43 protein-coding genes are annotated in these 57,671 nt (G+C 70.9%); 31 read left to right on the top strand and 12 right to left on the bottom strand.

Annotated features, from left to right (window positions below; genetic code table 11):
* Nucleotides 1-726: 726 nt before the first annotated feature.
* The 9 genes from AB0F11_RS26125 (at nt 727) to AB0F11_RS26085 (ending at nt 11,859) form a co-directional block, all read left to right on the top strand.
* The gene (locus tag AB0F11_RS26125) at nt 727-1,713 is read left to right on the top strand and encodes a LacI family DNA-binding transcriptional regulator (protein ID WP_079423903.1); all 987 of its coding nucleotides are present in this window, start codon (nt 727-729) and stop codon (nt 1,711-1,713) included.
* A gap of 285 nt (nt 1,714-1,998) precedes the next feature.
* The gene (locus tag AB0F11_RS26120; protein WP_362178328.1) at nt 1,999-2,982 is read left to right on the top strand and encodes an ABC transporter substrate-binding protein; all 984 of its coding nucleotides are present in this window, start codon (nt 1,999-2,001) and stop codon (nt 2,980-2,982) included.
* Nucleotides 2,983-3,055: 73 nt separating this feature from the next.
* Complete coding sequence (locus AB0F11_RS26115) at nt 3,056-4,591, top strand: sugar ABC transporter ATP-binding protein (RefSeq protein WP_362178326.1); 1,536 nt, start codon at nt 3,056-3,058, stop codon at nt 4,589-4,591.
* On the top strand, nt 4,588-5,634 hold the full coding sequence (locus AB0F11_RS26110) for an ABC transporter permease (RefSeq protein WP_362178324.1): 1,047 nt from the start codon (nt 4,588-4,590) through the stop codon (nt 5,632-5,634). The genes AB0F11_RS26115 and AB0F11_RS26110 overlap by 4 nt, the downstream gene beginning before the upstream one ends.
* Nucleotides 5,631-6,605 (top strand): galactofuranose ABC transporter, permease protein YjfF, encoded by a 975-nt coding sequence (yjfF, locus tag AB0F11_RS26105; protein WP_362178321.1) that lies wholly within the window; start codon nt 5,631-5,633, stop codon nt 6,603-6,605. The genes AB0F11_RS26110 and yjfF overlap by 4 nt, the downstream gene beginning before the upstream one ends.
* A gap of 119 nt (nt 6,606-6,724) precedes the next feature.
* Complete coding sequence (locus AB0F11_RS26100; protein ID WP_362178318.1) at nt 6,725-8,452, top strand: ribulokinase; 1,728 nt, start codon at nt 6,725-6,727, stop codon at nt 8,450-8,452.
* A complete protein-coding gene (locus tag AB0F11_RS26095) occupies nt 8,449-9,120 on the top strand; it encodes an L-ribulose-5-phosphate 4-epimerase (RefSeq protein ID WP_362178315.1) in 672 nt (223 codons plus the stop codon). The genes AB0F11_RS26100 and AB0F11_RS26095 overlap by 4 nt, the downstream gene beginning before the upstream one ends.
* A gap of 16 nt (nt 9,121-9,136) precedes the next feature.
* Nucleotides 9,137-10,648: an L-arabinose isomerase gene (araA, locus tag AB0F11_RS26090; RefSeq protein WP_362178312.1), complete on the top strand. Its 1,512-nt coding sequence runs from the start codon at nt 9,137-9,139 to the stop codon at nt 10,646-10,648.
* Between the two features lie 104 nt (nt 10,649-10,752).
* On the top strand, nt 10,753-11,859 hold the full coding sequence (locus tag AB0F11_RS26085) for an aldose epimerase family protein (RefSeq protein WP_362178309.1): 1,107 nt from the start codon (nt 10,753-10,755) through the stop codon (nt 11,857-11,859).
* Nucleotides 11,860-12,101: 242 nt separating this feature from the next.
* Here the strand turns inward: AB0F11_RS26085 and mmsB are convergent, their stop codons facing one another.
* The 3 genes from mmsB to chvE form a co-directional block, all read right to left on the bottom strand.
* A complete protein-coding gene (mmsB, locus tag AB0F11_RS26080) occupies nt 12,102-13,355 on the bottom strand; it encodes a multiple monosaccharide ABC transporter permease (protein ID WP_362178306.1) in 1,254 nt (417 codons plus the stop codon).
* A gap of 3 nt (nt 13,356-13,358) precedes the next feature.
* Complete coding sequence (gene mmsA / locus AB0F11_RS26075; protein ID WP_079423920.1) at nt 13,359-14,906, bottom strand: multiple monosaccharide ABC transporter ATP-binding protein; 1,548 nt, start codon at nt 14,904-14,906, stop codon at nt 13,359-13,361.
* A 104-nt stretch (nt 14,907-15,010) separates the two neighbouring features.
* Nucleotides 15,011-16,093 (bottom strand): multiple monosaccharide ABC transporter substrate-binding protein, encoded by a 1,083-nt coding sequence (chvE, locus tag AB0F11_RS26070; protein ID WP_107438220.1) that lies wholly within the window; start codon nt 16,091-16,093, stop codon nt 15,011-15,013.
* A gap of 567 nt (nt 16,094-16,660) precedes the next feature.
* Here chvE and AB0F11_RS26065 point away from each other — a divergent pair.
* From AB0F11_RS26065 to aspA, 6 genes are all read left to right on the top strand, one after another.
* The gene (locus AB0F11_RS26065; protein ID WP_362178303.1) at nt 16,661-18,091 is read left to right on the top strand and encodes a glycoside hydrolase family 43 protein; all 1,431 of its coding nucleotides are present in this window, start codon (nt 16,661-16,663) and stop codon (nt 18,089-18,091) included.
* Between the two features lie 195 nt (nt 18,092-18,286).
* Nucleotides 18,287-19,705 (top strand): non-reducing end alpha-L-arabinofuranosidase family hydrolase, encoded by a 1,419-nt coding sequence (locus tag AB0F11_RS26060; RefSeq protein WP_362178300.1) that lies wholly within the window; start codon nt 18,287-18,289, stop codon nt 19,703-19,705.
* Nucleotides 19,706-19,995: 290 nt separating this feature from the next.
* Entirely contained in the window at nt 19,996-20,673 is a 678-nt protein-coding gene (locus AB0F11_RS26055) for a FadR/GntR family transcriptional regulator (RefSeq protein ID WP_362178344.1), read from the top strand.
* The gene (locus tag AB0F11_RS26050) at nt 20,670-22,109 is read left to right on the top strand and encodes an amino acid permease (protein WP_362178297.1); all 1,440 of its coding nucleotides are present in this window, start codon (nt 20,670-20,672) and stop codon (nt 22,107-22,109) included. Before AB0F11_RS26055 ends, AB0F11_RS26050 begins: the two co-directional genes overlap by 4 nt.
* A gap of 106 nt (nt 22,110-22,215) precedes the next feature.
* Nucleotides 22,216-23,229 carry an asparaginase gene (locus AB0F11_RS26045; protein ID WP_362178295.1) on the top strand — a complete coding sequence of 338 codons (1,014 nt, stop codon included), beginning with the start codon at nt 22,216-22,218 and terminating at the stop codon, nt 23,227-23,229.
* A gap of 56 nt (nt 23,230-23,285) precedes the next feature.
* Nucleotides 23,286-24,695, top strand: coding sequence for an aspartate ammonia-lyase (gene aspA, locus AB0F11_RS26040; RefSeq protein ID WP_362178292.1), 1,410 nt, complete (start codon nt 23,286-23,288; stop codon nt 24,693-24,695).
* Nucleotides 24,696-24,970: 275 nt separating this feature from the next.
* On the opposite strand, the gene AB0F11_RS26035 is transcribed toward aspA, so the two are convergent.
* Nucleotides 24,971-26,446: a putative PEP-binding protein gene (locus tag AB0F11_RS26035; RefSeq protein WP_362178289.1), complete on the bottom strand. Its 1,476-nt coding sequence runs from the start codon at nt 26,444-26,446 to the stop codon at nt 24,971-24,973.
* A gap of 449 nt (nt 26,447-26,895) precedes the next feature.
* Between AB0F11_RS26035 and AB0F11_RS26030 the strand changes: the two genes are divergently transcribed.
* The 4 genes from AB0F11_RS26030 (at nt 26,896) to AB0F11_RS26015 (ending at nt 33,174) form a co-directional block, all read left to right on the top strand.
* Entirely contained in the window at nt 26,896-27,114 is a 219-nt protein-coding gene (locus AB0F11_RS26030; RefSeq protein WP_362178286.1) for a hypothetical protein, read from the top strand.
* Between the two features lie 105 nt (nt 27,115-27,219).
* Complete coding sequence (locus AB0F11_RS26025) at nt 27,220-28,026, top strand: HlyD family efflux transporter periplasmic adaptor subunit (protein WP_362178283.1); 807 nt, start codon at nt 27,220-27,222, stop codon at nt 28,024-28,026.
* A gap of 110 nt (nt 28,027-28,136) precedes the next feature.
* The gene (locus AB0F11_RS26020; protein ID WP_362178341.1) at nt 28,137-30,254 is read left to right on the top strand and encodes an NHLP family bacteriocin export ABC transporter peptidase/permease/ATPase subunit; all 2,118 of its coding nucleotides are present in this window, start codon (nt 28,137-28,139) and stop codon (nt 30,252-30,254) included.
* 1 nt (nt 30,255) lies between these two features.
* On the top strand, nt 30,256-33,174 hold the full coding sequence (locus AB0F11_RS26015; protein ID WP_362178280.1) for an NHLP bacteriocin export ABC transporter permease/ATPase subunit: 2,919 nt from the start codon (nt 30,256-30,258) through the stop codon (nt 33,172-33,174).
* Nucleotides 33,175-33,207: 33 nt separating this feature from the next.
* Here the strand turns inward: AB0F11_RS26015 and AB0F11_RS26010 are convergent, their stop codons facing one another.
* From AB0F11_RS26010 to AB0F11_RS25995, 4 genes are all read right to left on the bottom strand, one after another.
* On the bottom strand, nt 33,208-34,077 hold the full coding sequence (locus AB0F11_RS26010; RefSeq protein ID WP_362178277.1) for a helix-turn-helix transcriptional regulator: 870 nt from the start codon (nt 34,075-34,077) through the stop codon (nt 33,208-33,210).
* A gap of 562 nt (nt 34,078-34,639) precedes the next feature.
* A complete protein-coding gene (locus tag AB0F11_RS26005; protein WP_362178274.1) occupies nt 34,640-34,900 on the bottom strand; it encodes a hypothetical protein in 261 nt (86 codons plus the stop codon).
* Nucleotides 34,901-35,309: 409 nt separating this feature from the next.
* Nucleotides 35,310-36,149, bottom strand: coding sequence for a DUF2637 domain-containing protein (locus AB0F11_RS26000; protein WP_362178271.1), 840 nt, complete (start codon nt 36,147-36,149; stop codon nt 35,310-35,312).
* Nucleotides 36,150-36,201: 52 nt separating this feature from the next.
* Nucleotides 36,202-36,486 (bottom strand): hypothetical protein, encoded by a 285-nt coding sequence (locus tag AB0F11_RS25995; RefSeq protein WP_362178269.1) that lies wholly within the window; start codon nt 36,484-36,486, stop codon nt 36,202-36,204.
* A 563-nt stretch (nt 36,487-37,049) separates the two neighbouring features.
* On the opposite strand from AB0F11_RS25995, the gene AB0F11_RS25990 reads away from it, so the two are divergent.
* From AB0F11_RS25990 to AB0F11_RS25965, 6 genes are all read left to right on the top strand, one after another.
* A complete protein-coding gene (locus AB0F11_RS25990; RefSeq protein ID WP_362178266.1) occupies nt 37,050-37,307 on the top strand; it encodes a hypothetical protein in 258 nt (85 codons plus the stop codon).
* 662 nt (nt 37,308-37,969) lie between these two features.
* Entirely contained in the window at nt 37,970-38,545 is a 576-nt protein-coding gene (locus AB0F11_RS25985; RefSeq protein WP_362178264.1) for a hypothetical protein, read from the top strand.
* A 523-nt stretch (nt 38,546-39,068) separates the two neighbouring features.
* Nucleotides 39,069-40,235 carry a serine hydrolase domain-containing protein gene (locus AB0F11_RS25980; RefSeq protein WP_362178262.1) on the top strand — a complete coding sequence of 389 codons (1,167 nt, stop codon included), beginning with the start codon at nt 39,069-39,071 and terminating at the stop codon, nt 40,233-40,235.
* A gap of 70 nt (nt 40,236-40,305) precedes the next feature.
* Nucleotides 40,306-41,151: an IS5 family transposase gene (locus tag AB0F11_RS25975; protein WP_362178259.1), complete on the top strand. Its 846-nt coding sequence runs from the start codon at nt 40,306-40,308 to the stop codon at nt 41,149-41,151.
* 1,344 nt (nt 41,152-42,495) lie between these two features.
* Complete coding sequence (locus tag AB0F11_RS25970) at nt 42,496-43,902, top strand: MFS transporter (RefSeq protein ID WP_362178257.1); 1,407 nt, start codon at nt 42,496-42,498, stop codon at nt 43,900-43,902.
* Between the two features lie 32 nt (nt 43,903-43,934).
* Entirely contained in the window at nt 43,935-45,938 is a 2,004-nt protein-coding gene (locus tag AB0F11_RS25965; RefSeq protein WP_362178255.1) for a helix-turn-helix domain-containing protein, read from the top strand.
* On the opposite strand, the gene AB0F11_RS25960 is transcribed toward AB0F11_RS25965, so the two are convergent.
* Nucleotides 45,935-46,837: an MBL fold metallo-hydrolase gene (locus AB0F11_RS25960; RefSeq protein WP_362178252.1), complete on the bottom strand. Its 903-nt coding sequence runs from the start codon at nt 46,835-46,837 to the stop codon at nt 45,935-45,937. The two genes, AB0F11_RS25965 and AB0F11_RS25960, sit on opposite strands and share 4 nt — an antisense overlap.
* A gap of 100 nt (nt 46,838-46,937) precedes the next feature.
* On the opposite strand from AB0F11_RS25960, the gene AB0F11_RS25955 reads away from it, so the two are divergent.
* Nucleotides 46,938-47,912: an AraC family transcriptional regulator gene (locus AB0F11_RS25955; protein WP_362178250.1), complete on the top strand. Its 975-nt coding sequence runs from the start codon at nt 46,938-46,940 to the stop codon at nt 47,910-47,912.
* 17 nt (nt 47,913-47,929) lie between these two features.
* Here AB0F11_RS25955 and AB0F11_RS25950 read toward each other — a convergent pair whose 3' ends face one another.
* Nucleotides 47,930-48,589 (bottom strand): DUF4360 domain-containing protein, encoded by a 660-nt coding sequence (locus tag AB0F11_RS25950; protein WP_362178247.1) that lies wholly within the window; start codon nt 48,587-48,589, stop codon nt 47,930-47,932.
* Between the two features lie 225 nt (nt 48,590-48,814).
* Between AB0F11_RS25950 and AB0F11_RS25945 the strand changes: the two genes are divergently transcribed.
* Nucleotides 48,815-50,710 (top strand): galactose oxidase-like domain-containing protein, encoded by a 1,896-nt coding sequence (locus tag AB0F11_RS25945; protein ID WP_362178244.1) that lies wholly within the window; start codon nt 48,815-48,817, stop codon nt 50,708-50,710.
* 9 nt (nt 50,711-50,719) lie between these two features.
* On the opposite strand, the gene AB0F11_RS25940 is transcribed toward AB0F11_RS25945, so the two are convergent.
* Nucleotides 50,720-51,262, bottom strand: coding sequence for a MarR family transcriptional regulator (locus AB0F11_RS25940; protein WP_362178241.1), 543 nt, complete (start codon nt 51,260-51,262; stop codon nt 50,720-50,722).
* Between the two features lie 19 nt (nt 51,263-51,281).
* Here AB0F11_RS25940 and AB0F11_RS25935 point away from each other — a divergent pair, with 19 nt between their 5' ends.
* The 4 genes from AB0F11_RS25935 (at nt 51,282) to AB0F11_RS25920 (ending at nt 56,336) form a co-directional block, all read left to right on the top strand.
* Nucleotides 51,282-52,169: an EamA family transporter gene (locus AB0F11_RS25935; RefSeq protein ID WP_362178238.1), complete on the top strand. Its 888-nt coding sequence runs from the start codon at nt 51,282-51,284 to the stop codon at nt 52,167-52,169.
* A gap of 313 nt (nt 52,170-52,482) precedes the next feature.
* Nucleotides 52,483-54,501 (top strand): RICIN domain-containing protein, encoded by a 2,019-nt coding sequence (locus tag AB0F11_RS25930; protein ID WP_362178236.1) that lies wholly within the window; start codon nt 52,483-52,485, stop codon nt 54,499-54,501.
* 178 nt (nt 54,502-54,679) lie between these two features.
* The gene (locus AB0F11_RS25925; protein ID WP_362178233.1) at nt 54,680-55,339 is read left to right on the top strand and encodes a hypothetical protein; all 660 of its coding nucleotides are present in this window, start codon (nt 54,680-54,682) and stop codon (nt 55,337-55,339) included.
* A 118-nt stretch (nt 55,340-55,457) separates the two neighbouring features.
* Nucleotides 55,458-56,336 (top strand): pirin family protein, encoded by an 879-nt coding sequence (locus tag AB0F11_RS25920; RefSeq protein ID WP_362178230.1) that lies wholly within the window; start codon nt 55,458-55,460, stop codon nt 56,334-56,336.
* 116 nt (nt 56,337-56,452) lie between these two features.
* On the opposite strand, the gene AB0F11_RS25915 is transcribed toward AB0F11_RS25920, so the two are convergent.
* A partial coding sequence (locus AB0F11_RS25915; RefSeq protein WP_362178227.1) for an Ig-like domain-containing protein occupies nt 56,453-57,671 on the bottom strand: 1,219 nt, incomplete at its 5' end.

Here is a 57,671-nt window from a genome sequence, read left to right as displayed (position 1 = left end):
CATCGCATGACTACCCTGGGGGCCGGAGTGGACGCTGTCTGTAAAGGACCACACCCGCGCGATGAATTTCCGCCTGCCGGCGGGGGCGATTCCGCTGTTCGGCGGGGTGACCACCGGCGCACGTTGTACTGGGACGAATCGAGACCGAGTACAACCGCACCCGTCTGTCCTGGGGGAGGCTGCGTGAGGGCCGCTCGGTCGCGGCTCGCAGATCGGGCAGGGCGGTCTTGCCGGGGTCGCCGAGAACGAACTGCTGGTCGCTGCAGGAGGTCTCGTCGGTGTCACCACGGGACCTCTTGAGGTGCAGCGGGAGGCGAAGGGGGGTCGGAGAGCGCGGCGACGATGTGACGCGGACGGGACCCCGGCCGGGAACGCGGGAGAGGCGAAGGACGAGCTGTGCCGCGTCGAAAGCAGCGCCGCGGTAGCCGTCCAGGAAGAAGGTGTCGGACAGGGAGTGCAGCAGGGGGGTGCCGGGGCCGCCCCGGGGCGGACCTCGCAGGCTGCGACAGGCCATGTGATCGCGAACAAATACACTGTCGTGAGCACTCGTGAGACAGTCGTAAGGTCTGCGAAGCCCTGGCGCCATCGACCGGATCCCGACAGCGGTCCAACCGCCGAGCGCCGTCACTCGTAGGCACTGGGCGGCTGTGAACCATACTGGTACGACCGATGAGGGGGCCTTGAGTGGGAACTGCAAGCACCGAGCCGGAGTCCCGCCAGCCCGTGATGGCGGATGTGGCGCGGGTCGCCGGCGTGTCCCACCAGACCGTGTCCCGGGTGCTGAACGGTGCACCGCACGTCCGGCCCGACACCCGGGACCGGGTGCTCGCCGCCATCCGGGAGCTGGACTACCGTCCCAACTCGGCAGCCCGCGCGCTGGTCACCCGCCGCTCCCAGACCCTGGGGGTGGTCAGTTTCGGCAGCGCACTCTACGGCCCCGCCTCGATGCTGGACGGGATCGAGCAGGCCGCGCGCAGTGCGGGGTACTTCGTCAGCGTCGCCAGCCTGCGTTCGCTGGACAGCCGCTCCGTACAGGAGGCGGTGGACCGGCTCCGCGACCAGGGCGTGGAGGGCATCGTCGTCATCGCGCCGCAGATCTCGGCGGTGAGCGCGGTGGCGAAGCTGTCCAGCGCGGTGCCGGTGGTCGCGGTCGGATCGGGCAGCCAGTCCCGAGTGCCGATGGTGGCCGTCGACAACGAGTCGGGGGCGCTGGCAGCCACCCGACACCTGCTCGACCTCGGGCATGCCACGGTCCACCACGTCGCCGGCCCCCCCGGCTGGCTGGAGACCAAGACCCGACAGGACGGCTGGCGCAAGGCCCTCGAGGCCGGCGGCGCCGAGGTGCCACCGGTACAGAGCGGCGACTGGAGCGCGAGGTCCGGGTACGAGGCCGGACTACGGATCGCCGAGGATCCTCTGGTCACGGCGGTCTTCTGCGCCAACGACCACATGGCCCTCGGCCTGCTCCGCGCGTTCCATGAGGCGGGACGGGCGATTCCGGGGGACATCAGCGTCGTCGGGTTCGATGACATTCCCGAAGCCGCGTACTTCGCCCCACCGCTGACCACCGTGCGTCAGGACTTCGGTGAGCTGGGACGCCGCGCTCTTGAGCTGCTGGTGGAGGAGCTGACCGGCGTCGGCCACGCCCGCAGCCACGTGCTGATCTCGCCGGAGATGGTGCTGCGGCGCAGTGCCGGCCCGGTGGCGCGTTAGGCCGCCCGCGGACGGCCTGGTCAAGATTGGGTAACGGCATGGCGGTCCCCTTGTCCATGGAATTGTGAGCGTTAACAATCTCACTCAAGCGAAACGGCACCGCTACATCCCGTTCACATGGACGGCGCGGACCGCACCGCCGCCTGCACCAACGCCGCACCGGGCGCCCATCGCCCCCGACGGTGTTTCCACCGCCTCCCGCGCCGGTCGGCCTGCCTGGTCCACCTGCCCGCGGTCGATCCGTCCGCGCCGAGAGCAGCCTCCCCACTCGAGAGGAATCCCAAGATGTCCAAGAGAGCTGCGGCGGCCCTGGTCGCCGGCACGATGGTCGCCGTTCTGTCCGCTTGCGGTTCCGGCGGCGGCGGCCCGGCCGGCGGCAAGGACTCCGGAAGGCCGCTCACCGTGGGCTTCTCCCAGGTCGGCGCGGAGAGCGGGTGGCGCACGGCCAACACCAAGTCCGTCCAGGATGCGGCCAAGAAGGCCGGGATCACGCTGAAGTTCTCCGACGCCCAGCAGAAGCAGGAGAACCAGATCAAGGCCATCCGCTCGTTCATCCAGCAGAAGGTGGACGTCATCGCCTTCTCGCCGGTGGTCGAATCGGGCTGGGACACCGTGCTCAAGGAGGCCAAGGCCGCCCACATCCCGGTCGTCCTGACGGACCGCGCGGTGGACTCCAAGGATGAGTCGCTCTATGCCACCTTCCTCGGTTCGGACTTCGTCGAGGAGGGCAAGAAGGCCGGCGACTGGCTGGTGAAGGAGTACCAGGGCAAGAGCGACCCGGTGAACATCGTGGAGCTGCAGGGCACCACCGGCTCCGCCCCGGCCAACGACCGCAAATCGGGCTTCGCCGACGTCATCACGACGGACCCCAAGCTCAAGATCACGGCCTCCCAGACCGGTGACTTCACACGCGCCAAGGGCAAGGAGGTCATGCAGGCCTTCCTGAAGTCCCAGCCGAAGATCGACGTGCTCTACGCGCACAACGACGACATGGCACTCGGCGCCATCCAGGCCATCGAGGAAGCCGGCAAGAAGCCCGGAACCGACATCAAGATCATCTCCGTCGACGGTGTCAAGGACGCCTTCACCGCGATGAGCCAGGGCAAGATCAACGTCGTCGTCGAGTGCAACCCCCTCCTGGGCGACCAGCTGATGGACCTGGTCAAGAAGGTCAAGGCCGGCGAGCAGGTGCCGCGCCGGATCAAGACCGAAGAGGGCGTCTTCACCCAGGACCAGGCCGCGGCCGCCCTGCCGACCCGCCAGTACTGACCGGCCCGGTGACCAGGGGCTGCCCGGATCCGACCCGGCCGGCCCCGGTCGCGACCACGAGAGGAGGGGGCGGATGCCTGCCCACCGTGCGCAGCAACCGGTCCTGGAAGTACACGGGATCCGCAAGGAGTTCCCCGGCGTGGTGGCGCTGGACGGGGTCGACTTCCGGCTCTTCCCCGGCGAGGTGCACGCCCTGATGGGTGAGAACGGCGCCGGCAAGTCCACTCTGATCAAGGTGCTCACCGGCGTCTATGAGTCGGACGGCGGCGAGGTCGTGCTGAGCGGCCGGCCCGTGCACATCTCCGGCCCGCTGCAGGCGCAGCAGGCCGGGATCAGCACGGTGTACCAGGAGGTCAACCTCTGCCTGAACCTGTCGGTCGCGGAGAACATCTTCATCGGCCGTGAACCGCGCCGCCTCGGACTCATCCACTGGTCGTCCCTCCGTCGCCGCGCCGCAGAGCTGGTCGCCGACCTCGACCTGGACATCGACGTCACCGCCCCACTGGGCAGTTACTCGATCGCGGTCCAGCAACTGGTCGCGATCGTCCGGGCGGTGGACGTCTCGGCCAAGGTGCTGATCCTGGACGAGCCGACCTCCAGCCTGGACCGCGACGAGGTGCGGCAACTGTTCGCGGTGATACGCCGGTTGCGCGACCAGGGCGTGGCGATCCTGTTCGTCTCGCACTTCCTGGACCAGATCTACGAGATATGCGACCGGATGACCATCCTGCGCAACGGCAAGCTGGAGGGCGAGTACCCGATCAGCGGGTTGAGCCAGGTCGAACTGGTCGCCCGCATGATCGGCGGCGAACTGAGGAGCCTGGAGGAGCTGTCGGGCACCAGTCGTCACGAGCCCGCCGCCGAAGCCAGGACCACGCCGTTCCTGAGCGCCGACGGCCTGGGTCGCACCGGCGCGATCGAGCCGTACGACCTCACCATCCGGCCCGGTGAAGTCGTAGGACTTGCCGGACTGTTGGGGTCAGGGCGTACGGAAGCGGCCCGCCTGCTGTTCGGTGCCGACCGCAGTTCCCAGGGCTCGGTGCGGATCGAGGACGCCACCGTCGCGCTGCGCACGCCGCGCGCCGCGATCTCGTACGGGATCGCCTTCTGCTCGGAGGACCGCAAGAACGAGGGTCTGGTGGCGGAGTTGACGGTACGCGAGAACATCATCCTGGCCTTGCAGGCGGCCCGCGGCTGGACGCGTCCGCTCTCCCGCTCCAAGCAGGACGAGATCGCGCTGCGCTGGATCCGGTCACTGGACATCCGCCCGGACAACCCCGAGGCGCTGGTGCGCCATCTCAGCGGCGGCAACCAGCAGAAGGTACTGCTGGCTCGCTGGCTGATCACCGACCCCAAGCTGTTGATCCTCGACGAGCCGACCCGGGGCATCGACATCGGCGCCAAGGCCGAAATCCAGAAGTTGGTGGCCGCGCTGGCCCGGGACGGCATGTCGGTGCTGTTCATCTCGGCCGAGCTGGAGGAAGTTCTGCGGCTCAGCCACCGGGTGGGCGTGCTGCGGGACCGCCGGCTGGTCGCCGAGCTGCCGAACGACGGATCGCTCACTCCCGAGCGCATCATGGCGACGATCGCGAGCGGAGCCCGGTCATGACCAAGCACCGCCTCTTCTGGCCCGCCACCGTGCTCGCGGCCCTGCTGCTGGCCAACGTGCTGTTCACTCCGGACTTCTTCGCGGTCCGGGTCAAGGACGGGCACCTGTACGGGAGCCTGATCGACATCCTCCACTTCGGTGCCCCGCTGATCCTGGTGGCGCTGGGCATGACGCTGGTCATCGCGACCAGCGGCATCGACCTCTCGGTCGGCTCCACCGTCGCCATCGCGGGCGCGCTGGCCTGCCTGCACATCAGCGGCGCGGCCGACCCGGCAAGCCCGGGCACGGTGTTCGGCGCCGTCGCCATCGCCCTGGCGGTGGCCCTCGTCCTGGGGCTGATCAACGGCGTACTGGTGGCGGGGGTCGGTGTCCAGCCGATCATCGCCACCCTCATCCTGATGGTGGCCGGACGCGGTGTCGCCCAGCTGGTGACGGACGGCCAGATCGTCACCGTCACCAGCGAGCCCTACAAGCTGATCGGCGGCGGTTACTGGCTCACCATGCCGTTCGCGATCCTGCTCGCGGTCGTGGTGGTGCTGCTGACGTCGCTGCTGACCCGGCGTACGGCGCTCGGGCTGCTGCTGGAGTCGGTCGGCGGCAACCCGGTCGCCAGTCGCCTGGTCGGCATCCGGGCGATGGGCCTGATATGCCTGGTGTACGTCTTCAGCGCGCTGTGCGCCGCGGTCGCCGGGCTCATGATCAGCTCGAACGTCTCCAGTGCGGACGGCAACAACGCCGGGCTCTGGATCGAGCTGGACGCCATCCTCGCCGTGGTGGTCGGCGGCACCGCGCTGACCGGCGGGCGGTTCTCGCTCGGCGGCACGGTGATCGGTGCGCTGATCATCCAGACCCTGTCCACCACCGTCTACACCATCGGCATCCCGCCGGAGACCACCCTGGTCTTCAAAGCCTTCGTGGTGATCGCGGTCTGCCTGATCCAGTCACCCGCCTTCCGGGCCAAGGCCGCGCGCCGACGGGCCCGGACCGGGCGCGGCCCGACGCCGCGTCCGCTGACGACAGAGAACACGGAGGTGGGGGCATGAGCGCGATCACGGCAGCGCGTGGCCGCCCGTACATCCCGCTGCTGGTCACATCGGCCCTGCTGATATCGATGTTCGGTGCCGGGTCCGTCCAGTACGACGGATTCTTCTCCGGGCAGGTGCTGCTCAACCTGCTCATCGACAACGCCTTCCTGCTGGTGGTCGCCATCGGGATGACCTTCGTGGTGCTGACCGGAGGGATCGACCTGTCGGTCGGCGCGATGGTCGCACTGTCGACGATGATCTCCGCCTGGCTGGTGGAACAGCACGGCTGGCCGCCGTTGCTGGTGATCCCGCTGGTCCTGGCGGTGGGGACGGGCGCCGGGCTCGCGATGGGGTGGGTGATCCACTCCTTCGAGATCCAACCGTTCATCGTGACGCTCGCCGGCATGTTCCTGGCCCGTGGCCTGTGCTACACGATCAGCATCGACTCGATCTCCCTCACCGACCCGGCCTATACGGCCTTCGCCCAGACCCGGATCCCCCTGCCCGGCGACCTGTTCGTCTCGCCGAGTGTTCTGATCGCGGTAGGTGTGCTGGTGATCGCGTTCGCGGTCCTGCACTACACACGGCTGGGCCGGAACGTGTACGCGCTGGGCGGCAGCGAGCAGTCGGCCCGGCTGATGGGGCTCCCGGCCGGGCGGACGAAGATGGCCGTGTACGCCGTCAGCGGCTTCTGCTCGGCGCTCGGGGGAGTATTGCTGACCTTCTACATGCTCTCCGGCTACGGGCTCCACGCGGTGGGCCTGGAGCTGGACGCGATTGCGGCCGTGGTGATCGGCGGGACGCTCCTGACCGGAGGGTCCGGATACCTGCTCGGGACCGCGCTGGGGGTGCTCGTGCTGGGCCTGATCCAGACCGTCATCAGCTTCCAGGGCACGCTCAGCTCGTGGTGGACCAGGATCGTGGTCGGCGGCCTGCTGTTCGTCTTCATCCTGTTCCAGCGCCTGATCGCCGGCCGTCGCAAGGTCTGACCGGCTTAAGGCGAGCCCGGCCTTGACAGGCTCATTGTTAGCGCTAACTATCCCCGGGCGATGCCCCGGCGGCATCGCTGCGCCCTCTCGGGGCTCCGTACGAAGGATGTGAAGTGACCGTGCCCCATCCCCCCCAGACCGCGGAGAGCCATGTCGTGGGTGTCGACTTCGGCACTCTCTCCGGCCGGGCCGTGGTGGTCCGCGTCCGCGACGGCGAGGAGGTCGGCTCCGCCGTCCACGTGTACCCGCACGGCGTCATCGAGCGTGAACTCCCCACCACCGGTCAGCCCCTGCCGCCCGACTGGGCCCTCCAGCACCCCGAGGACTGGCGCGAGGTGCTGCGCACCGCCGTCCCCGCCGCAGTGGCCGCGAGCGGCATCGACCCGGCCGCCGTCATCGGCATCGCCACCGACTTCACCGCCTGCACCGTCCTCCCGGTACGGGCCGACGGCACTCCGCTCGCCGAGACCGCGCTGGGCGTTCGCCCGCACGCCTGGCCCAAGCTCTGGAAGCACCACGCGGCCCAGGGCCAGGCCGACCGCATCAACCACCTCGCCCACCTGCGCGCCGAGAAGTGGATCTCCCGCTACGGCGGCAAGATCTCCGCCGAATGGCAGTACGCCAAGGCGCTCCAGGTTCTCGAAGAGGACCCGGACACCTACGCCGCCACCGAGCGCTGGATCGAGGCCGCGGACTGGATCGTCTGGCAGCTCGCAGGCGTCGAGACCCGCAACACCTGCACGGCGGGATACAAGGGCATCCACCAGGACGGCCACTACCCCAGCGAGGACTACCTCGCCGCCCTGCACCCCGATTTCGCCGACTTCGCGCGCACCCGGCTGGAGCATCCGCTGTCGCCGCTGGGATCGCGGGCCGGCTCCCTCACCGCCGAGGCGGCCTCCTGGACCGGGCTGCCCGAGGGCATCGCCGTCGCCACCGGCAACGTCGACGCCCATGTCGCGGCCCCTGCCGCCCAGGCCGTCGAGAACGGCCGGCTGCTCGCCATCATGGGCACCTCCACCTGCCACGTCGTCAACGGCCCCGCCCTCGCCGACGTCCCCGGAATCTGCGGAGTCGTCGACGGCGGCATCGTGGAGGGCGCCTACGGCTACGAGGCCGGGCAGAGCGCGGTCGGCGACATCTTCGCCTGGTGGCTGCGCCAAGGCGTGCCGACCCACTACCGCGCAGAGGCCGAAGCCACCGGCGAGGACCTGCACCAGCTGCTGTCCCGCAAGATCGCCGACCAGCCCGTCGGCGGCCACGGCCTGATCGCCCTCGACTGGATGAACGGAAACCGCTCCACCCTCGTCGACCACCACCTCTCCGGAGTCATCGTCGGCCTCACCCTCACCACCCGCCCCGAGGAGATCTACCGCGCCCTGCTGGAGGCCACCGCCTTCGGCACCCGCAGCATCATCGAGGCCCTGGAGCAGGGCGGCGTCCCCGTCACGGAGTTCATCGTGACCGGCGGGCTGAAGAAGAACCCCCTGCTCATGCGGATCTACGCCGACGTGCTGCGCCGGCCCGTCTCCCTCGCCGAGTCCGCCCAGGGCCCCGCCCTCGGCTCCGCCATCCACGCCGCCGTCGCCGCCGGCGCGCACCCGGACGTACGCACCGCGGCCGCCGCCATGGGCCGCGTACGCCGCGGAGTCCACCAACCGGACACCGCGCGCGCCGACGCCTACGACCGCCTCTACGCCGAGTACCGCACCCTGCACGACCACTTCGGCACCGGCCCCGACAAGCTCCTCCACCGCCTCCGCGCCATCCGCAACGCGGCGCTCACCGCCCCGCGAACCGACCCCGAGGCCACCCCGGCCGCCCAGAAGAGCGAGGTCCGACCATGAGTTCCCCGATCGATCTGCTGCGCCGCCAGGTCAGCGACCTCCACCAGGAGCTGGTCCGCTACGGCCTCGTCGTCTGGACGGCCGGCAACGTCTCCGCCCGCGTCCCCGGCGAGGACCTGATGGTCATCAAGCCGAGCGGCGTCTCGTACGACGAGCTGACGCCCCGGAACATGATCCTCTGCGACCTGGACGGCAAGGTCGTCGAGGGCGACCAGTCCCCGTCCTCGGACACCGCCGCGCACGCCTACGTGTACCGCCACATGCCCGAGATTGGCGGAGTGGTGCACACCCACTCGACGTACGCGAGCGCCTGGGCCGCGCGCGGAGAGGCCGTGCCCTGCGTACTGACCGCCATGGCCGACGAGTTCGGCGCCGAGATCCCCGTAGGCCCCTTCGCGCTCATCGGCGACGACTCCATCGGCCGGGGCATCGTCGAGACCCTCCGGGGCCACCGCTCGCCGGCCGTCCTGATGAAGAGCCACGGCGTCTTCACCATCGGCAAGGACGCCAAGGCCGCCGTCAAGGCCGCCGTGATGTGCGAGGACGTCGCCCGCACCGTCCACATCTCCCGCCAGCTCGGCGAACCCCTGCCGATAGCGCAGGACGACATCGACCGCCTCAACCACCGCTATCAGACCGTGTACGGCCAGCAGCCCGCTGCCCGCTAAGGAGACCCACGCCCCCATGAAGGCACAGAAGGCAGTCCAGGGCCGCGAAGTCTGGTTCCTGACCGGCAGTCAAGGGCTGTACGGCGACGACACCTTGCGTCAGGTCGCAGAGCAGTCCCGCCGGATCGCCGACGCACTCGGCGACTCCGGCATCCCGGTGAACATCGTCTGGAAGCCCGTACTCACCGACGCCGGCGCGATCCGGCGGGTCTGCCTGGACGCCAACGCAGACGACACCTGCATCGGCCTCATCGCCTGGATGCACACCTTCTCCCCGGCGAAAATGTGGATCGCGGGCCTGGACGCCCTGCGCAAGCCGTTGCTCCACCTGCACACCCAGGCCGATGCCGCACTGCCCTGGGCGTCGATCGACATGGACTTCATGAACCTGAACCAAGCGGCCCACGGCGACCGCGAGTTCGGCTACATCCAGTCCCGGCTCGGCGTCGCACGCAAGACCGTCGCCGGACACGTCAGCGACCCCTCGGTCGCTGCCCGGATCGCCTCCTGGGCCCGGGCCGCGGCAGGCCGCTCCGAGCTTCAGAGCCTCAAGCTGGCGCGATTCGGCGACAACATGCGCGACGTCGCCGTGACCGAGGGCGACAAGGTCGAGGCCCAACTCCGCTTCGGCGTCTCGGTCAACACGTACGGCGTCAACGACCTGGTCGCAGCCGTCGACTCGGCCGCCGACGCCGCCGTGACCGAACTGGTCGAGGAGTACGAGGACACCTACCGCCTCGCGCCCGAACTCCGCGCGGACGGGGACCGGCACGACTCACTGCGCTACGCCGCGCGCATTGAACTCGGCCTGCGCAGATTTCTGACGGACGGCGGCTTCCACGCCTTCACCACCAACTTCGAAGACCTCGGCGGCCTGCGCCAGCTACCCGGCCTGGCGGTGCAGCGGCTGATGGCCGACGGCTACGGATTCGGCGGCGAGGGCGACTGGAAGACCTCCGTCCTGCTGCGCACGCTCAAAGTGATGTCCACCGGGCTGCAGGGCGGCACCTCCTTCATGGAGGACTACACCTACCACCTGGAGGCGGGGCGGGAGTTGATCCTCGGCGCGCACATGCTGGAGGTCTGCCCGACCATCGCATCGGACGTGCCGTCCTGCGAGATCCACCCCTTGGGCATAGGGGGCCGCGAGGACCCGGTCCGCCTCGTCTTCGACGCCCGGACCGGTCCCGCCGTCGTGGTCGGGCTGGCCGACATGGGCGACCGGTTCCGCCTGGTCGCCAACGAGATCGACGTGGTCGAGCCCCTCGAACCGCTGCCGAACCTCCCCGTCGCGCGCGCCGTCTGGCAGCCGCGCCCGAACCTGCGCACCTCGACCGAGGCGTGGCTGACCGCCGGCGGGCCCCACCACACCGTGCTGTCCAGCGCGATCGGGACCGAGGAGCTGGGCGACCTCGCCGACATCCTCGCCACCGAGCTGCTGGTCATCGACGCGGACACCACGATCCGCCGGTTCACCAAGGAGATCCGCTGGAACCAGGCCTACCACCGCCTGGCCCAGGGCTTCTGACGCAGACGGCGGGCGGGGGGCCTCCCGGGCCGCGGCTCGGGAGCCGCCGCCCTTTCGGTCCTCCCGAACCCGGCCCCCTCCCCCGATCGGAGTGACGAACAGCCATGCCCGATGCACCCACCCACCCCGACGACGGTTCCCTGACGATCCGCCGCGAGCCGTACGCGACCCTCCCGGACGGGCGGGTCGTCGACCGCTACGCCTTCGGCTCCGAGGGCGCCGTCATGGCGGAGGTGCTCACCCTCGGCGCCCGGCTCCAGGCGCTGTACGCACCGGACCGGGACGGGCACCGCGCCAACATCGTGCTGGGCGGCGTGAGCGTGGCGGACATGCTCGGCGAGGCGAAGTACTTCGGGGCAACCGTCGGCCGCTACGCGAACCGGATCGCACGCGGCGAACTGCCCGTCGAAGGCGCCGTCCACCGGCTGCGGACCCAGGGAAACGGCCACACCCTGCACGGCGGCCCCGAAGGCTTCGACGCCCGCATCTGGGACGCCACGGAGGTGCGTGAGCCGAGCCGCGTCGGCGTCCGCTTCACGCTGCACAGCCCGGACGGCGACCAGGGCTTCCCCGGTGCACTCACCGTCCATGTGACCTATCTGCTGGACCGTGCGGGTTCGCTCACACTCGCGTACGAGGCCACCACCGACGCGCCCACGGTGGTCAACCTGACGAACCACGCCTACTTCAACCTGGCCGGCGAGGGCAGAGGCACCATCCTCGACCACGTGCTGCAGGTCGACGCGGACCAGTACACGCCGGTGGACGGGGAGTTGATCCCGTACGGCCCGCACTTCCCGGTCGAGGGCACCCCGTTCGACCTCACCGAGCCCCGCCTGCTCGCTGAGCGGATGACGGCCGACCACCCCCAGCTGCGGCTGGCGGGCGGCGGATTCGACCACAACTGGGTGCTCGGTCCGTGCGAGGGAGACGGCCCGCGGCCGGTAGCGGTGCTGCGGCACCCGGCGAGCGGGCGGCGGCTGGAGTGCCTGACCACCGAGCCCGGCCTGCAGATCTACACCGGAAACCTCTTCGACGGCTCGCTCACAGGCCCGGGCGGCGCACCGTACCCAGCCTTCGCCGGGATCGCGCTGGAAACCCAGCACTTCCCCGACTCCCCGCACCGCCCATGCTGTCCCTCCACCGTCCTACGCCCGGGGGAGGAGTACCGCTCGACCACCGTCTACCGGTTCTCGGTGGACCCCGGCTGACCCGGCGGCGCCCGGCCGCGCCCCCACCGTGCGCGGCCACGCCGCCCAGGAGGGACCGACATGACCGCCCCCGCTGCCGCCCCCGTACCTGGACCGGCGTCGCGGTCGCGCTCCTGGCGCTCCCGTGCGCGCCGGCCTGGACGAAACCCGGCCGGCCACGGCCGCCGCGGGGGGAACTTGACGGCAGCGTGCTGGTCCGGCCGCGCCCCCCACGGGTGCGACCGGACTCGGATGGAGTCGGCTCAGGAACCGGCCCTGCGCTTGTTGTAGACATCGAATCCGACCGCGGCCAGCAGCACCAGGCCCTTGATGACCTGCTGGTAGTCGGTGCCGATACCGACCAGCGACATACCGTTGTTGAGCACGCCGAGCACCAGGCCGCCGATGAGGGCGCCGAGCACCGTGCCGACGCCACCGGAGGCCGAGGCGCCCCCGATGAACGCGGCGGCGATCGCCTCCAGTTCGAAGTTGATACCGGCCTGCGGCGTACCCGCGTTGAGACGCGCCGCGAAGACCATGCCGGCCAGGGCGGCCAGCACACCCATGTTGACGAAGGCGAGGAAGACGACGCGCTTGCTCTTGACGCCCGACAGCTTCGCCGCGGCCTCGTTGCCGCCGATCGCGTAGGTGTGGCGGCCCAGGATGGAGTTGCGCATCAGGTAGCCGAAGGCGACCAGCAGCACGCCGAGGATCAGCAGCACGATCGGGAAGCCGTGGTAGCTCGCCAGCAGCAGGGTGAACACCAGTACCGCGGCGCCGATGGCGCCAAGCTTGGCCAGGAAGAAGCCGAGCGGGAGCAGGTCGAGGCCGTAGCGGGCGGCCTGCCGTCGGCCCCGGACCTCCTGGAGGACCGCCACCACGAGCACGACGAGCCCCAGCAGCAGAGTGAGGTTGTGGTAGTCGGTCCGCGGGCCGACCTCCGGCAGGAAGCCGCTGCTGATCTCCTGGAAGCCCTTGGGGAAGGGAGCCACCGACTGGCCCTGCAGCAGGATCTGCGTCCCGCCGCGGAACAGCAGCATGCCGGCCAGCGTGACGATGAAGGACGGGATGCCGACGTACGCGATCCAGAACCCCTGCCAGGCACCGGCGGCCGCGCCGATCAGCAGGGCGGCGGTCAGTGCGAGCGGCCACGGCACCTCGTGCTTGACCATCATGACGGCCGCGGCGGCGCCGACGAAGGCGGCCAGCGAACCGACCGAGAGGTCGATGTGACCGGAGATGATCACGATCATCATGCCGATGGCCAGGATCAGGATGTAGCTGTTCTGCTGGATCAGGTTGGTGACGTTGAGGGGCTGGAGCAGGATGCCGTCGGTCCAGATCTGGAACACCACGACGATCAGCGCCAGCGCGACCAGCATGCCGTACTGGCGTACGTTGCCGCGCAGCGCCCGCACCAGCAGGGGGCCGATGCCGCCACCGCCGCCGGGCTGGACGGGCAGGGCCGTCTTGAGGTCCGTGGTGCCCGGGGTGTCCGTGGTCTCTGTCGGGGCCATGCCTTACACCTGCTCGTTCTCGGTCGCAGCGCTCACGGTCATGAGGCGCATGAGTGATTCCTGGGTCGCGTCCGCGCGGTCCACCTCACCGGTGAGCCGGCCCTCGGCCATCACGTAGATGCGGTCGCACATGCCGAGCAGCTCGGGGAGTTCGGAGGAGATGATCAGCACCGCCTTGCCCTGGGCCGCGAGTTCGGCGATGACGGTGTAGATCTCGGCCTTGGCGCCGATGTCGATGCCCCGGGTGGGTTCGTCGAGGATCAGTACGTCCGGCTCGGAGAAGATCCACTTGCTGAGGACGACCTTCTGCTGGTTGCCGCCGCTGAGCTTCCCGGTCTCCGCGAACACCGAAGGGGCCTTGATGTTCATGGTCTTGCGAAAGGACTCCGCGACCCGGGTCTCCTCGTGCTCGTTCACCCACCCGCGCCGAGCGACCTTGCCGAGCGCGCTCAGCGAGATGTTGCGACTGATGCCGTCCATCAGGTTCAGCCCGAGGTGCTTGCGGTCCTCGGTGACGTACGCGATGCCGTGACCGATCGACTCCGGGACGGTGCGCGTGCGGATCTCCTCGCCGTTCAGCAGCACCCGGCCTCCGGTACAGCGCCCGTACGAGCGGCCGAAGACGCTCATCGCGAGCTCGGTGCGGCCCGCGCCCATCAGGCCGGCGATACCGACGATCTCGCCGCGCCGCACTTCGAGCGACACGCCGTCGACGACCTTGCGCTGATGGTCGATCGGGTGGTGGACGGTCCAGTCCTCGACGGCGAAGGCGACCTCGCCCGGCTCGGGGGTCCGCTCGGGGTAGCGGTGCTCCAGATCGCGGCCGACCATGCCCCGGATGATCCGGTCCTCGGAGATGCCCTCGGCGCCGACCGCGAGGGTCTCGATGGTCCGGCCGTCGCGCAGGATCGTGACGGAGTCGGCGACCTGGGCGATCTCGCCCAGCTTGTGCGAGATGAGGATGCAGGAGATGCCCTGGGCCTTGAGTTCCAGGATGAGGTCGAGCAGCTTGCGGCTGTCCTCACCGTTCAGGGCGGCCGTGGGCTCGTCCAGGATCAGCAGCTTGACCTCCTTGGCGAGCGCCTTGGCGATCTCGATCAGCTGCTGCTTGCCCACGCCGATGTCGGCGACCCGGGTGTGCGGGCTCTCGTCCAGCCCGACCCGCCTCAGTAGCGACTTGGCGTGGGTGAGCGTGGTGCTCCAGCTGATGATGCCCCGGGTGGCGTGCTCGTTGCCGAGGAAGATGTTCTCCGCGATGGAGAGGTACGGCACCAGGGCGAGTTCCTGGTGGATGATCACGATGCCGCGCTGTTCGCTGGCCCGGATGTCCTTGAACGCGCAGGACTCGCCCTGGAAAAGGATCTCGCCCTCGTAGGAGCCGTGCGGGTGGACCCCGCTGAGCACCTTCATCAGGGTGGACTTCCCGGCGCCGTTCTCACCGCAGACGGCGTGGACCTCGCCGGGGGCGACGCTCAGGGTGACGTCGGAGAGCGCCTGGACACCGGGGAAGGACTTGCTGATCGAACGCATCTCGAGGACGGGTCCGGCCATGGTGGTGCATCCGTTCGACAGGGGCGGTACGGGCGGGGCCTGTCAGGTCGACTGCCCGCCCGTACGCGCCCGGCTCTGGTGCGGCCCTGCGTTGAGGCCCGGGGCTACTTGAGCTGGTCGGCGGTGTACTGCCCGCCGTCGACCAGCACCTTCTGGTAGTTCTCCTTGTCGACGCTGACCGGCTGCAGCAGGTACGCCGGGACGATCTTGACCCCGTTGTCGTACTGCTTGGTGTCGTTGACCTCGGGCCGGCCGCCGGTGAGCAGGGCGTCGCCCATCTGGACCGCGACCTTGGCCAGCTCGCGGGTGTCCTTGTAGACGGTCTGGGTCTGCTCGCCCGCGATGACGGACTTCACCGAGGCCAGCTCGGCGTCCTGGCCGGTGACGATCGGCAGGGCCTTGCCCGGGCTGCCGTAGCCGACGCCCTTGAGGGAGGACAGGATGCCGATGGAGATGCCGTCGTAGGGGGAGAGCACCGCGTCGACACCGGCCGATGTGTACGACTTGCTCAGCAGGTTGTCCATCCGGGATTGTGCGACACCGCCGTCCCAGCGCAGCGTGCCGACCTGGCTGAGGCTGGTCTGACCGCTCTGGACGACCAGCTTCTTCTGGTCGATGTACGGCTGGAGCACGCTCATCGCGCCCTGGAAGAAGAAGGTGGCGTTGTTGTCGTCCGGCGAGCCGGCGAACAGCTCGATGTTGAACGGGCCCTTGCCGCTCGCGAGACCCAGCTTGTCGACGATGTAACTGCCCTGCAGAACACCGACCTTGAAGTTGTCGAAGGTCGCGTAGTAGTCGACGTTCCCGGTGCCGCGGATCAGGCGGTCGTACGAGATCACCGGAATCTTGGCATCGGAGGCCTTCTGGAGGACGTTCGTGAGCGAGGAGCCGTCGATGGCGGCCACCACCAGCAGCTTGGCGCCCTTCGTAATCATGTTTTCGATCTGCGAGACCTGGTTCTCGACGACGTTGTCGCCGTACTGCAGGTCGGTCTTGTAGCCCTTGGCCTGGAACTGCTTGACCATGTTGTCGCCGTCGTTGATCCAGCGCTCCGACGACTTGGTGGGCATCGCGATGCCGACGAGGCCACCCTTGGCGTTGCCGCCGCTTGCGCCGTCGCCCACACCGTTGGCGCTCTGGCCGCAGGCCGTCAGGGCCAAGGTGAGGCCCGCGGCAGCGAGGCCCATCGATACCTTGCGCACTATTCCTCCAGTGGTATGCCGCGATCGCCGCGACCTCGGCAGGGGCCTCGGATCGGGTCGAGCGGGGTCGGGCACCGGCCCGGGGTGGAGCGGGCCGGGTTCGTTCGGGGTCGGTACGGCCGACCGGGCGGCGGGGTGGGTGAACCCGCTGGAGGCCCCGGTGGGTGCCGCTCTGGGCGGGCGTTACATGAGTGTTAACGCTCACAGAAACCGCGTCAAGGGCCCGGAGATCACCTTTGGATATAGCGCGGGGCAAGCGGAGACACGGTCGACGACGGGGGCTTGACCCCTAAATTGTGAGCGTTAACAATATGGTGCGACGTAGCTCTCCGCTCTCCCTGCTCAAGGCAGACCACCTGCACACCGCCCCGATGAACACCGTCGGGAAGTGAACCGCGCCGACTGACAGGATCAGGCGAGCTGCGGGGTGAGGCGCTTGTGCCCCTTGCGGTCGTAGTACGCGGTCATGACGAAGCCGAAGAGCAGGCCCCGCATCCCGATCCGGGTGCTTTTCGCCCGGTGGCGGCCTTTGCAGAACGACAGGAGACGTGCATGTCCGCGCTTCGCGCCCGGCTGTCGGCGATACTGCTCGCCGCCTGCCTGCTCTTCACATCCCAGGCCTTGATCACACCGGACCGGGCGGCCGCCGCCGACCCGGGCTACCTGATGTTGCACTTCACCGGGGAGGGGGCGGCCGGTCAGCAGATGTACCTCGCACACAGCACGGACGGCCTCCACTGGAACGACCTCAACGGCGGAGCACCGATCCTGCGCTCCACGATCGGCACGAAGGGGGTACGTGACCCCGCACTGGTGAGATCCCCCGGCGGTGACAAGTACTGGATCATTGCCACCGACCTGTGCATCGGCTGCGGGCAGAACTGGGAGGCCGCCGTGAACAACGGCAGCCGCGACCTGGTGGTGTGGGAGTCGACGGACCTGGTCACCTGGTCGCAGCCGTGGCTGCTCAACGTCGCCGGCGCAATCCCCGACGGGCGCAACGCCTGGGCGCCGGAAGCGGTCTGGAACCCCGAGACCAACGACTACGTCCTCTACTGGGCGACGAACAAGCCCGTCAACGGCGTGAAGAAGCACCGCATCTTCTACGCCCGCACCAGCGACTTCCGCTCCATCACCACCCCGCAGACCTACATCGAGCGCCCCGGCCCGCAGGAAATCATCGACACCCAGATCGTCGAGATGCCGGCCGGCGTCGGCAGCCACCGCTACGTGCGGGCCTCCGGCGACGGCCAGATCACCCTCGAGGGCAGCAACTCGATCCTCGGCACCTGGACGAACCTTGGCGACCTCTCCGGCATCGGCCTCACCGGCTCCCAGGTCGAGGGCCCCATGTGGATGAAGTTCCGCGACCGCGGCGAGTGGGCGCTCTACCTCGACCAGTACTCCTCCGGACGCGGTTACATGCCGGTCACGACGACGAGCCCCTCCGCCCCCGGCACCTACCAGGTTCCGGCGTCGGGCAGCTATCACATGGGCGCTCTCAAGAAGCGCCACGGCTCGATCCTGAACCTGACGGCCGCCGAGGAGTCCCGCGTCCTCGCCCGCTGGAGCGACATCCCGGCCAAGCGGCTCCAGTCGTACAACTTCCAGGACCGGTACGTGCGGCACGTCGGCTTCGACGTGCGCATCGACCAGAACATCACCGGCCCGGACGCCCAGTTCCGGCTGCGGCCCGGCCTGGCGGGCACGGGAACCGTCTCCTTCGAGTCGGTGAACTACCGCGGGTACTTCCTGCGGCACACCGGATACGACTTCCAACTGGTCCGCGACGACGGCACCGCCCAGTTCGCCGCGGACGCCACCTTCCGCCAGGTCGCCGGCCTCGCCGATGCCGCCTGGTCCTCGTTCCAGTCGTACAACCACCCCGACCGCCATATCCGCCACTACGCCTACCAGCTCCGCCTCGACCCCATCACCACCGCGACAGGGCGCGCCGACGCCACCTTCCGCGTGACGAACTGACCCGACGCCGACAGACGTGCCGCACCGGCTCCGGCCGGGCGGTGGCCGCCGCCAACGGCTTTGCCGGGATGCCGTCGGCCTGCCGGACGTATAGCACCACAGAGCCGCCACTCCGGCAGCACCGCCGCGCATCGACGGTCCGGACAGCCTCTGACGGGGCCGACGGGAAACGCCTACTCAAGGAATGAGGCTCCCATGCGCAGACTGGGTTTCAGCCGCAGACATCTGTCTGTGGTGCTCGCGGCCCTGGTCGCTTCGGCGGCGACGCCCGTCGCCGACCCGGCTCAGGCGGCCACCAGCGGTGCCTTGCGCGGTGCCGGTTCCGGCCGGTGCCTGGATGTGCCGGGCGCCAGCCGGACCGATGGCACGAACCTGCAGCTCTGGGACTGCTGGGGCGGGACCAACCAGCAGTGGACGCTGACGGACAACAACCAGCTCACCGTGTACGGCAACAAGTGCCTGGATGTTCCGGGCCACGCCACCGCGGCCGGTACCCGGGTGGTGATCTGGAGCTGTAACGGCGGTACGAACCAGCAGTGGCGGGTGAACTCCGACGGCACGATCGTCGGCGTGGAGTCCGGGCTGTGCCTGGCCGCTACGGGCTCCGGTACGGCCAACGGCACGGCGGTGGAGATCTCGAGGTGCAACGGCGGCAGCAACCAGAAGTGGACCGGCCTGTCCGCACCGCCGAGCGGCACGTGTTCTCTTCCGTCGACCTACCGGTGGACGTCGACGGGTGCGCTGGCGCAGCCGGCGAACGGATGGGCCGCGCTGAAGGACTTCACCACCGTGACGTACAACGGCAAGCACCTGGTCTACGGGACGAACTACACGGGGTCGGACTGGGGCTCGATGATGTTCAGTCCCTTCACGAACTGGTCGGACATGGCGTCGGCCGGCCAGACCGGCATGAGCCAGCGAACGGTGGCGCCCACGCTGTTCTACTTCGCGCCCAAGAACATCTGGGTGCTCGCGTACCAGTGGGGTCCGTGGCCCTTCATCTACCGCACGTCCAGTGATCCCACCAACCCCAACGGCTGGTCCTCGCCCCAGCCGCTGTTCACCGGCAGCCTCCCCAGCACCGACAACTCCCCCACCGGCCCGATCGACCAGACCCTGATCGCCGACGACCAGAACATGTACCTGTTCTTCGCCGGCGACAACGGCAAGATCTACCGGGCGAGCATGCCGATCGAGAACTTCCCGGGCAACTTCGGCTCCTCGTACACGACGGTCATGAGCGACACGACGGACAGCCTGTTCGAGGCGCCGCAGGTCTACAAGGTCCAGGGCCAGAACCAGTACCTCATGATCGTCGAGGCCCGGGGTGCGAACGGGCGCTACTTCCGCTCGTTCACGGCCTCCAGCCTGAACGGTTCGTGGACCCCGCAGGCCGCCACCGAGAGCAACCCCTTCGCCGGCAAGGCCAACAGCGGAGCCACCTGGACCAATGACATCAGCCACGGCGACCTGGTCCGCGACAACCCCGACCAGACCATGACCATCGACCCCTGCAACCTGCAGTTCCTCTACCAGGGCAGGGGCGCCACATCGGCAGGCACCGCCTACGAGAAGTGGCCCTACCGGCCGGGCGTCCTCACCCTGCGGCGCTGACCTGCCCGCATGTGACCACAAGCTCATGACCGTACCTCAGCCTGGGGACGTCCGGCATCGGCGATCAAGGAGTCGCGACGACGTCCCCTTGCCGCCGGGCCGACATCGGCCAGCCGGCGCCGGGTGCGCGCGGCCAGGGCCCAGGAGGGACTTGCGGCCTCTGCAGAGGCCGGCGCGAGCAGCCGGTTCATGGCCGGTGTCTTGACACCCTGCGCCGCAGACCACAGGATCGCCACGTGAACCTGTCAGACAGCCAGACAGGTGGTGGGGTCCCGCGGCGCGTCAGCGCGATGGAAGCGGTCTTCGGCCACCTGCGCAGCGCCATTGAGCGCGGTCAGTACGCCGTGGGCGACAAGCTTCCGTCCGAAGCGGAGATGTGCCGGACCCTCGAGGTCAGCCGGCCCGTGCTGCGGGAGGCGCTCCGGGCCCTTCAGGCCATGGGCCTGACCGTCTCCAAGACCGGAAAGGGCACCTTCGTCGTGGCGAACACGGTCGAGGAACCCACCTTTGGTGACTACGCCGCCAGCGACCTGCTGGAGGTGCGCCAGCACGTCGAGATCCCGGTCGCCGGGTACGCCGCGCTGCGCCGCACCCCGGAGGACCTGGACCACCTGGCCCACCTGCTCGACCGGATGGAGCAGGAGACCGACACCACCGCGTGGGTCGCCATGGACACCGTCTTCCACCTGGCGGTGGCCGAGGCTTCCCGCAACCCGGTCTTCCGTCGGGTCATCGAGGAGATCCGTGACGCACTGGCGCGTCAGTCGACCTTCCTCAACGAGCTGGGTGGTCGGCGCGAGCAGTCCAACTGCGAGCACCGGGCGATCGTCGAGGCGCTGATCGACGGTTCCGAGCACGACGCGGTAGAGGCCATGTCCCACCACCTCCTCCGGGTCGAAACGACCCTCACCGACATCGTGCGCCCCAAGCGCACGGACACCCCCATGGAAGGCGGACCCGAGGCGTGAGCGAGCAGTTCCTCAGAGACGAGAAACGCCCCACGACCCGTCACGTCGATGCCGGGGACACCGGCTACAGCAAGTCCTTGAAAGCCCGGCACGTCAACATGATCGCCATCGGCGGGGCCATCGGCACCGGGCTCTTCCTCGGCGCGGGCGGACGCCTCGCCAACGCCGGGCCCTCACTGTTCGTCGCGTACGCCGTCTGCGGGGCCTTCGCGTTCCTCGTCGTGCGCGCGCTCGGCGAGCTCGTCCTGTACCGGCCGTCCTCCGGCGCCTTCGTCTCGTACGCCCGGGAGTTCCTGGGGGAGAAGGGCGCCTACACCGCAGGCTGGATGTACTTCCTCAACTGGGCGACCACCGGCATCGCCGACATCACCGCCGTCGCCACGTACACCCATTACTGGCGTCTGTTCTCCGACGTCCCGCAGTGGGTGATCGCGCTCATAGCCCTGGCCGTGGTCCTCACCGTGAACCTCATCTCGGTGCGGATCTTCGGCGAACTGGAGTTCTGGTTCGCCATCGTCAAGGTCAGCGCGTTGGTGGTCTTCATGGGCATCGGGATCTTCCTGCTGGTCACCCGGCACCCCGTCGACGGCGCCGTGCCCGGTCCGTCCCTGATCACCGACAACGGCGGGATCTTCCCCAACGGCCTGCTGCCCATGCTGCTGGTCGTCCAGGGCGTCGTCTTCGCCTATGCCTCCGTCGAACTGGTCGGCGTCACGGCCGGGGAGACCGAGAACCCCGAGAAGATCATGCCGAAGGCGATCAACTCGATCATGTGGCGCGTGGGCCTCTTCTACGTCGGCTCGGTCGTCCTCCTGTCGATGCTGATGCCGTGGAACAAGTACAGCCCCGGCCAGAGCCCGTTCGTGACCGTGCTGTCCCACATCGGCGTTCCGGCGGCCGGCGACGTGATGAACCTGGTCGTCCTCACCGCGGCCATGTCCTCGCTCAACTCCGGCCTCTACTCCACCGGCCGCATCCTGCGCTCGATGGCCGTCAACGGTTCCGCCCCGCGGTTCACCGCCCGGATGAGCCGCACGCAGGTGCCGTACGGCGGCATATTGCTCACCAGTGGCATGTGCGTCCTCGGCGTCGGCCTCAACTTCGTGGTCCCGGCCGATGCGTTCGAGATCGTGCTCAACCTCGCGGCGATCGGCATCCTCGCGACCTGGGGCATGATCATGGTCTGCCACCTCCTCTTCTGGCGGAAGACCCGCGACGGCGAACTGATCCGCCCCGGATACCGCTTGCCCGGCTCCCCATGGACCGAACTCGTGACTCTGGCCTTCCTCGCCTCCGTCCTGGTCCTCATGTACGCCGACGGCGGGGCGGCCCGCACCACCGTGCTGTGCGTGCCGCTGATCGCCGCAGCGCTGGTCGCCGGCTGGTACGCGATCCGGGGCCGCGTCGCGCGCGCCGCCGGCACGACCGACGGCTGAGCGGGGCTACCACCGCCACGATCCGTGGGGCCGGGCACGCCTTCAGCGAGGCCGCCGCGTGCCCCGAACTCCGGTCAGCAGCAACCCACCACCGAACGAGGCAGTAATGCACAGAAGCCTCCTCGCGGACGCGCCCGCGCTGCGTGAGCCCCTGTATTCACCCGTCGCCCATGTCACCCGAGGCGGCATGGTCGAGGGCATCCACTACGGTTCCGTCGTCGTCCTCGGTGGCGACGGCGCGGTCCGCTTCCGCATCGGCGACATCGACGCGGCCTGCTACCCGCGGTCGGCCCTCAAGCCCGTCCAGGCCGTCGCCTTGGTACGGGCCGGGCTGCCGCTCGACGGCGAGCTTCTCTCCCTCGCGACGGGCAGCCACTCCGGCGAGGAACGGCACCTCGCCGGCACCCGGCGGATCCTCGAACTGGCCGGCGTCTCCGAGGACGACCTGCGCAACATCCCGGACCTGCCGTACGGCCCGGCGCTCCGGGAAGCCTGGGTGCGCGAGGGACGCCCGCCCTCCCGGCTCGCCCAGAACTGCTCCGGCAAGCACGCCGCGATGCTGTACGTCTGCACACTCAACGGCTGGCCCCTGGAGACCTACCTCGATCCGGCCCACCCGCTCCAGACGGCGATCGCCGAGGTCGTCGAGGAACTCACCGGCCGGCGCATCGCGAACGTCACCGTCGACGGCTGCGGGTCCCCGCTGTTCTCGGTGTCCCTGCACGGCCTCGCCCGTGCCGCCGCGCGCATCGCCGCGGCGGCGCCGGGCACGGCCGAGCGCCGGGTGGCGGACGCGCTGCGCGGCCACCCGGAGATGGCCTCCGGCACCGGGCGGGACGTGGCCGAGCTGATGCGCGCGGTGCCCGGGCTGCTCGCCAAGGACGGCTTCGAGGGCGTCCAGATCGCCGCACTGCCCGACGGCCGGGCCGTCGCAGTGAAGATCGCCGACGGGGCGAACCGGGCGCGCGTCCCGGTGGCCGCCGCCGCCCTGGCCCGGGCGGGTGTCGACCCGCGGCTGCTCGCCGGGTTCGAGGGCGAGCCGATGACCGGCGGCGGCCGGCCCGTGGGCAGGATCCGGCCGGTTGCGGCGCTGGACCCGACCGCCTTCGCCACCGCCTGACCGGACCAGCTCCACAGCCCTGACCCCATCCACCTCAGGAAGAGGCCCGCACACCCATGACCGCCGCCACCCGCAGCGAACACGACCTGCTCGGAGACCGCGAGGTCCCCGCCGATGCCTACTGGGGCGTCCACACCCTGCGCGCCACCGAGAACTTCCCCATCACGGGCACGCCCATCTCCGCCTACCCGCACCTGATCGACGCCCTCGCCGCCGTCAAGGAGGCCGCCGCCCTCGCCAACGAGGAACTCGGCCTGCTGGAGCCCGCCAAGGCCGCTGCGATCGTCACAGCCTGCCAGGAGATCCGCGGCGGCAAGCTGCACGACCAGTTCGTCGTCGACGTCATCCAGGGCGGCGCGGGCACGTCGACCAACATGAACGCCAACGAGGTCGTCGCCAACCGGGCGCTGGAGCTGCTGGGCCACGCCAGGGGCGAGTACCGGCACCTGCACCCCAACGAGGACGTCAACCTCGGCCAGTCCACCAACGACGTCTACCCGACCGCGGTCCGGATCGCGACCGTCTCCGCGGTGCGCGGCCTGCTCGACGCCATGGCCGTCCTCCAGGACGCGTTCGCCCGCAAGGCCGTCGAGTTCCGCGAGGTCCTGAAGATGGGCCGCACCCAGCTGCAGGACGCCGTGCCGATGACGCTCGGCCAGGAGTTCTCCGCCTTCGCCGTCATGCTCGACGAGGACCGCAGCCGGCTCGCGGAGGCGGTCGAGCTGATCCACGAGATCAACCTCGGCGCGACCGCGATCGGCACCGGCCTCAACGCCCCCGCCGGATACGCCGAATCGGCCCGCCGCCACCTTGCCCACATCACCGGGCTGCCCCTGGTCACCGCGGCCAACCTGATCGAAGCCACCCAGGACTGCGGGGCGTTCGTCCAGATGTCCGGCGTACTCAAGCGCATCGCCGTCAAGCTGTCCAAGACCTGCAACGACCTGCGCCTGCTGTCCTCCGGGCCGCGTGCGGGCCTCGGCGAGATCAACCTGCCGCCGGTGCAGGCGGGTTCGAGCATCATGCCCGGCAAGGTCAACCCGGTGATCCCCGAGGTCGTCAACCAGGTCGCCTTCGAGGTGATCGGCAACGACGTCGCCATCACCATGGCCGCCGAGGCGGGGCAGCTCCAGCTCAACGCCTTCGAGCCGATCATCCTGCACTCGCTGTCGGAGTCCATCACCCACCTGCGCGCGGCCTGCCTCACTCTCGCCGGGCGCTGCGTGGGCGGTATCAGCGCCAACACCGAGGTGCTGCGCGCCACCGTCGAGAACTCCATCGGCCTGGTGACCGCGCTGAACCCGCACATCGGGTACACCGCCGCCACCGACATCGCCAAGGAAGCCCTCGCCAGCGGCCGGGGCGTGGCCGAGCTCGTCCTGGAGAAGGGCCTGCTGCCGGCCGAGAGGCTCGCCGCGCTGCTGAGGCCCGAGGTGATCGCGGGAACCGGCACGGCGGTGGCCTGACGGCGGGGCTGCCGCGGCTTCCCGGCCCCGCACCGCACGTGCCGGCGGCAGAGCGGCCCGCACCGGAACACCGGTGCGACAGCGCGCGACTCCGGCGCTGCTCCTCACTGCGCGACGGGGGCCGGCCTTCGCGGCGACCGAGCGTCGTGTGGGGCGGTCCGCCCACCGGCCGGTGTTCCCGAGCTCGACGGTCGTCATGACGGACGGGAGCGAGCGAGGCCCAGGACGTCCGTGGACGCCGGGTCCGCATCGACCCGGCGCCCCGATGGAGTGGATCAGCGTCCCGCTGTGCTCGACCGGACCTTTCGGCGGGCGTCGTCGGCGTCGTCTGCGAGCAGGGCCAGCTCGGCGAGTTCGCGGCACTCGGTGAGGGTGTGTGTGGCCAGGGCGGCCCGCACCTCGGGGAGCAAGGCGGGCGCGGCGGACAGGCTGGTGATCCCGAGACCGACCAGCACCAGGGCTAGGGCCGGGTCGGCGGCGGCCTCGCCGCACACGCCGATCGGACGGCCGTGCTCAGCCGCCGATACAGCGGCGGTGGCGACCAGCGCGAGCAGGGCGGGCTGCCACGGGTCGAGCAGCTCGGCGAGGGAGCCGAGCGTCCGATCGGCCGCGAAGGTGTACTGGGCCAGGTCATTGGTGCCGATGCTGAAGAAGTCGCAGACCTCGGCCAGCCGGTCGGTCCGCAGGGCTGCGGCCGGGACCTCGATCATCGCCCCGGCCACCGGCAGGCCGTGCGCACGGACCCGGGAGGCGAATGCGGCGGCCTCTCGCGGTATCGACACCATGGGGGCCATCACCCAGACCTGCGCGGTGCTGTCCTGGGCGGCCTCGGCGATCGCGGCGAGCTGGGTCTCCAGGAGCTGCGGATCCCGGGCGGCCGTCCGCAGGCCGCGGACGCCCGGGGCCGGGTTCTCCTCGTCGGCGGAGGTGGCGAAGGGCAGCGGCTTGTCCGCGCCCGCGTCCAGCGTGCGGACGACCACCCGGCGCCCGGCGAAGGCCGAGAAGACCTGCCGGTAGGCGGCGGCCTGTTCGGCACGGCTCGGTGGCTCGGTGCGGTCCAGGAAGAGGAATTCGGTGCGGAACAGGCCCACGCCCTCGGCGTCGGCGGCAGCCGCACCGGCCAGCTCGTGCGGCGCACCGAGGTTGACCAGCAGTGAAACCGGGTGGCCGTCGGCGGTCCGGCCCGGTCCCTGGAACCCGGCCAGTAGCTCGCGGCAACGGCGGTCCCGCTCGGCGGCCCGCTCGACCGCCTCCGGACTCGGGTCGGGCTCGATCACACCGTCCGCGCCGTGCACCAGGACCTGCCGGCCGTCCTCCAGTTCCGCGGGGGCGGTGCAGCCGACGACGGCGGGCAGACCGAGCGCCTTGGCGAGGATGGCCGTGTGACTGGTCGGCCCGCCGCGGACGGTGACGAGGGCCAGCACCCGCTCGGGGTCGAGCAGCGCGGTGTCGGCGGGCGCCAGGTCGCCGGCGACCAGGACGTACGGGTGCCCGGGGTCGGGCGGGCCGGGCACGGGCAGGCCGAGCAGGTACGCCACCGCGCGGTCGCGCAGGTCGTCCAAGTCGACGGCGCGTTCCGCGAAGTACCCGCCGGCGGCGACCAGCGCGGCGCGGAAGCCGTCGAAGGCGGTGGCGAGCGCGTGGGCGCCGTCGGTGCCCTGCTCTGCGAGGGCGGCGGCCCGGTCGGCGAGGACCGGGTCGGCGGCCACCATGGCCTGGGCCGCGAGCACCTCGGAGCCGGTGCCGCTCACGCGGGCGAACTGGCCGCGAGGCTCCCGCTCGTCCTCGGCTGACCCGATCCGCCGTAGGAGCATCCGCCTGGGATGAGTCCGACACGTGCGGTAGCGGTTCCGTCGCCGTGTGGTGCTCCAGTGAATCTTCACATGTGTGAGTACCGCGGGCCTTCGACCGTCCGCCACCCTTCCGCATGCCGGGAACGTCCCCTCCGATTGCTGCAGGTGTGTCCCTCTTTGTCCCGCAGAAGCCCCGGACGGCGTGAATCCGTTACTCGATCTTGTGGAGACGTTGCAGTGATCCGGCAAATGAATCCGAAGATCTGTCGATTCTGTGGTCACCGTGCGCCCGCGCAGGCATCAACACAATTGGCCGGGACGCCAGTTCGCGTGCTTGTATCTGCCCACTGCCGCGGCCTGGCCGTGGCATGTGAGAAGCAGTCAGACGAATGAAGGGTGCGCAAGAAATGCGTAACGACATCGAGACCCGCGAGATCGCCGACACCGAGCTGGACGCCGTTTCCGGTGGTCTCGGCATTTCCGGTGGTCTCGCCGGCGCCGTGCTCGGCGACGTCTACAACGTCGTGAACACCGTGACCTCCCTGGACACGGTCCACGCCGCCACCGCCCTGCCGGGCCAGGTTGCCGGTATCGCCGGTGTCAAGGTCGGCGTCGCCGGTATCTGAGCAACGACACCTCGTTGCCCGTGACCCCGGAACGCAGCCATCGTTCCGGGGTTCACGGCTGCCCCTTTCGGCGGCCCCTCTCGAATGCAGTGAAGGAATGGTTCCGTGCAGTTCCGCCAAAAGGCGCTTTCCAAGCTGCAATCTCCTGAAGAACTCGATCTGCCCGTACGTTTCGCCCGTCCACAGGGCCGTCTCGTCCTGGCCGTCACCGTCACCGTCATGGCGCTCGCGAGCTTCTGGGCATTCACCGGAACCGTGTCCGCCAAGTTGAGCGCGCCGGGCATTCTCGCCCACGCGGATGGCAGTTACCTGCTGCAAAGCCCGTTCGCGGGTCAGGTTACCGAAGTCCTCGCGAAGGAAGGCCAGTTGCTGTCGCCGGACGCACCCCTGCTCCGGGTCGCCACGGACCGGGGCGCGCAGGTCGTGCGCATGGTCGCCGGCGGCCGGGTGACCACCCTGGTCGCCAAGACGGGTTCGGTGCTCACGACCGGCGCGGACGTGGCGACCGTCGAACGCGTGAAGAACCCGGACGAGCCCCTCATGGCCGTGCTCTACGTGTCCGGGGCGAGCGGCGGAACCATCCCCACGGGCGCCGCGGTCGACCTCACCGTCCAGACCGTCCCCCAGCAGCGGTTCGGCGTGCTGCGCGGTCGCGTCAAGGCGGTCGGGCGGACGCCCCAGACCGCCGCGCAGATCACCGGCTTCCTCGGCGACAGCCGGCTCGCCGCCCAGTTCACCCGGCAGGGCAACCCGGTCGCCGTGCTCGTGGAGCTGGAGCGCTCTTCCTCGACCCGGTCCGGCTACCGGTGGTCCTCCGCGGACGGCCCCCCGTACGCCGTCGACTCGGCGACACCGGTCACCGCAGCCGTCCACCTCGCCGCGCAGCGCCCCGTCGACTGGCTGCTGCCGTGACCGCCCCGCAGCAGCGCGGCAGCGGCGGGCGCCGCGCCTCGCGCCGACGTCCCGCGCCCGCCCCCACGGGCCGCACGCCCCGCCGCGTACGCACGCCCACCGTGCTGCAGATGGAGGCAGTGGAGTGCGGTGCCGCCGCGCTGGCCATGGTGCTCGGCCACCACGGCCGCTTCGTCCCCCTGGAGGAGCTGCGCATCGCCTGCGGTGTCTCCCGGGACGGGTCCCGTGCCGCCAACCTCCTCAAGGCGGCGCGCGGTTACCGGCTGGCGGCCAAGGGCATGCAGATGGACCTGACCGCGCTCGCCGGGATGCGCGCCCCCGCCATCCTCTTCTGGGAGTTCAACCACTACGTCGTCTACGAGGGCATGGGCCGCCGCTTCGGCCGCCGGGGCGCCTACATCAACGACCCGGCCAAGGGCCGGCGCTTCGTCCCCATGGAGGAGTTCGACACCAGCTTCACCGGCGTCGTGCTCACCTTCGAGCCCGACGCGGGCTTCCGCCGCACCGGCCGCAAGCCCGGCGTCCTGGGCGGCGTGCCGGCCCGCCTGCGGGGCACGTCGGGCACGATGCTCGCAGCAGTGCTCTCCAGCCTGCTGCTGGTGGTCGTCGGCGCGGCGGTGCCCGCGCTGAGCCGGACGTACATCGACATGTTCCTGATCGGGGAACAGACGTCCCTGCTGGGCGTGCTCTTCGCGTCGATGGCGGCGGCCCTGGTGCTCACGGCGGTGCTCACCGCACTGCAGCAGGCCAATCTGCTGCGCGGGCGCATCATCTCCTCCACGCTCGGCAGTGCCCGCTTCCTGCGGCATCTGCTCAGGCTTCCGGTCGCCTTCTTCTCCCAGCGCAACCCCGCCGACCTGGTCCAGCGCCTGCAGTCCAACGACGCCGTCGCCGAGACGCTGGCCAGGGACCTCGCCGCCGCCGGGGTGGATGCGGTGGTCGTCGTCCTCTACGCCGTGCTGCTGTGGACCTACGACCCGCAGCTCACCCTCGTCGGCATCGGTATCGCGCTGCTCAACGTCGTGGCCATGCGGATCGTGGTCCACGTACGGGCCACCGGTTCCCAGAAGCTGCGCGCCGAGAACGCCCGGCTCACCAACACCTCCTACAGCGGTCTCCAGCTCATCGAGACCATGAAGGCCACAGGCGGGGAGAACGGATTCTTCCGGCGCTGGGCCGGCCGGCACGCCGTCACCCTCGACGTGCAGCAGCGGCTCGGCGTGCCCAGTGCGTGGCTGGCGGTCGTCGCCCCCACGCTCGCCGCGCTCAACAGCGCCCTGATCCTCATGATCGGCGGCCTGCGGGCGGTGGACGGGCACCTCTCGGTCGGTCTGCTCGTGGCCTTCCAGGCCCTGGTGACGAGCTTCACCGCGCCCATCACCCGGCTGAACGGCGTGGCCGGACGGATCCAGGACTTCGCGGCCGACGTCGCCCGCCTCAAGGACGTCGAGGACTTCCCCGTCGACCCGCTCTACTCGCGGCGCGAGCCGCCGGCCGGCACCCGCCGCCTCAAGGGCCACGTGGAGCTGGACGGCATCACCTTCGGCTACAGCCCCCTGGACGCCCCGCTGCTGAAGGGCTTCTCCCTCTCGGTCGGCCCCGGGCAGCAGGTCGCGCTGGTCGGCGGCTCGGGCAGCGGCAAGTCCACCGTCTCCCGGCTGATATCCGGCCTCTACACCCCCTGGGAGGGCGCCATCCGCATCGACGGGATGCGCCTCGCGGACATCCCGCGCGGGGCGCTGGCGGCCTCCGTGTCCTTCGTCGACCAGGACGTCTTCCTCTTCGAGGGCACGGTCCGTGACAACGTCGCGCTGTGGGACCCGTCCGTCCCGGACGAGGCCGTCGTCGCCGCGCTGGAGGACGCCGCCGTGTACGGGGTGGTGGCGCGCCGCCCCGGCGGTATCCACAGCCGGGTCGAGCAGGACGGCCGCAACTTCTCCGGCGGCCAGCGCCAGCGCCTGGAGATCGCCCGCGCGCTGGTGCGCCGCCCCAGCGTCCTGGTCCTGGACGAGGTGACCAGCGCCCTGGACGCGGAGACCGAGCAGATCGTCATGGACAGCCTGCGGCGGCGCGGCTGTGCCTGCGTGGTCATCGCCCACCGGCTGAGCACGGTGCGCGACAGCGACGAGATCGTCGTGCTCGACCGGGGCACCGTCGTCGAACGCGGGCGCCACGAACACCTGCTCGCCGCGCAGGGCGCGTACGCCGAACTGGTCAAGGAGCACTGACGTGACGTCCCCGCACCTCGCAACGGCCACCGGCACCCGGCCGGGCCCGGCCCCCGACCCGGTCGTGGCGGCCCTCGGCGCACTGGGCTCGGCCGTCGACTGCACGGGCGTGCGCAGCCTGTCCCTGGAGGGCCCGCTCGTACTGTGGCTCGTCGTGGAGGGCTCGCTCGACCTGTTCGCCGTCGATGCCGCGCAGGCGGGGCACTGGCATTTCCTGGGCCGGCTGGAGGCGGGCACGCTGCTGCTGGGCCCGGCCGAGGGCCCTGAGCACACCCTGGTCGGCCGTCCCCTGCACGGCTGCCGGCTGCACCGCATCGAGCTGCGCGAGCTGCACCGTCCCCCCTACGGAAACCAGTGGGACGGGAACCATTGGGGCACCGAGCAGTGGGCCGGCGAGCAGTGGGCGGGCGGGGAGTACGCCGGGCAGCACGGCGCCGCCACCCCCCTGAGTCCCCTGGAGTACGCCTTCACGCTCGGCGTCGGCCGCGGACTGCGCGTGCTCTACCAGGCACCGCTGGAGAGCCGGGCCACGACGGGCGCGGGCGGGGCCGACGACGACGTCCTGTGGATGCCGATCCCTCCGGGCAGCGTGCAGTACGGCGCCGCGTACGAGGGGTACGAGGGGTACGACACCACCGGCGCTCTGCTCCTCGACCCGGCGGTGTGGCAGGGCATGGTCGACCAGCAGTACCGGCTGCTGTACGCCCTGGACGACTGGATCGAGCAGCTGGAGCGCGCCCACGAGGACCGCACGGCGGCCGGGATCGAGGCCGGGGAAGCCGCCCGCACCCAGGCGGACCGCGCCCTGCTGGCGTCCATCGGCCGTTCGGGCCGGGGTGCCCGCCGCGGCACGAGCGACGACGCGACGTTCGCCGTGTGCCGCCTGGTGGCCGCCGAAGCCGGCATCGCCCTGTCCGAACGGGGTGAGGTGGGCGCCGCTGCCTCCGGGCGGGTCGATCCCGTCGAACGCATCGCGCTCGCCTCGCGGATCCGCACCCGCACCGTCAAGCTCGGCGACCGCTGGTGGCGGGAGGACAGCGGTCCCCTGGTGGGCCTGCGCGAGGCGGACGGGACGCCGGTGGCGCTGCTGTGGCGGCGCGGCGGATACGAGGCCGTCGACCCCGCCGCCGGCACGCGCGAGCGCATGGACAAGGACAGCCAGGCCGCTCTCGAACCGCGTGCCGTCATGTTCTACCCCCCGCTGCCCGACGGTGCTCCGGGCCTGCTGGGGCTGTTGCGCTTCAGTGTGCGCGGCACCGGGAAGGAGTGGCGCAGCCTCCTCCTGGGCGGGCTGGTCGCGGTCGGCCTGGGCGCCCTCGTCCCCCTCGCGACGGGCAAGGTGCTCGGCGAGTACGTGCCGCGCGCCGAGGACAGCCTCATCGTCCAGACCGCCCTGACCCTCGTCGCGAGCAGCATCGTCTCCGCGGCCTTCATGCTGCTGCAGAACCTCGCCCTCCTGCGCATGGAGGGCCGGATCGAGGCCACCTTGCAGCCGGCCGTGTGGGACCGGCTGCTGCGGCTGCCGGTGACGTTCTTCGCCGGCCGCTCCACCGGCGAACTGGCGGGCGCGGCCCTGGGGATCAGCTCCATCCGCAGCCTGCTGTCCGGTATCGGCTCGGTGGCCGTGCAGGCGAGCACCGTCGCCACGGTGAACCTCGTGCTGCTGCTCGTCTACAGCGTGCCGTTGGCGATGGCGGCGCTCGCCATGCTGATCCTCGTCGCCGCGGTCTTCCTTGGCCTGGGCCTGTGGCAGCTGCGCTACCAGCGGCAGCTGATCAAGCTCGGCCACAAGCTGGACAACCAGGCGTTCCAGACCCTGCGCGGGCTGCCCAAGCTGCGCGTGGCCGCGGCCGAGAGCTTCGCCTACGCCGCCTGGGCGCGGGAGTTCGCCCGCACGCGCGAGCTGCAGCAGCGTATCGGCCGGATCAAGAACGTCATCGCCGTGCTCAACGCGGTCTGTCTGCCCCTGTGCACGCTCGTGATGTTCATGCTGCTCGCCGGACCGGCCAGGGGCAGCATGTCCGCCGGTCAGTTCCTCACGTTCAGCACCGCCGTGACGATGATGCTGTCCTCGGTCACCCAGTTGACCGGTGTGCTCCTGTCGGCCGCCGCGGTGCAGCCGATGTTCGAGCAGATCAAACCGGTGTTCCAGGAGGCCCCGGAGGTCCGCGGATCCAGTACGCGCCCGGGCCTGCTGAGCGGTGCCGTCGAGGCGAAGGGCCTTTCCTACCGGTACACCGACGACGGCCCGCTCGTCCTCGACGACGTGTCGCTGCGGGTCCGGGCGGGCGAGTTCGTCGCGATCGTCGGGGCCAGCGGCTGCGGGAAGTCGACCCTGCTGCGGCTGCTCATCGGTTTCGACAGACCGGCCGCCGGCAGTGTGCTCTACGACGGCCAGGACCTGGCGGCCCTCGACCAGGCGGCCGTGCGCCGCCAGTGCGGGGTCGTCCTGCAGAACGCGCAGCCCTTCTCCGGCACGGTCCTCGACTGCATCAGCGGCGCCGAGACGTACACGCTGGAGGAGGTGTGGGAGGCCGCCGCGATGGCCGGCCTGGCCGCGGACATCAAGGCCATGCCCATGGGCATGCACACCATGCTGTCCGACGGCGGCGGCACCGTCTCGGGCGGTCAGCGGCAGCGGCTGATGATCGCCCAGGCCCTCATCCGCAAGCCGTCCCTCGTCTTCCTGGACGAGGCCACCAGCGCGCTGGACAACGAAGCCCAACGCGTGGTGATCGAGTCCACCCGGGCCCTGCGCTGCACCCGCATCGTGATCGCCCACCGGCTGTCCACCGTCATGGATGCCGACCGGGTGATCGTCATGGCGGACGGCCGGATCGCCCAGCAAGGCCCGCCCGCGCAACTGCTCGCCGATACGGGCGGCCTCTTCCACGAGCTGGTCCGCCGCCAGATCGGCTGAAGCGGTGGCGGGCCGGCCTGGGCAGGCCCGGAGTCACCGCAGCACCGGCGCTCCGCTGTACATCTTGATGACGTCGTTGATGAAGTGCCGAGAGTCCTCGGGGTTGAGGGCCTGCGCTTGGAGGTGGGCGGACATGATGTGGTATGGATGCCGGTCGGCGTACTTCTCCAGGTAGAGATCGCTGGTGAAGCGTTCCAGATAGACGACTCCCGCATCGGCGTCGGGAAACGTGTGGATGGAGAACTGTCCCAGGACACCGGGATGGGCTCCGGCCGTGTGCGGGAGGACCTGCACGGTGATGTGCGGCTGTGCGCCGAGGGAGTTCAGGTGCTCCAGTTGTTCGCGCATGATGTCGCGGTCGCCGACGGTACGGTGCCGTACGGATTCGTCCAGGACCGTCCACAAGCGGAAGGGCCGGGCCGGGTGGTGTGCGCGGTGCTGGCGCCACAGCCGGACATCGAGACTGACGGCGGCCTGGTCGCCGGTGGGGCAGGGGATCGTCTCCGTGATGACCGCGGCCGCGTAGGCACGGGTCTGCAGCAGGCCGGGGATCAGGAGCGGCTCGTAGGTGTGGAGGGACGCGGCCCCCGTCTCCAGCCCGATGTAGACGCCGTACGGAACGTCACCGCAGGAAACCCACCAGCCCTGCCGACCCGATTCCTGCGCCATCCGCATCAGCGAGCCGACGACCTCCTGGTCGGCGACTCCGTAGAGGCGGCACAGATCACGCACATCACGCGGGTTGATCGGGCGACGACCGGTCTCGATGAGGCTGGTCTTGGACTGCGACACGAGCAGGTGTCCTGCCACCTGTAAGGGCGTCATGCCCGCGGCTGTACGGAGCTGGCGAAGCTCCGCGCCGAGGCGGCGCCTTCTGACCGTGGCATGTCCGTTCGCCGCCATGGGCGGCGTACCTCCAGCTCAAGCACTCACGCAGGCCACCACACACCCCACGGCCGACATCGGCACATGCATTCTGCATACGCGACCGGACACACCGTGCACCTGCATGGCAATCACCACCCGTTCGGCCCAATACAGTGTTGACGCTGCCTGAAAACCGACGACGCGACGGACAACGCGTGGTCAGTGAATGCGGGTGATCCATCGACGAACGGCTGCGTAGGTGGTGTCGTCGACCATGGAGAGCGCTTCGATGGCGTGGAGGTCGCCGGCTCTGGGTGGGAGGCCGGCAGTCGTCAGGCAAGCGTGCAGGTCGAGGCGTCGGCGGTCGGCGGGAGCCAGGGCGCCCGCCGCAGGGCGACCCGAGAGGGGGAGAGGACCGGACAGGGGGCTCAGGGGCCCCCGGACGCCGGCTTCCTCGTCGTCCGCTAAGCCCCGCACGCCGGGGAACCGGTAAGGGTCGAGCGCCGCCTGGGGCCCGCCAGGGACATGTGAAGAAGCCCGCCAGGCATTCATGCAAGAACCTCTCGAACGTGTCGGTCGTAGTGAGGAAGCCCGGGGCTCACAGCTGCTGATCCCGCAAGGCGTGGGCGCCCGCGGCGATGACCTCGGCGAGCCGGTTGGCGAGGGCCACGCCGCAGCCCCCGAGCCGGACGAAACCACGGCAGCCCACCGGTCCGTCGTTGCACAGCGCGGGAAGGGCCAGACCGGCGAGCGCGAGTGCGTCCTGGAGGTCGGTGACGGCTTCCTCACCGGCCTGGTAGGCGGCGTCCTGGTGCCGCTTGTACCGGATGCGCTCGGCGTGGGTGAGTTCGTAGGTCATGACTGTCCTCTTGATGGAGAAGGGTTGGATGCAGCGCGTCTCAGACCGACGGCGCGAGGACCCGTCGGCCGGCAGCCGGTCGGCCGCGGACCGGTCGGCCGCGGACCGGTTGGCCGGGGCACGGTCCCCGAGGGCCAGGTCGCGGCTGGTCAGCGCGGGATACTCGTAGGACTGAGACTGTGCAACGCCCGTGACTTATGTGTTTCGATCTTCGTTCCTGAGATGCAAGTGATCACGTTCCTTGACCCCGGGAAGGACCGAGGTGTCCGAGTTAGCGACGCGCGACCGCATGGCGCCGTACTCCGGCGGCGCCGCTCTGTGCGGAACCGTCGCTCCGGACTTCTTCGACTCCGCCTCCCCGAGGCGCGCAGCGATCCGCCGCAGGACCCCGTGCAGGGTCGTACGACCCTCAAGATCCGTAGCGGAATCTGTAGCCGGGGGAGGCAGGGACGGCGTCCCTTTGATCCATCACCGAGTAGTCGGGCCGAGCGGTGCCCGGACTGCCCGCCGTGGCCGGCGGACGGATCGGGGACGGCCTGCGGCTGCGGTGTCGCGGGGCGAGCTGGCGCGGTGGCCGCGTGAGTGTGATCTGGCGGACGAGTTGCTGGAAGCAGGCCAGCGCCGCGATGGAAGGAAGCGTGGCCGCCGCCTGCGCGGCGAACGTCCGGGGTGCCTGGGCCACGCAGAGAAGCGTGGCCAGGGTGGAGAACAACAGGACGATGGACCAGGAATGGACGGCTCGGCGTTGATGGAGTGCGGCCCGCAGGATGGACAGGGAGGCGACCATCCAGGGTCCGTAGATCAGCAGGGGCCACCAACTGGCCACGTCGTGCGCGGTGCGCGGTCCGGCGCTGTGACGCAGGGCCTCGCAGATGGCCAGACCGCTGAAGATGCTGACCACGGCGGCGATGACGGCGACCAGCACGGCGGTGAAGAGGCTGCCGGTCCGCAGGAGGCTCACCACCGACGTCTTCGCCGGACTCCCCCGTCGGTGCCCGTTGGGGGCCTGGCTGCGCGGCCGTTGGCCGGCCCCCTGTGACAGCCCGGTGGCGAGGCCGACGCCGCTGACCGTCTCGCCGGTTTCATCGAAGCCGACCCGGTCGACCGGCTCTGCCCGCGGCCCCATGGCCTCCTGAAAGAGATAGGCCAGCTCCTCCGACGCGTTCCAGGGGCTGTTCACCTCGCCCAGCCCGAGGAGCGGCTGGCCGTGGGCGGCGTGCTGCTCGTGATCCGGCCCCGGCCAGTACACGGGGGGCTCCGGCTGGAGGTGGGTACCGGTCCTGTCGTGAAGTCCGTACTGTTCATACACGGGACATCTGCCCGCAGCGCTCGCCCACAGCCGTCTTGAACCGTGCGACGTCTTGCGACCGTTGGTTGAAGTCGTTCTGGATCCTGCTCATCGCCTCCAGGAATTCCTCGAAGATCGAGGACGAGTAGTGGAGATCGACCTCCTGCTCCTCATCGTGAAGGGTCGCGCTCTTGTCCTGGGCCCAGTCTGTCGGGGCGGGCGTGTACGTCCATTTCCCCACCCTTGCGGCCCCGGTGTGACCGCTGCGTCCGTCACTTTCTGTGCTCTGCGGGAACATTGCTGAGTGCTTTGCGGTTGTCATAGTCCACCCAACGCTCCGGATGCCGGGGAGGGTGTGCTCCGTCCAGGTGATGATGGGCGAAGTAAAGGTGTGTTGACCAGTGTCTTTTATCGGTTCTGCATCGCTGAGGGCATCAGGACAGTGATCCGCAGCTGTCCGCGGGGAGTCTTGGCAGCTCACGGCGGAGACTACGGAGCGTGACCGGATGGTGTCCGCGGCAGGTGCGTTCTGCTGCACGCACCAATCGGCGGGTCGGGCGGCGCCGCGCACTGTGACGCACCACGGCGCTCACGCACGGCCGCGCGCCCCCGTCCGGGGGACCCCGGCCGCGACTGCGGCTCGACGGATGCCCGTAGAGCCGGGGGTGTGCACCCGCGCTCCGGAAAGCCAAAAGCTCGCCTCCAAGGCATGGGCAACGTACGCAGGTTGACTGCAAAGCGGCGCATGAGTCCAAACGGCTGACAAGGCGCAACCCTGCATATGCCTCCACGTTATGACGAGGTGTCGCGGGGGCCCGGATACAGGCGCCCCTGATCACCAGTCACCGGAGAGGACCCGCTGTGACAGACACCTTCGTATGGTTCGCACTGATCTGCTCGGTGCTGGGTACGGGCTTCACCGCCTGGACCTCGTCGGGCGTCGGCCGTATGCATCACCTGGACGTCCGCGAGCTGCGCCGCCAACAGCGCTTCAGGCACGTCCTGTCCCAGCATGTGGAGGAAACGAGACCTGGGCAGGAAGGTCCGGCTCCGACCTTGCCGGAAGCAGTCGGCATCGCGGCCTGCGCCGAATGCGGCGCCTCGTCCGTTCGATTCTGAGCCGTGCTGCCCATCCTTCGCCAGCCGGCCCCGCACCCACCCCCCACCGGGCTCACACCTCCACCACCGCCCCACGCCGAGTGAATCTGTACTGAAAAGTCAAGCCAAGAGCCGAGCTTATATACGTACCGTCGCCCTGCCGATTGATCCCTATATGCCCCCACGCGGTGAGGCGAGCTGCTGCTCGGGTGGCCGATAGTCACACCAGCTACACCCCACTTCATTTTCAATAAAAATTGACAACGCTCGGACCGCGCAGGGATGCTCCCCTCATCTGACCTGGTCACACCAGCAACTCAGGGTCCGCTCCCCACCAAGGGCGGCGGCGCAGCCGGTGCCGGCGGCGGTGAAGTGCACGTCGCCGTGGATCGCCCCGGGCTGGCTCGTCCCTACTCCCCGTCAGGGGCCGAGCGAGGACACCAGTCTGTGGTGGACCGTCTTCCAGCCTTCCGAGAACGGGTGGAACGACGACGAGAAGTTCTCCGGTCACCGCAGCAGCTCCAACCCGGCGCTGGCCGAGTTCCAGGGGCGCCTGCATCTGGTGCACCGCGGCGGCACCCACGACGACAGCCTGTGGGCGGCTGTCCACGACGCGCAGACCGGCTGGTCCGCCGACACCCGGCTGCCCGAACACCGCCAGCTCCGTAGGCCCGGCGCTGGCGGTGTTCGGCGGGAAACTGCACTGCGTCCACCGCGGCGCCGGCGAGGACACCGCCCTGCGGCACACCACCTTCGACGGCACCCGCTGGTCCACCGACACCAAGCTGCGCCACCACCACACGGCCTCCAACCCGGCCCTGGCGGCCTACGACGGCAAGCTCCATCTCCTCCACCGCGGCGCCGCTACGGACACCTCGCTGTGGCACGCCGCCTTCGACGGCACCCGCTGGTCCGCCGACACCCAGATGCCCCACCACAGCAGCCTTGAGGGGCCCAGCCTCGCCGCCTTCGACGGCCACCTCTACTGCGTCCACCGCGGCCACGGCAACGGAGACCAGAAACTTTGGTGGGCCACCTACAAGAACAGCAGCGGCTGGAGCGCCGACCGAGAGTTCCACGGTCATACGAGCGGCACCGGCCCGGCCGTGATCGCCTACCGCGACGCGAACGCCGAAACGGACCAGTTCCTGGTCGTCCACCGCGGCTACGGGCCCCGTGCCGCCGGCAGCGACGCAGCCGAGATGAAAGCCCGCATCGCCGCCGAGGAACTCACCGCAGCCGAACCTGGCACCGACTGACGCAGAGCAGGCGGTGCAGGCGAACAGGCTCGCCGAACGTCTGCACCGCCGACCTGCCGGGTGTGCCAGCGTCCCCCCGGCCCACCACTCGCCCCGGGGCCATGGCGTAGACACCGCCGCCCCTCCGCCCCAAAGCACCTTCGCGCCTTAGACCGACCGGCAATAGGCCGTCGTTGCGGGGCGAGAGCGTGGAGTGAGTGCAGTGCGGGCACGGGTCCGCGTGATCACTGAGTTCTCTACGCTGAGTCGTCCACTACGGCCACGGGCGCGCTTGGTACGGGCACGCCATCGACGCCCTGTCCCCTTCCTGCAGTTCGTCGGGATGACGCGGTCTGATTGGCCCCGCCCGGGTCTCGGCAACGTTGGTCAGGACCTCGCCATGCACAGACTGGGCGAGGGGCAGGACGGTGTGGGGTGGGGACAGCCCCCGTATCAACCCGGGCGTCAGCAGGATGGGCGACCAGTGCGGCGGCCCGGCACGCTGGGGCAGGAACGGCACAGGCAACAGAAACAGGAGCAATCGGTGAAGGCACGTGCGGGGTCCGCAGCACTGTTGGCGGGGATTTGCGCGGTGGCGGTATCAGGGATATTCCCGGCGGCCGCGGCGGAGCGGGCGTCGGCCCCGCCGCCCGCCGGCCTCAAGGAGGCCATCGAGCAGACGGTCGCGGACGGATTCCCGGGTGTCGTGGCGTATGCCAGGAACGGAGAGCGGGAGTCACGGATGGCGGCCGGGCTCGCGGACACGGCGAGCAGCGAGCGAGCACGGCCGGACCAGCGGTTCCGGATCGCCAGTAACACCAAGTCATTCGTGTCGACGGTGCTGCTGCAGCTGGAGGGCGAAGGACGGCTCTCGCTCGACGACAGCGTGGAGAAGTGGCTGCCCGGCGTGGTCCAGGGAAACGGCAACGCTGGCAAGGACATCACCATCCGGCAACTGCTCAACCACACCTCGGGCATATACGACCCCACCGAGGAGCCGGAGTTCTTCGCCCCCTACCTGGAGCGCCAAGAATGGGGCCACGTTTACACCCCTCGGGAGGTGATCGCCCGCGCCGTCCGGCACAAGCCGCTCTTCGCGCCCGGCGGCGGCTGGTCGTACTCCAATACCAACTACCTACTCGCCGGTCTGGTGATCGAGGCAGTCACACGTCACAGCGCGCCCTCCGAAATTCAGCGGCGGATTCTCGCCCCGCTCGGCCTGAAGGACACCTCCTTCCCGGTGACCGACCCGGCCATTCACGGCCCTCATCTGCACGGTTACGACCTCGCGGGACGCGATGTGACCCGGTTCAGCCCGTCGTATGACTGGACCGCCGGCGCCATGATCTCCACGGTCGACGACCTGGCCCGTTTCCACCGGGCCCTGTTCACCGGCAAGCTGCTGCGCCCCGCCCAGCAGCGCGAACTCCTGACGACGGTGCAGTTCCCCAAAACGCCGGCGTACGGACTCGGCGTGCAGCGCATGGACGTGCCGTGCGGCTCGGAGCCGGACACCAAGCGGATCAGCGCCTGGGAGACCGACGGCGCCGGACCCGGCTTCACCAGCGTGTCCCTCACCACCGCCGACGGTGAGCGACAGCTGGTCCTCGCCGGCAATGTCTACGACCTCGGCGCGGACCTGAAGGATGAGCGGCCCGTCCCGCAAAGCGAGGGACTGGGGAAGGCGCAGATGGCAGCCCTGTGCGACTGAGGCGGCGTCATGTCGCCGCGGATGACGTCGCATCGTGCGCGGCGCAGGACCCGCCAGGAAGCGGGACGCGATGACCGTGCACTCAGTGATTACGAAGGACGGCCGTGCCCGCAGTGCCATCTTGCCTGCCCGGGGAGAGTTCGTATCGGACCACCCGCTGGGCTGTCACCGCCGTCGGATCGCCGACCGGACGGTGTTCGAGCACATCGTGCTCGCACTGGTCCACGGCTCCGGCTACGAACGCATCTCCACAGCCGGATGCTCCGACCGGACGATCCGACGCCGCGTCAAGGAGTGGGCCGGGCTGGGGATATCCGAGAAGGTGCACGCCTTGGCGCTTGAGGCGTACGACCGGATGATCGGCCTCGGACTGGGCGAGATCTCGGTGGACGGCTGTATCACCAAGGCCCCGTCCGGCGGCGACAAGGCGGGGCGCTCCCCTGTCGACCGGGGCAAGCAGGGACTGAAACGCTCGGTCGCCTCCGACGGCTGCGGTGTCCCGCTCGGGATCGTCTCCGAAAGAGCCAACCGGCACGACTCACCCCTGCTCGGACCCACCCTGGAAGCTGCCAAGGAGCAGGTCGGCCCGCTGCCGGACTCTGTCAACGTCAACCTCGACCGCGGCTACGACAGCGCCAAGTCCCGTGCGTTGATAGCAGAGTTGGGGTTCACGGCCGAGATCGCCCGCAAGGGAGTGCCGGCCCCGCTCCAGGCAGGCAAGCGCTGGGTGGTCGAGCGCACGCACTCGTGGATGAACGACTACGGCAAGCTCAGGCGCTGCACCGAGAGGAACGGCGAGGCCGTGGACTTCTACCTCCACCTCGCCGCCGCTCTCGTCACGCTCCGCATGCTCATCCGCCGAGCAACGAGCCGCTACCGCTGGGACGGCCGCCCCACCACCCGGCGCCTCAAATGATCCATTTGCCGGTCGGTCTTACTCGAACACGGTCCGCCGGTGAGGCGAGCGAACGCTCGGAGAATCCTGACCCATCGGACACGACCTAATCGGCGGACCCCCGAAAAATGTCACGGAACGTGTTCGGAGCGAAAGGTAGATCGCGGGTCTGACACCGACCGGCTCGGCCGACCTCTACCAGGAAGGGCCCCTCCCGCAGCAAGATCACACTCTGCTGCGAGGGGACCCACTCATCGCCTGGCGACTTGTCAGGCATCGCTGACGGCGTGCGTCAGACGTGCGTCACGAGCGTCACGAGCGTCACGAGCGTCACGAGCGTCACGAGCGTCACGAGCGTCACGAGCGTCACGAGCGTCACGAGCGTCACGAGCGTCACGATATCGCCCACAACGCACACAGCGCACATCATGCACACTGCCCTAGTCCGCAGGTCAGAGGCCCTTTCCAATGGGCTCAAGGATCGCGACGCACTCGACATGATGGGTCATCGACACCAAGTCGAAGCCCTGACTTCAGCGCTAGATGTTCACACCTGCGAGGTGAGCCCCCCGTAGCCAGCGGCAGTCGGCCTGCGCCCGACACACCACAAGGGGCATGCCAGCGGAGCGTCAGGGCCAGGGACAGGCCGACCGGGTTGGCGGCGTGCCCAGAGAAGTTCCCCCGAGCGGGGCTCCGACCGCGCTGCCCCACTGACCTCGGTCACCGGTCTGGCCGTACAGGCCCTAACCCGCCCTAGCGCGGCGCGGTAGGCCGTTTCCACACCCAGCCGCCCGTAGGAAGTCCCGCGCCCCGGCCGACACTCCAGGCGTCGCGCGCGCCAGGATCTGGACCATTTACGAACCATCACCCGTGCAACAAGCCGCGTGCGCCCCCCGTTCTCACTGGTCAGCTCGGACATCACCGCTGTACCACCAGCAGACAATGAACCTGATGGCAGGAGCGGGCTCAAACTCCTGACCGACTCCCCCGGCCCGAGCGGCCCGCCGCTCCTGCGCGTTCCGGTTTGGTGCCCCGCGACCGTAAACGGGTCGTCATCAACTCTGCGTAACCAGCACCAAACCAGCACGGGCGGGGTGATGAGGGGTGCTGACGTGGGGTTCTGGGTCAGCACCAAACCAGCACGGGAGTCAGCACCGCCCCGCCATAACGGGCGGAATTCTGCAAATCCGGCGTTGTCCGGAAGGGGTGCCTCCGGGGATGAGAATGAGTCATCGGCCGCCATGTGGTGGTAGGGCACACAACATGCCGCCCGATTGTGACGACCCGCCACATATGCCGTTGACCAGCGGACTTCTACGTTGTGGCCACACCCGACGTCCCCGCAGACCCCTGGAAGTGGTGCACATGGTCTCCCCCGCAGCGAGCAGAACGAGCCCGTCAGGCATACGCAGGATCGTCGCCGCCAGTCTCATCGGGACCACCGTCGAGTGGTACGACTTCTTCCTCTACGGCAGCGCTGCCGCGCTGGTGTTCAACAAGCTGTTCTTCCCCACCTCCGATCCGCTGACGGGCACTCTGATCGCCTTCATCACGTACGCGATCGGGTTCCTGGCGCGGCCGCTGGGCGGGGTGGTGTTCGGGCACTTCGGGGACAGGGTCGGGCGCAAGAAGCTGCTCGTGCTCAGCCTGCTGCTGATGGGCGGGGCGACGTTCGCGATGGGGCTGCTGCCCACGTACGCGAGCATCGGCGTCGGCGCGCCGGTGCTGCTGACCGTGCTGCGGCTGGTGCAGGGCTTCGCGCTCGGCGGGGAGTGGGGCGGCGCGGTGCTGATCGTCTCCGAGCACGGCGGGGACCGGCACCGCGGGTTCTGGGCGTCCTGGCCGCAGTCCGGCGCGCCCGGCGGGAACCTGCTGGCCACCGGCGTGCTCGCGCTGCTCGCCGCCGTGCAGGCGGACGCCGAGTTCCTCGCCTGGGGCTGGCGCGTGCCCTTCCTGCTCTCCGGCGTGCTCGTGATCGTCGGCCTGTGGATCCGCCTGTCCGTCTCCGAGTCCCCCGTCTTCCTCGCGGCGCAGGCCAGGGCCGAGGCGGACGCGGCGCGCGGCGCCGGGCGCAGGGCCCCGGTCGTCGAGGTGCTGCGCCGCAGCCCGCGGCAGGTGCTGACCGCCATCGGCACCCGGTTCGGCGAGAACATCTCGTACTACGTGCTGACCTCCTTCCTCCTCGTGTACGTCACCAGCCACCTCGGGCTGCCCAAGAGCACCGCGCTGAACGCCGTCCTGATCGGCTCGGCCGTGCACTTCGCCGCCATCCCGGCCTGGGGTGCGCTCTCGGACCGGATCGGCAGGCGTCCGGTGACGCTGATCGGCTCGGCCGGAATGGCCGTGTGGGCGTTCGCGTTCTTCGCGCTCGTCGACTCCGGGTCGTTCGCCGTCATCACCGCCGCCGTCACCGCTGGTCTGCTGCTGCACGGGGCCATGTACGGTCCGCAGGCCGCGTTCATCTCCGAGATGTTCGACACCGAGGTCCGCTATTCCGGTGCCTCGCTGGGTTCCCAGCTCGCCTCCATCGCCGCGGGCGCCCTCGCGCCGATCATCGCCGTCGAGCTCCTGAAGGACTACGGCTCGTCCGTGCCCGTCTCCCTCTACCTGTGCGCGGCGGCCGTGGTCACCACCGTCACCGTGGCCGTGGCCCGCGAGACGCGGGGCCGCGATCTGGCCGTGGCGCAGGCGGGGTCCCGTACGGCTGCGGGCGCCGCCGCGGATCCGGCCGCGTACGGGCGGACCGGCCCGACCACCGCGGACCCGGCCTGAGCCGTCCCGGTCGGCCACGGGAGAATGCCGCCATGACCTCCGCGAAGGACCCCGCACCCGGCCCGGCGGCGACCGCCCTGCGGGAACTGCTCGGCCTGCTGCACCAGGGTGCGCCGGTCGAGCGGTTCACCGGGCTCGCACAGCAGGTGCGGGCGGCCGGCGCCGGGCCCGCCGAGCAGGCGCTGGTGGAGGAGGCCGCCCAGGTCGCGCTGGACATCCGGCGGACCCTGGACCAGCACCGGCGGCGCGAGGCCGAGCTGACCGCCCTGTTCGACACGGCCGGCGACCTGGCGGCCCTGCGCGACCTCGACGCGGTGCTGCGGGCCATCGTCCACCGGGCGCGCATGCTGCTGGGCACGGACGTCGCGTACCTGACCCTCAACGACCCCGCCGCGGGGGACACGTTCATGCGGGTCACCGACGGCTCCGTGTCCGCGGCCTTCCAGCAGCTGCGGCTCGGGATGGGGGAAGGGCTCGGCGGGCTCGTGGCGCAGACGGCTCGCCCGTACGCGAGCGCCGACTACCGCACCGACGGCCGCTTCCGGCACACCCCGGCCATCGACCAGGGGGTGCAGGAGGAGGGGTTGCGGGGCATCCTCGGGGTGCCGCTGCGGGTCGGCACCCGCGTGATCGGGGTGCTGTACGCGGCCGACCGGGCGGTGCGGGATTTCGCTCCGGACGCTGTGGCGCTGCTGTCCTCCCTCGCCGACCACGCGGCCGTGGCCATCGACAGCGCCCGGCTGCTGGAGGAGACGCGGGCCGCGCTCGTCGAGCTGGGGGTCGCGAACGAGACGGCGCGGGCCCGGAGCGAGGCGCTGCGGCTCGCGGCCGAAACCCACGACCGCCTCACGCGGCTCGTCCTGCGGGGCGGGGACGTCGGGGACGTCGCGCGGGAGGTGGCCGTCCTGCTGGGCGGTGCTCTCGTCGTGCACGACGCCGACGGGGCCGAACTCGCCCGGGTCGTCCCCGGAACCGCACAGTCCGACGGGACCGCCGAGCCGGCGGGGGCTGCGGTCCCAGCCGGTCCGCCGGGCACTGCGCCCGCCGAGGCGCTGGCCGCTTCGCGTGCCGGCGGTCGAGCCGTGGCGGTCGACGGCGTGTGGGTGTGCGCGGTCCTGGCGGGGCCGGAGCTGCTCGGCAGCCTCACCCTCGGCGGGCGCGCCGACCTGTCCGAGAGCGAGCGGCGGCTGTTCGAGCGGGCCGGGCTGGTGACGGCGCTGCTGCTCCTGCTGCGCCGGTCCATCGCCCACGCCGAGGACCGGGTCCGCGGCGAGCTGCTGGGCGACCTGCTGGCCGCCCCGGTACCCGGCCGGGTCCGCGACACCGGGAGCCAGACGCTGCGGGCCCGCAAGCTCGGCGTCGACCTCGGCCGCCCGCACGTCCTGGTCGTACTGCACTGCGACGCCGCCCTGCGGTCCCGGCTGGCGGCCGAGGCGGCCCGGCACGCCCGCGCCCGCGACGGCCTGGCGGGGCTGTTCCAGGGGCGGGTGGTCCTCCTCGCCCCGGCCGACAGCCCGGGCGCCCTCGCCCGCGCCCTGGCCGCCGACCTCGGGCAGGCCCTGGGCGCGCCGGTCACCGCGGGCTCCGCCGGCCCGGCCGCGGGGCCCGAGGAACTGCCCGGCGTCCACGCGGAGGCGCTGCGCTGCCTGGAGGCCCTGCACGCCCTCGGCCACACCGGGCATGGCGCCGGCCTGCCCGACCTGGGCTTCCTCGGGGTGCTGCTCGGCGACCGCGCGGACGTGGGCGCGTACGTCGACCGGGTGCTCGGGCCGGTCCTGGAGTACGACGCGCGGCGCGGGACGGAGCTGGTGCGCACCCTGGAGGCGTACTTCGCCGAGGGGGCGAGCCTGGCCCGGACCAAGGATGCCCTCCACGTGCACGTCAACACGGTCGTACAGCGCCTGGACCGGATCGGGCAGATCCTGGGCGCGGACTGGAACACGCCCGCGGGCGCCCTGGAGGTCCAGCTCGCACTGCGGATCCTGCGGGCGGGCCCGGCCGCCCGACCCGGTGAACCCTTCCGGTCACAGCACTAGGCGGCCCACTCCCCGAGGGCGAACGTGCTGCCGTTGCGCCGTACTTCCACCGCACCGGTGCCGCCGAAGTGGGCGGGGACCACCAGCTCCCGCTCGTCGGCGGCCCGTTCGAGGACCCGGCGGCGGCTGGCGGCGGCCTGGACGGGGTCCATGCAGAAGCAGCTGTTGCAGGAGGGGGCGAGGATTTGTACGGGGCTGTGCAGCATGTCACCGACGAAGACCGCCCGTTCGCCGCCGGAGGCGAGGCGCAGGACGGCGGAGCCGGGGGTGTGCCCGGGGGCGGATTCGAGGGTGAGGTGGGCGTCGATGCGGTGGGCGCCGTCCCACAGTTCGGCCTGTCCGGCGCGGTGGACGGGGGCGATGCTGTCCTCGTAGATCAGCCTGTCGTCCTCGCGCAGGCCCTTGCCGTACGAGCCGTCCGGGCCGAAGTGGGCGTCGTCCGCGGCGGGGATGAGGTACCGGGCGTTGGGGAAGGCGGGCACCCACGCGCCGTCCGCGGCCACGGTGTTCCAGCCGACGTGGTCGCCGTGGATGTGGGTGTTGACGACGAGGTCGACCTCCTCGGGGCGGACACCGGCCCGGGCGAGGTCGGCGAGGAAGTCGCCCTGCCGGTGGTGGAACCCGGGCGTCCCGGGCCGTTCGCGCCCGCTGCCCACGCCGGTGTCGACGAGGACGGTCAGCCCGGCGCTGCGGATCACCCAGCTCTGGAGGGCGAGGACGGCCAGGTCGCCTTCCGGCTCCCAGTGGTCCGGCGCCAGCCAGTCCCGGTTGTCCCGCCACAGCTGCGGATCGGCCTGCGGTACGAGGTCGGGGGCGGGCACGAACGGGCCCTGCCACTCGACGACCTTGATGATCTCGACGTCGCCCAGCACGATGCTCTGCTTGTTCTCGTGGGTCACGCCGTCCACGCTAGGAGGCGCCGCTGAGGCTCTCAATGCCCTTACAGCTCAAACGGATACGCGAGCGCCTCACGTCTGACGCCGGGGATAGGCTGGACGGGTGGATGTGGTGAGCGATGCGATCGCGGCGGTACGGGTGGGACAGCCGTCCTCGCAGCGGGTCCGGGTCCGCGGGAGCTGGTGCACGCGCTTCGCGCCGTACGACGGGGCCGGGTTCCACGTGGTGCTGGAAGGCAGTTGCTGGATGCTGCCGGAGGGCGGCCCGCCGGTGGCCCTGGGGGCGGGAGACGCGGTGCTGCTGCCGCACGGTACGGGGCACGTGATGGCCGACTCCCCCGTCGACGCGGCGGCGGTGGCGCGGGCGGTGCCGTTCGAGGCGCGGCCCTCCGGTGTGTCCGCGGGGGCGGGAGCGCCGGGCGGGGCGAAGCCGGGCGGGGTGGATTCCGGCGGGGCGGACCCGGGCGGCGACGAGCCGGGCGGGGTGGAGTTGCTCTGCGGCAAGTACCGGCTCGACCGCAGCCGCGTCCACCCCCTGATGCGGGAGCTGCCGCCGGTGGTCCACCTGCCGAACCGCATCGGCCGCCATCCCGAACTGCGGTCCGCGATCGACCTGCTGGGCGGCGAGCTGGGCGCCGCGCGGCCGGGTGCGGCGATGGCCGTCCCGAGCCTGCTCGACCTGCTCCTCGTCTACATGGTCCGCTCCTGGATGGCCGAGGACGCGGCCGGGGCCTGGTCCGCGGCGCTGGGCGACCCGGTCGCGGCCGCCGCGCTGCGGGTGCTGCACGCCGATCCGGCCGCGGCGTGGACCAACGAGCGCCTGGCGGCGGAGGCGGGCGTGTCCCGGGCCACGCTGGCACGCCGGTTCACCGCGCTGGTCGGGCGCCCGCCGATGGCGTACCTCGCGTGGTGGCGGCTGACGTACGCCGCCACCTTGCTCCGCGACACCCCGGACCCCCTGGCCGCGATCGCGCGGCGGGTCGGGTACGGCACTCCGTACGCCTTCTCGCACGCGTTCAACCGGGAGTTCGGGACCACCCCGGGCCGCTACCGGGCCCGGGTGGCGGGGCTTGCCTGAGGCGGGAGCCGGCGGCCTCAGCGGCGAACCGGGCACTCCTTCCACTGGAAGTGGTAGACGGTGTTGATGCTGCCGTCCGTGGAGTCGACGGCCATGTAGCTGGTCTCGCTGCTGTCGGAGGTGCCGATCTCCGCGCGCAGTTCGGTGTTGATGTTGAAGTTGCGCTTCTCGCCACAGGGGGCGAAGACGAGGGCCTGGATGCCGGTGGTGTCGGTGACCTGCCAGTTGTCCTGGAGGGCGCCGTGGAACTGGTGGGATCGGGAGGCGGTCTGGCTCATGCCCTGGAAGTAGTAGCTGGCCTTCTGGGTGCCGAGCGCGCCGTCCGCGAGGCTGCCGTAGCCGCGGTAGTCGACCTTCGACACCGCGTACGTGAAGCCCTGCGGGACGTTGACGATGAGGGAGAGGAGGCAGTTCTTGCGGCCCTCGGTCACGGGAATGCCCGGACCTGCCTGGGCCAGGTAGTCGCTGTAGGTGACGGTGAAGGCGGAGTTGTCCGGGGAGACGGCGACGGCGGCGGTCCCGGGCCGGCAGCCCGAGCCGTTGACCGTGGCGACGTCGACGGTCACCTTGCCGGCGGGGGGCGCCGTGGGCGCGGCTGCTCCGGCCGAGGGCGAGAGCGCCAGGAGGCTTCCGGCGACGGCGACGGCGGTCAGTGCGGTGCGAAGTGGCTTGGTCACGAGGCCATGGATAGCCGCGGGGCGCGGCTGCCGATCGCCGACGGGTACGCGGGCTCACCCGGTCGGACGGCCCGGTTCACCGCAGAAACGTTTCAGCGGGCCGAATCCCTCGCCCGAACGGCCCCACTGCGCAGCCGATCCGGCATCCCCGCCGAGCCTTTCCAGGGTTTTTGTCCGATTCGCCTAGGCTGTGCGGCCTTGAGCCTCGAGTGAGGGAGGACGCTCATGGCCGGTCGGTTCGCACGGCGGCACGCCGTACTCTGCGCCGCTGCCGCCCTGGCCGCCCTGGCCACTTCGGCCGCTTCGGCCGCTTCGGCCACCTCAGCCACCTCGGCAACAGGCGCACCTCCCCCCGCATCCGCGACCGTGCACGACCCGTCGGGCGGACCCGGCACGGCTGCGGCGGCCCCGGTCGAGCCGGACGCCGCCGAGGCCGCGGTCATCGGCGCGGAGCACGCCCGGGCCCACGCCCAGCGGCAGCAGGCGGCCGCCGGCGCCGAGGAGTACCCGCAGGCCAAGCGCACGGCGAGCCTGGCCGCGCTGACGGAGTCCCAGCAGGAGGCCAACGCCGCCTTCGGGGCGGCGACCTCCGGCCGGTTCACCGAGTTCTTCCCCTCCCCCGACTTCGGCGTGCACACCGCCCTGCTGCCCACCGGCAAGGTGCTGCTCTTCTCCTTCGAGCGGGTGGAGGTCAACCCCACCAAGGAGACCGGCCCCACCGACCGGATCGGCCGGACCAACGCCGGCCGCGCCTACCTGTGGGACCCGGCCCGCGGCACCGGGGCGCGGGCGTTCAAGAAGGTGGAGCCGCCGACCGTCCTGATGCCGGACGGCACCTTCGCCCCGCGCCCGGCACCGTTCTTCTGCGCCGGCCACGCCTACCTGCCCAACGGCATGGTCGGGGTGTTCGGCGGCAACACCGGCGGCAAGGGCGGCAGCGGCGCGAAGCTGTCGTTCGTCTTCGACCCGTGGACCGAGACCTGGTTCCGCAACCGGGACATGTCGGTGGGCCGCTGGTACCCGTCGGTGGTCACGGGCGCCGACGGCCGTCAGATCATCATGTCCGGCCAGTCCGAGCGCGGTACGGGCACCCCGACCCCGGTGGTGGAGCGCTTCCCCGCACTGCGCCATCCCGTGCCGTGGCGCCCGTACGACATCCCGGTCGGGCTGGCGGCGGAGCGGCTGCGCTCCGACGCGCCCTTCCGCAACGACTACCCGCACCTGTTCTCGCTGCGCGACGGCCTGGTCTACGGCCTGGGCCGGGACGCCGACCAGCAGTGGCGGTTCGACCCGGTGAAGGAGACCCGGACCGACCTGCCCCGGCGGCCGGCCGACTTCCGCGGCTACGGCTCGGCGGTGCCGCTGCCGGCCGGCCTGCGCGGTCCCGACTCCGTACTCGTCCTGGGCGGGGACCCGAAGGACCCGAACACCTACCGGCTGGCGGGCGGCCGCTGGACCACCGAGGAGCCACGGGCGTTCGGGCGCACGCAGGACGACACGCTGATCCTGCCGGACGGCACGCTCATGACGGTCAACGGTGCCCTGGACACGCGGGACTACGGGTACGGGCCGTTCAATCCGCGGGCCGACCTGAAGTACCGGCAGATCGAGCTGCGCGACGCGCAGGGCCGCTGGCACCTCGGGCCCGCGCAGCGGCTGCCGCGCGGCTACCACTCCAACGCCCTGGTCCTGCCGGACGGGCGGGTGCTGGTCACCGGCGACGAGCTCCAGCAGATCGCCAACGACCCCGACATCCGGGACGGCATGGACGGGAGCATCGAGCTGTACGAGCCCGCGTACCTGCACCGGGGCTCCGGCCGGCCCGCCCTGGACCGGGTCACGGCGGGCGAGCTCGGGTACGGCGCGGAGTTCGAGGCGGTGAGCTCGACCGCGGCCTCGGTGGCGAGGGCGGTGCTGCTGGCGCCGACCACCGTCACGCACGCGGTGAACACCAGCCAGCGGCACCTGGAGCTGGCGATCACCAAGGTGGAGGGAACCACGCTGGGGCTGCGGACACCGCCGAGCGCGGCCGACGCCCCGCCCGGCTACTACATGCTGTTCCTGCTGGACGCAAAGGGAGTCCCGAGCACCGCGCAGTGGGTCAAGCTCGGCCGGAGGTGACGGCGCCCCTCAGGCGGAGGGCGGCGGCTCCACCCGGGCGAGCCAGGCGGTGAGGAGCGCCTCCAGCTGCGCGGCCTCCTGCGCGGACAGGCCGTCCTCCAGCAGGGTGCGCTCGTTCTCCATGTGCTCGGTGAACGCGCGGTCGATCAGCTCAAGGCCGGCCGGGGTGAGGGCGACGACACGGCCGCGGCCGTCCGCCGCGGACCGGCGGCGCGCGACCAGGCCGTCGCGTTCGAGGCGGTCGATCCGCTTGGTCATCGCGCCCGTGGTGACCATCGTGTGCACGGCCAGTTCGCCGGGCGCCCGCTCGAAGGGTTCGCCTGCGCGGCGCAGCGCCGCGAGGACGTCGAACTCCCCCTCGCTCAGCCCGTACCGGCGGTAGACCAGGGCGAGGCGGTCGGTCAGGAGCAGGCCGAGGCGGTGCAGCCGTCCGATCACCCCCTGGGGGCCGACGTCGAGGTCGGGTCGTTCGCGTGCCCATTCGGCCTGGATGCGCGCGACGTGGTCGGGGTTGGGCGGTGGCTGCTTCACGGAAACCAGTATAGCTTCCATGGAAGGTATCATACCTTCCATGGAAGCTAATTTTCGGTGGTCGCTGGTGACGGCGGCGGCGCCGGTTGCCTGGGGCACCAACTACTACGTCACCCGCGCGTTCCTGCCCGCCGGCCATCCGCTGTACGGGGCCGCGCTGCGCGCCCTGCCCGCAGCGCTCCTGCTGCTGGCCGTCGCGCGGCGGCTGCCGAGCGGGTCCTGGTGGTGGAAGTCGCTCCTGCTGGGCCTCCTCAACATGGGCGGCTTCTTCGCCCTGGTGTACGTCGCCGCGCAGCGACTGCCGACCAGTGCGGCCTCGACCGTGATGGCCACGGCGCCGCTGGTGATGATGCTGATCGCCTGGGCGCTGATCGGCGAGCGGCCGGGCGCGCGACAGCTGGCCGGGGCCGCGGTGGGCGTGGCCGGGGTGAGCCTGATGCTGCTGACCGCAGCGGTGCCGGTCGATGCGGTGGGCGCCCTGGCCTCGGTGTGCGCCATGGCGATGTCCTCGCTCGGCTACGTACTGGCGAAGCGGTGGAGCGCGGGGGTCGACGTCCTCGCGTCGACCGCGTGGCAGCTGCTGGGCGGGGGCCTGCTACTGCTCCCGTTCGCCGTTCTGATCGAGGGGGCACCGCCCGCGGTGGACGCTCCGGCGCTGCTCGGATTCGCCTATGTCGCCGTCGTCGCCACGGCGTTGGCCTTCGCCGCCTGGTTCGCGGGACTGCGCCGCCTGCCCGCCGCGACCGTCGGCCTGCTGGGCCTGCTGAATCCGGTCACGGGCGTACTCCTGGGCACCGCGATCGCCGGGGAGACGCTCACCGGGCAGCAGCTCTGCGGTGTGGCGCTGACGCTGACGGGCATCTTCCTGGGGCGGAGCGAAGGATTCCTCACAGCTCGTAACAGGAACAATTCGGCTGGTAGTAATTAGGTGAATCCCTGACTGAATTACCGTCAACAAGCCTTCCGCCCTTATCTCGATTTGATAACGAGATCACCGGAAAGGCCTGGACCTTTGCGCCCCTACGCGCGTAACTGGCCTTTCTTCAAAGGGAATTGACTGTTCATCAAATCAGATGTCGAGGTAACAGTCAGATATCTTGACGCCCATTCCCGTTTGTCCGAATTCTCCACCTCGCCCGTCTGGCAGCCTTCTGCGCACCCACTCCTCCGACCAAGGATTTGAGGTGCGCATGACGGGTCACCGTCGAAGGAAGCGTGAACACCGGCGCAAACCGCGTCGCTTGATACTCGTCACCGCCGCCATGGCATCGGCGGCGGTGATAGCCGGGGGCATCGCCTACTCCGGACTGGGCGACAACGCCCAGGCGGGGACCACCGTCCAGGCCGACGCGGCCGCGGAGGCCACGCCGGCCGCGGCACCGGCCCGTGACGCCGAGCCCGCGCCCATCGCGAGCGAGCCTGCCAACGACGCGGCGCGCGGCATGGTCTACGACGGCCTCAAGGCCGCCCCCAAGGGCGACAAGTGCGTGGGCGTCTACCGCACGGAGGCCGGGCTGTGCAGCCACGGCCCCGACGCCCCGCCGAAGGACGTCGACATCAAGGCCGACGTCGCCCCGGTCGTCAAGACCAAGGCCGTGGCGGCCGATCCGGCCCGCCCCGAGGCCGGCGAAGCGGCTGCCGCGGAGGGCAGCGGGCGTCCTCAGGACGCGCCCGCCGCCGACGCGAGCTCCGCCAAGGCCGCCCCCTCCGCCGCTCCGGCCCCCCAGGCCGCGGGCAGCGGCAGCCAGGCCGTGGCCGCAGGGCCCGCCGGGCAGACCGTCCAGTGCGACGGTGACGGCAGCAGCGGCAACCGCGTCCAGGTCGTGTACGTCCACGGCCCCGACCGCGACCGCTACTCCGAGTACTTCGGCTCGTTCCGCAAGTGGGCGGCCGACGCCGACCTGATCTACTCCACGAGCGCCGAGGAGACCGGCGGCGTCCGGCACATCCGGTTCGTCACCGCCTCCGACTGCACGCCGACCGTGCTCAACATCGAGCTCCCGGCCTCTGCACTCTCCGAGTTCAGCGCCACCAACAACGCGCTGGCGGGCAAGGGCCTCGACCGCCGCGACCGCAAGTACATGATCTTCGCGGACACGCAGGTCTACTGCGGCATCGGCACCTTTGCCGGCGACGAGCGCCCCGGCCAGAACAACCTGAGCAACTTCGGCCCGTCCTACGGCCGTACGGACTCCGGCTGCTGGGGCGGCCACACCGCCGCGCACGAACTGGGCCACAACCTCGGCGCGGTGAACAACAGCGCCCCCAACACCAGCCGCGGCGCGCACTGCACCGACGAGTGGGACGTCATGTGCTACTCGGACACCCCGTACTACCCGCAGATGCGCAACGTCTGCACCAACCAGGCGTCCGAGAACATCCTGGACTGCAACCACGACGACTACTTCCACACCAGCCCCAAGCCGGGCAGCTACCTGGCCACGCACTGGAACATCGCGGACAACCAGTTCCTGATGAAGGGCAAGGGCGGCAACACCACGGACCCGAGTCCGAACCCGAAGCCGACCCAGAAGCCCACCCCGACCCCGACGCCGACCAAGCAGCCGACCGGCGGCCCGACCGTGACGGCCGGCCAGATCCAGTCGACCTCGGTCGTGGTGAGCTGGCCCAAGGTGGACGGCGCCGTCTGGTACCAGGTCCTGCTGAACGGCAAGCACCTGACGTGGGTCCAGTCGCAGGCCCTGCGCATCTACAACCTGCAGCCCGGCACCGAGTACAAGGTCGCCGTCTCGGTGCGCGACGCCGCGGGCCGTGACACCGGCGCCGGCAAGACCACCGTGTTCAAGACGGCGGGCGCGGGCAGCGGTACCACCACCCCCAACGCCCGCTACACCCTCGGCAACGGCAGCACCGGCATGTCGGCCGAGCTGTGGGGCGGCCGCAGCGCCGACGGCACCGTGCTCGTCGGAGCGCGCGCCAACGGCTACGCCCAGCAGCAGTGGCTGTTCGAGGACGCGGGCAGCGGCCTCGTCCGGATCAAGTCCGCCGTCTCCGGGAAGTGCCTGCAGACGGGCGGTGCCCCGGCTCCGGGCATGTGGATCGCCCAGCAGCCCTGCGGCAGCGGCTCCACCCAGCAGTGGAAGCTGAAGACCAGCGGCAGCACCACCACCGTGACGGACCCGAGCGGCGGCTACGCCCTCACCGTGAGCAGCCGCCCGTACTACGGCGACTGGCTCCTGGACCTGCAGCGCGCCGACGGCCGCGCGACCCAGGTCTGGACGGTCCAGAAGGTCGGCTGACCTCCCCCTGCCGACCTTCTGCCGGCGGACGGCCGTCCCCCTATGCGGCCGTCCGCCGGCTCCTTCGCCTTCTCGCCTTCTCGCCTTCACCACACAGCACAGCACTGCACAGCACTGCGCCGGGTCGCCGCCCGGCGCGCAGTGCCTCGCATCCCACCGCACAGGGAGCACCACAACGATGCGTACTCGCCACGCCTTCCCCGTCCGCCGCACCGGACTCGGCGTCCTGTTCCTCGTCCTCGCCCAGGCCCTGGCCGTGCCGACCGCGGCCCACGCGCACGGCGACACCGTCAAGGTCGTGATCACCGGGCAGCGCGAGGGACACCTCACCACCGACATCACCTGGGAGAACGACGGGGACGCCATCGAGGAGGCGGTCGCCGCCACCGTGGACGCGACCAGCCCCGACGGCGCCCGTGCGCTGGGGCCCTGGAAGCTGGTACGGGACTCCGGCTCACGCGTCGGCTGGAGCACCGCCGAGGTCCTTCCGGCTGGCACCTGGAAGGTCACCGTCCACGTCGGCTTCCCCTCCCTCGGCCACGCGGAGCGCGAGGTCTCCGTACCGGTCGTGGACCCCGCGCCCGGCACCGCCCCGAGCGGCGCGCCGGTCTCCCCCGCTCCGGGCGGTTCCCCCGCCCCGTCGTCCGTGCCCTCGGTCGCGGCCCCCGTGCAGACCCCCGCCCAGACCCCCGTACAGTCCCCTGCTCCGGCCGCCTCCCCGGCCGCCGACAGCGGTGACAGCACGGTGTGGTGGACGACCGCGGGCGTCGCCGTGATCGCCGTGGCCGGTGCCGCCGTCGGCCTGCTGCTTCGCCGCGCCCGGGCCCGCAGGCGCTGAGCCGGCGGGCACGACCCGAGGGGCCCGACGGGTGCGCGTGGTTGGGGCCGGTCCCGCGACCTGACAACCAAACGGCCGCGCTTTGACACCCCGAAGAGCGGTGCCGTTGATTCGCTGCATGGACATCACCGCCGCCGTACGATCCACCGCTCGGGTGGTCCACCCCTTCCACACCTACGAGGGCGAGGGCTTCCCCGTCCGCCGCCCCTTCCCGCAGCCCGAACTCCCCCTGGTCGACCCCTTCCTGATGGTCGACCAGGTCGGACCGCACGTCCTCGGACCGGGCGAGGCCAAGGGCGCGCCGCCGCACCCCCACCGGGGCTTCGAGACGATCCAGTACGTCATCGACGGCGCCATGGAGGACATCGACTCCGAGGGGCACAAGCGGGTCATGAACCCGGGCGAGGTCCAGTGGCTCACGGCCGGCTCGGGCCTCGTCCACCTCGCCCGCCCGACCCCCGGGCTGCTCGCCGAGGGCGGCCCGCAGCACCTGCTGCAGATCTGGGTGAACCTGCCGGCCCGGTTCAAGGCGACGCCGCCGCGCGTGCAGTACGGATCCGCGCCCGGCGAGATCCCGACGGTCACCACCGAGGACGGCAGCGCCGAGCTGACCGTGATCGCCGGATCGACGCACGGGGTGAGCGGCCCCTTCGACACGCACACCCCGGTGCTCGTCGTCCACGCCCGCCTGCGGGCCGGCGGACGCACCGGGTTCAGCGTCCCGGCCGGGCACAACGCCATGCTGTACGTCCTGTCCGGGACCGCGGCCACGCCTGACGCGGAGCTTCCCGACGGCCACCTCGCCATCCTCGCGCGGGACGGGGAGCAGTTCGCCGTCTCGGCGCCGGGTGCGGCGGCCGAGGTGCTGGTCCTGGCGGGCGAGCCGATCGGCGAACCGGTGGCCCGCAGCGGTCCGTTCGTCATGAACACCGCGGCCGAGATCCGCCAGGCGCAGACGGACTACCAGCGCGGCCTGATGGGGCACATCGACATCTGAGTCACACGGCATCCGAGTTCCCCCGCGTGCCTACGTGCCGGTGCCGGGAGCCGGGCCGCCCGGGTGGGCGTCCGGCTCCCGGCGGGGTATCGGTCAGCCGCCTGCCCCGGGGAAGGCTACGGGCGGCACTGGCCGAAGCGGGGGCCGGTCACGGTGGTGCCCGCGTACTGCGGCGCCGGTGCGTTGCCCTCGCAGCGCAGCGGCCCGGTGACGGTGGTCGCCGACAGGTCGACCACGCCGGTGTTGCCGTTCAGGCTGAGCGGCCCCTCCACGGTGGTGGCCGTCGATCCCGTGGCGCCCTTGCAGCCCGTCCCGGCGTCGGCCGGGCCGATCCGTACGGGGCCGCTCGTGTGCCCGATCGTGACCGGGCCGGTGAGCTGTGCCCCGCAGACGGTGGCGGCCAGCGCCCCGTCGGCGGACACGGGGCCGGTGACCGCGCCGCCGAGGACGGCGAGGGAGCCGCCGGCACGGACCGTGAGCGGTCCGCTCTGGCTGCCGCCGGCGCCGATGCACAGCGCTTGGCCGGCGGCGACGGTCAGCGGGCCGCGGTGCGCCGTGGTGAGGCACGGTTCGCTGAAGCCCACGGCGACCTCGGCGGGTTCGGCGGTGACTGAGGCCGTGAAGGCCTGGTCGCCGCCGTACGTGGCCGTGATCGGGTGGCTGCCGGGCTGGAGCACACCGGTGGTGAAGGTGGCCCGGCCGTCCGTCAGCGGCACCGTTGCCAGCTGCTCGGTGCCGTCCGTGAAGGTGACGGTTCCGCTCGGGGTGCCGCCGACCGGGTTCGCCGGGGCGACGGCCGCCGTGAGGGTGACCGGGTGGCCGAACAGCGGGGTGGCCGTGTCCGCGGTGAGCGACAGCGCCGCGCCGTACCGAAAGGACAGGACCGCCCTGCCGTTGCCGCGGTAGACGCCCTGGAGCAGGAAGACGTCCGTCGCGCCGGGAGCCGCGTGGCTGTTGCCCCCGCCGCCGCCCGCCCCGTACAGGTTGCCGGGGTTGCCGCCTCCGGAGCCGCCGGCTCCGCCGAACCAGCCGCCGCCGCCTCCTCCGCCGCCGCCGTTGCCGCCGCGGCCGCCGTTGCCGCCGTTGCCGCCCGGGCCGCCGCTGCCCGGGTTGGGCAGGCCGGTGTCGGGGTCGGTGTCGCTGCCGGCGACGCCGGGGCCGCCGAGCAGGGAGTTGGGGCTGCCGGCGCCGTGGGCGTCCTCGGTTCCGCCGCCGCCGGCGACGCCGGAGCCGAGGGGGCCACCGCCCCGGCCGCCGGGCTCGCCCCGGAGCCCGCCGCCGTTGCCGCCACGCAGCAGAGGTCCGCCGTTGCCGGCGCCTCCGCCACCGCCCGCG

It is taken from the genome of Streptomyces sp. NPDC032472, from assembly GCF_040636955.1.
Lineage (GTDB): Bacteria > Actinomycetota > Actinomycetes > Streptomycetales > Streptomycetaceae > Streptomyces.
Note: the sequence above shows the minus strand (reverse complement) of the source record. Positions and strands in the feature narration are given on the sequence as shown.

Coding starts and splice junctions, on each gene's coding strand:
- AB0F11_RS26125 (WP_079423903.1), top strand. CDS start 727: ATGGCGGATGTGGCGCGGGTCGCCGGCGTGTCCCACCAGACCGTGTCC.
- AB0F11_RS26120 (WP_362178328.1), top strand. CDS start 1,999: ATGTCCAAGAGAGCTGCGGCGGCCCTGGTCGCCGGCACGATGGTCGCC.
- AB0F11_RS26115 (WP_362178326.1), top strand. CDS start 3,056: ATGCCTGCCCACCGTGCGCAGCAACCGGTCCTGGAAGTACACGGGATC.
- AB0F11_RS26110 (WP_362178324.1), top strand. CDS start 4,588: ATGACCAAGCACCGCCTCTTCTGGCCCGCCACCGTGCTCGCGGCCCTG.
- yjfF (WP_362178321.1), top strand. CDS start 5,631: ATGAGCGCGATCACGGCAGCGCGTGGCCGCCCGTACATCCCGCTGCTG.
- AB0F11_RS26095 (WP_362178315.1), top strand. CDS start 8,449: ATGAGTTCCCCGATCGATCTGCTGCGCCGCCAGGTCAGCGACCTCCAC.
- araA (WP_362178312.1), top strand. CDS start 9,137: ATGAAGGCACAGAAGGCAGTCCAGGGCCGCGAAGTCTGGTTCCTGACC.
- AB0F11_RS26085 (WP_362178309.1), top strand. CDS start 10,753: ATGCCCGATGCACCCACCCACCCCGACGACGGTTCCCTGACGATCCGC.
- mmsB (WP_362178306.1), bottom strand. CDS start 13,355: ATGGCCCCGACAGAGACCACGGACACCCCGGGCACCACGGACCTCAAG.
- mmsA (WP_079423920.1), bottom strand. CDS start 14,906: ATGGCCGGACCCGTCCTCGAGATGCGTTCGATCAGCAAGTCCTTCCCC.
- chvE (WP_107438220.1), bottom strand. CDS start 16,093: ATGGGCCTCGCTGCCGCGGGCCTCACCTTGGCCCTGACGGCCTGCGGC.
- AB0F11_RS26065 (WP_362178303.1), top strand. CDS start 16,661: ATGTCCGCGCTTCGCGCCCGGCTGTCGGCGATACTGCTCGCCGCCTGC.
- AB0F11_RS26060 (WP_362178300.1), top strand. CDS start 18,287: ATGCGCAGACTGGGTTTCAGCCGCAGACATCTGTCTGTGGTGCTCGCG.
- AB0F11_RS26055 (WP_362178344.1), top strand. CDS start 19,996: ATGGAAGCGGTCTTCGGCCACCTGCGCAGCGCCATTGAGCGCGGTCAG.
- AB0F11_RS26045 (WP_362178295.1), top strand. CDS start 22,216: ATGCACAGAAGCCTCCTCGCGGACGCGCCCGCGCTGCGTGAGCCCCTG.
- aspA (WP_362178292.1), top strand. CDS start 23,286: ATGACCGCCGCCACCCGCAGCGAACACGACCTGCTCGGAGACCGCGAG.
- AB0F11_RS26030 (WP_362178286.1), top strand. CDS start 26,896: ATGCGTAACGACATCGAGACCCGCGAGATCGCCGACACCGAGCTGGAC.
- AB0F11_RS26020 (WP_362178341.1), top strand. CDS start 28,137: ATGGAGGCAGTGGAGTGCGGTGCCGCCGCGCTGGCCATGGTGCTCGGC.
- AB0F11_RS26010 (WP_362178277.1), bottom strand. CDS start 34,077: ATGGCGGCGAACGGACATGCCACGGTCAGAAGGCGCCGCCTCGGCGCG.
- AB0F11_RS26005 (WP_362178274.1), bottom strand. CDS start 34,900: ATGACCTACGAACTCACCCACGCCGAGCGCATCCGGTACAAGCGGCAC.
- AB0F11_RS25995 (WP_362178269.1), bottom strand. CDS start 36,486: ATGTTCCCGCAGAGCACAGAAAGTGACGGACGCAGCGGTCACACCGGG.
- AB0F11_RS25975 (WP_362178259.1), top strand. CDS start 40,306: ATGACCGTGCACTCAGTGATTACGAAGGACGGCCGTGCCCGCAGTGCC.
- AB0F11_RS25970 (WP_362178257.1), top strand. CDS start 42,496: ATGGTCTCCCCCGCAGCGAGCAGAACGAGCCCGTCAGGCATACGCAGG.
- AB0F11_RS25965 (WP_362178255.1), top strand. CDS start 43,935: ATGACCTCCGCGAAGGACCCCGCACCCGGCCCGGCGGCGACCGCCCTG.
- AB0F11_RS25945 (WP_362178244.1), top strand. CDS start 48,815: ATGGCCGGTCGGTTCGCACGGCGGCACGCCGTACTCTGCGCCGCTGCC.
- AB0F11_RS25940 (WP_362178241.1), bottom strand. CDS start 51,262: ATGGAAGCTATACTGGTTTCCGTGAAGCAGCCACCGCCCAACCCCGAC.
- AB0F11_RS25935 (WP_362178238.1), top strand. CDS start 51,282: ATGGAAGCTAATTTTCGGTGGTCGCTGGTGACGGCGGCGGCGCCGGTT.
- AB0F11_RS25925 (WP_362178233.1), top strand. CDS start 54,680: ATGCGTACTCGCCACGCCTTCCCCGTCCGCCGCACCGGACTCGGCGTC.
- AB0F11_RS25920 (WP_362178230.1), top strand. CDS start 55,458: ATGGACATCACCGCCGCCGTACGATCCACCGCTCGGGTGGTCCACCCC.